Below are 57,671 nucleotides of genomic sequence, written 5' to 3' on the forward strand. Positions count from 1 at the left end.
TGCAACGGGTTCTGGATATCTACGTTGACTTGGTGTTGAATGTTACAATTACAGCTGGTTAGCTCACAGCTCAACCCGCCCAGTTTGAGCATATGGTAGCCGAAGAGTTTCGGACACCATTCATCAAGTCGGGTCTGGATTGACTCAAGCACCCACGGACCGTTGTTCATTGCTGACCAAGTCGACGGGTGTGGTATAGTTTTGTTGCTGAGTGCTGGTTTCATTAACCACCTGACTAAAATGGGTGACGGAGAACGAATCGTGTTAGAGATCAAAAGCATACCCGCATTTAATGATAATTACATCTGGCTGATACAAAATAGCGATAAGCGCTGCGCAGTCGTTGATCCGGGCGATGCGAAGCCAGTATTAGAATTTCTGCAGGCTAACGAATTAACTTTAGAAGCGATTTTAATTACGCACCACCACAACGATCACATTGGTGGCGTTCCAGACTTAGTGCGTGCATTTCCTGACGTCGCCGTTGTGGGCCCAAAATCAGAGCCAATTCCAACCCTAACGACACCAATGGAAGAAGGCGACAAGCTGGAGTTGTTTGGTGAGATTTTCTTAGTACTTGGGTTACCCGGCCATACTTTGGGCCATATCGGTTACGTTGGGGACGGAAAACTGTTTTGCGGTGATGTGCTCTTTTCTGCTGGCTGCGGTCGTATTTTTGAAGGTACGCCTGAGCAAATGTTTGAATCACTGAGCAAACTAACGTCTCTACCAGAAGAAACTCAAGTCTTCTGCGCACATGAATACACGGCGAGTAACGTGGCGTTTGCTCTAGCGGTTGAACCTGACAATGAGCAACTTCGCCAATATCGCGACGATGTAAACCGACTGCGAGCACTCAACATTCCGACACTTCCAACAACAATACGCAAAGAAAAGTGGATTAATCCGTTCTTGCGAACCTCTAACCCTGACGTGGTTCAATCTGTTGCTAGTCGCATTAAAAATAGCGATCCATGCTCGGTTTTTACTGCTTTACGCGAGTGGAAGAACGAATTTTAACCATTTTCTGCTTGTAAGTTTGCAAGACCCCAGTATTATCAGGGACTGATTTTTCGAGAAGCGCCACTGGCGCTTCTCTTACGTTTGGGGTTGATATAAATCTATTTGAATTTCTCCCCATTGCATAATTAGAAGCTCTTTGCCTCTATAAATTAGTTAGTGTTTAAAAGATGTCTATTATCTTGCGACTGCCACGCACATTACGTTGCGCGACAGGCAGGTGAAGATAAACAGGCCCTAAATAGGCTGAATCCATGCGTTTGAAGTATACTTGGGCGTTGGCGTTGTTATTATCTGGCTGTCAATTGACTCAGTCAGATTCAACGTCTTCTACACCAGAAACCAATAAATCTGAGCAGACTGCAAAGCAAAATGCAGTAAAAGCTCAACCGGGCAATAAATCGTCACTAGCAAAAAAATCCGCTAACGACGCGCCTAAAGTTCTCTCCCCCCAAGAACAAGAAGATGTGTGGCAACGTATCGCCATGCAGCTGGACATGGATATCCCAAACCACAAGAAAGTGGACTACTACCGTACGTGGTATTTAAAGCACCCAAATCACCTTTACACGGTATCTAAGCGTGCGACTCCTTTTCTATACATGATCACAAAACGTATCGAAGAGCGCGGACTTCCAATGGAGCTTGCTTTACTTCCTGTAGTGGAAAGTTCATTCGATGCCTTTGCCTACTCACATGGTAGCGCGGCTGGGTTGTGGCAATTTGTCCCTGGCACCGGAAAAATGATGGGACTAGAGCAAAACTACTGGTATGACGGTCGCAGAGATGTGGCAGCAGCAACGGATGCAGCGCTGGACTACCTAGTACAACTAAACGAGCGTTTTGATGGTAACTGGGAACATGCAATCGCCGCTTATAACAGCGGTGGTGGCCGTGTTTCTAGCGCAATTCGTAAGAATAAAAAGCTCGGTAAACCTATCGATTTCTTCTCATTAGACTTACCAAAAGAGACCAGTAGTTACGTTCCTAAGCTATTGGCCTTGGCTGACGTTATCGCAAACCAAGACAAGTACGGACTTAATATTCCTGCAATTCCAAACAAGCCTGTTCTAACGCTTGTTGATCCAGAAGAGCAGTTAGATCTGGCTATTGCCGCAGATTATGCCGGCATTAGCGTAAAAGAGTTGCAGAGTTACAACCCAGCATACAACCAGTGGTCGACAGCGCCTGAGGGGCCGCACCAACTTTTGATTCCCGTAGAGAAAAAAGAGACTTTTCTCACCAAGGTGGAGAAAAATCGCGGTAAAGGGATGAAGGTCGCTCGCTACAAGGTGAAATCTGGCGACTCTTTAAGCGTGCTAGCTAATAAATACGGCACAACCACGAAAGTCATTCGACGTGCCAACGGCCTATCGAATAACAATATTCGTATTGGTCAATACCTGTTGATTCCGACATCAACAAAAGACGATGCAAAATACGCATTAACGGCACAAAACCGATTAAACAAGACTCAATCTCGTGCTCGTGGTCAACTCAAGCTCACCCATGTCGTTCAGTCTGGAGAAAGTTTGTGGTCAATCGCACGTAACAATAAAGTGTCGTATAAATCGTTAGCTAAATGGAATGGTATGAGCCCTAAAGATCCATTGCGTGTGGGTCAAAAGCTAGTGATATGGAAGGACTCAGACAAAGGTTCTGTGATCCGTACCGTTTTCTACAACGTTCGCTCTGGCGACACCATTAGCGGCATTGCAAGCAAGTTCAAAGTAAAAACGAACGACATCGTGAAATGGAACTCGCTACACAAGAAAAAATACTTACAACCAGGTCAAAAGCTTAAGTTGTACGTTGACGTAACGAAGGTAAGTGTATGAACCCATCAAGCAATCCACTTGTGATGCTGTTGGACATTTTTCGTTCTCCAACATCTTGTTTTCTCGCGCTTTATCAACGCGGTGGATGGGGATGGCAACCGTTCATCTTCCTGATGCTTAGTCCGTTTTTATTCTGGGGTGCTTACTTTTCGAATGTCGATTTCACGTGGCTCAGTGACCAACTTGCTGCGCAATTTCAGCAAATCGACCCGAAGCAGATTGAGCTATTAGAACCAAACACGCTAATGGCAAGCGCGATCATCAATGATGTATTCAACCGCTTTGCCACCTTACTATTGCTCGCGCTTTGGTTCTTTCTTGCAACAAAGGCAAGCAAACAACAATACGGTTACTGGAAATGGTTTGCCGCATCGTGTGCTATCTTATTCCCAGCAGTATTGGGCGATGTAGCAAGTTACGCGAGCTTGCTACTCAAGCATGGTCAGGTAATGACTTACGCTGCCGATTTAAATAGCCTCAATGGTCTATTAAAGCTGCCTCTTACTAACGAATGGTCTCATTTCGCTAGCTCGTTACCTTTGCTTCTGCCTTGGTACATTGTGCTCGGCTACGGCGTTGTACTGACGTGGACGGAGTTTGAACGTGGCCAAGCTTTGGTGATTGCAAGCCTGCCATGGGTATTCTTCTACGTTATTTGGGCACTTTATATTGTGGTAACCTAAGCTAGTCATTTAACGTAAATGACAATAACAATGGGTTATGATCGGAAGCGTCGCTCTGCGGCGCTTTTGCGTACTTAAGCGTCAGACCTCGGTAAAACACATGGTCCAGTGGTAACCCTGTTATAAATTGGACTCGATGATCCGGCAAGAACATCACCTCTTGTAAGTCCGCAGCCTTTAAGGCCTGCCTCATCGCATTAACGCGAGATTTACTCCAGCTATTGAAGTCTCCAGCAAATAGAATTGGCCCCACATGATGCTTTAAAAGCATTTCAAGCGCCGTTAACTGAGATATATACTCTTTTGTACCTACGGTGAAGTTAATCGCATGTACATTCACCACTGCGAGTTTCTCGCCATTACTCAAGTGATACTGGCTATATAATGCAGACTTAGGTAAGCGAAGCCACGGCTCTTTAGAGGTGTAAGCGCAGGCTTTTTCTGGTTGCCCTTGAGCAATACTAATTACACCGGCACCGCTACCCAGCGCCTTAAAAGCACTCACTTGATTACTAACCCAGCGACCATCCACCAACCACTGTTTAAATGATGGTGTCATGCTGGCTTCTTGCAATAACAGCAGCTGCTTATCAGCAGAGAATTCATTGAGTGCACTTTGCCAATTCGTTCGGTTCTGTTTGTAGATATTCCAGACAAGTACATTGATTTCACCGCCCTGATCCAGAGCTTTTGAGCCGCTAAATTCGATACACCTAATATCCTGCGTCAACTCTGAGCCTGTTTGAGTAATGATTTGCGGCTGATCTGGTACGGTGAAAATAACCTGGAAGCCGACCAATACCGCCATAATAAGAAAAGCTAACGCCAGAAAAAAACGCTTAAACATACGACAAACCTGAATGTAGGCACCCCAAATCTAGAACAACCAATCTCGGGTTAAATGATTTCACTAATAAGCAAACAACAAAAAAGGAGCCACTTGGCTCCCTTTTAGCATAATAAATACGAAACAGGTGACAAGAAACCTTAGATCGCGTCTTCGTCTTCTTCACCAGTACGAATACGAACCACACGCTCAATATCAGTGACAAATATTTTACCATCACCAATCTTACCAGTTTGCGCGGTTTCAATGATTGTCTCTACGCATTTATCAGCCACATCTTCCGTTACAACGATTTCGAGCTTCACTTTAGGTAGAAAGTCCACCATGTACTCTGCACCACGGTAAAGCTCGGTGTGACCTTTTTGGCGACCAAAGCCTTTCACTTCAGAGACGGTCATCCCTGTAATGCCAACTTCAGCTAGCGCTTCTCGAACATCATCCAGTTTAAATGGCTTGATAATCGCTTCAATTTTTTTCATGTTCATCCCTTAAGCTTCAATCGATTGCGCTTATTATCGTTTAGCGTTTCGCAACATTCAATGTTTGTCTCTGATCCACTAGCGAAAATCCAGATTGAGCAAATTAACATAGCGAATATCGTGAGTTGATAAAACCCCAGTGAGGACTGCTCAATGCCCAATCGTCCAAGCTTTTTCAGACTCGCGTTTACTTCAAACTTGCGTAGTAAGCCGCTAGGTTAGCGATATCTTCATCAGACAACAATGAAGCTTGAGCTTGCATCACAGCAGCAAGCCCACCTGTTCGCTCTTTATTTTTATAAGCTTTAATTGAACTGATAATATATTGCTCATTTTGCCCTTTCAGATTTGGGTAACCCGGAATGACAGCAATACCATCAGCGCCATGACACGCCGCGCATACTCCCGACTTTGCTTGACCTGCTGTAGCATCTCCCGCAGCTAGAGCTTGCCCACTAAACATGGTTAACGCCACCATTGCACCCATGATTGTTTTCTTCATTGCTTCACCTAATCAATTATTATTTAAGGATTTTTATATTTTATAATCGACATTGTGGCATGAATTTTCATTACCTGCGCCAAATAAGTTCACAATCTTGACCATTAAACGCCTGATCAACGAACAGATCTGCCACAGCAACGACTCGGTCTTGGTACATTAAAATCGGAATTTGACGACGCAGCCAGCTTGGCACATTGTATTCTTGGAATAACTTCTTCAGTTTTCGACTGTGATTACGCGTGGTTGGATGCGCTGATAAGCCTTCCGGATTGAAGGTCACGCGAAGCAATTCTGGCTGACTCGGTAGCGCAATCGTTGCGTTACTAGAACTCGTCGTTAAGGTCAGCTCCCCGAGTCCCTCAGGCAGCGACAAAGTCGCATCAACTTGAATCGTACTTTGCCACTTAGTGACATCAGCCGTTTCCGTTACCCAATAGAGACGATTTCGAAAACGGCGCACTTCACCTTGTTTAAGTTGTAGTTTGGGGTTGGCATCTTGCTGAGCTAATGCCACTTCATTCCAGATAAGATTGAGTTGTACCTGAGTCGGCATACTAGTATTAAGCTTAGCCAGCCACATACGAATCAAGCGCGCACGCGCTAATCCACTGTGCTTAGCCAGTTCTTCAATACTCAAACTTAGATCCGTTTGTAAAGCGCGTTCAAACACCGCGCTCAATAGTTCATCCAATAGCGCTTCTTGTTGAGCACATAAACTTGCACTGCGCTGAACCGCTTGATGGATACTCGGCCAGCGACCAGACAATTCAGGAATAACACAATGACGAAGAAAGTTACGATCATAACGGGTATCTTGATTGCTTTCGTCTTCCACCCACTCCAAGCCTAATTTAGTAGCGGCTTCTTCGATGGTCTTCCGCTTGATAGTAAGCAATGGTCGAACTAGAGATCCGCAAGAAAACGGCATACTCTCCGCCATCGAAGATAACCCTTTAGGCCCGCTGCCGCGCTTAAGCGCAAGGAGAAAAGTCTCTATTTGATCGTCGGCATGTTGACCAGTCAACAGTATATCACCTTCTTGAATGTACTTAGTTAAGGCTTGGTAGCGAGCTTTACGAGCAAGAAGTTCAATACTTTCACCATTGCTGATGTCTAAGCTCACTCGCTCGATCGAGCACGATATCCCCACTTGTTGTGCCCAAAGTAAGCATTTATCGGCCCAATTATCGGCATTCGAGCTTAAACCATGGTGCACATACACAGCGTGACACTCTATCGAATGCGCTTGTTGGTAGCGACTGAGTAATTCGAGTAAAAGACGTGAATCCACTCCTCCGCTAAACGCCAAGACAACCTTAGTGCCTAATTGATAGTAGCGGCCGAGAACTTGAGCAAAATGCGGGTAAAGCGATTCCATAAGCGATCCGATAGGTACAAAAAAAGGGCTGGACTCTCATCCAACCCTTTCTATTTTAACTGTTATCACTTGAGATATCAGCTAACGCTTAATAGCAATCACCGAAATTAACAGTAACCGTAGCTCATTAGACGCTGGTAACGACGCTCACGTAGCGTCTCTTCATCCAATTGTTCTAGATCTTCTAGCTGACGAAGTAGTGTCGCTTTCATATTCGCTGCCATTTGAACATGATCGCGATGAGCGCCGCCTAGTGGCTCTTCAATGATTTCGTCGATCAGTTCAAGCTCTTTAAGACGCGGAGCAGTTAGACCCATTGCCTCTGCCGCTTGTGGCGCTTTGTCTGAATCACGCCATAAGATTGAAGCACAACCCTCAGGAGAAATTACTGAGTACGTAGAGTACTGAAGCATGTTCACGTAGTCGCCTACACCGATTGCTAGTGCACCACCAGAACCGCCTTCACCAACAACGTTACAGATTACTGGCACTTTAAGACCAGACATCACTTTTAGGTTTTTCGCGATAGCTTCAGATTGACCACGCTCTTCTGCGCCCACACCTGGATACGCGCCAGCCGTGTCAATAAATGTGATGATCGGCATGTTGAAACGCTCTGCCATTTCCATCAAGCGTAGAGCCTTACGGTAGCCTTCTGGTTTCGGCATACCAAAGTTACGTTTCACCTTTTCTTTGGTCTCACGACCTTTTTGGTGACCAATGATCATCACAGGGCGGCCTTCAAGGCGAGCCATGCCACCCACAATCGCTTTGTCGTCTGCAAACGCGCGGTCACCCGCTAATTCATCAAACTCCTCAAAAGCGTGTTGGATGTAATCCAGCGTGTAAGGACGTAGTGGGTGACGAGCCAGTTGAGCTGTTTCCCATGCACCTAGGTCACTGAAGGTTTTTTTCTTCAGCTCTAAGCTTTTCTTCTCAAGCTGTTCGATTTCTTTATCCAGGTCAATCGCAGAATCACCACCGTGACGAGAGACATCACGTAGTGCTTCAATTTTCGCTTCTAGTTCTGCAATTGGCTTTTCAAATTCAAGAAAGTTTAGGCTCATCTATGAATCCTTGTTTACTCAGCGTCTAACATATTGCGCTGAATTTTTAGTTAAATTCGAGTTCTACCTGGCTTTTGCCAAGTAACTGTTTTAAATCGTCGAGTAATGTATCACTTGGCGTTACTCGCCACTCGGTGCCCAATGTTAACCGCGCTCTGGCGTCGGCACGCTGGTAGTATACATTGACGGGTACGGTTCCGGCTTTGTGCGGTTCTAAAATACGGCTGAACTGCTCAAAAAACTGATCGTTGATCTGAGTTGCATCTATCGATACCGACAAACCACGAGCGTATTTCTCGCGCGCACTGCCGAGATCCATAACTTCACGCGCCGACATTTTAAGGCCACCGTTGAAGTCATCAAAGCTGACCTGTCCAGAAACGACCAAAATTCTGTCTTTTTCGAGAAGTTCAGCGTATCGATCCAGTGCATCTGAGAACAACATCACTTCCATGCGACCACTTCGGTCATCCAGTGTCATAATGCCAATTCGTGTACCACGCTTAGTCGTCATTACACGAGCTGCAATAACCAGACCTGCCACCGTGACAGATTGGTCGCGGCGAGTGGGCGTTGCGTCTTTTAGTCGACAACTGGTGTATTTGTTTAGTTCCTTTACGTAGGCGTTAATTGGGTGCCCTGTCAAATATAGACCTAGGGTATCACGCTCGCCCTCTAACCACACTTTTTCTGGCCAAGGCGGAACCTGCGTATACTTATGCTCTACTTCTTCAGGTGCATCCGTTAGCACACCAAACATATCCGTTTGACCAAACGCCTCAGCTTGGTGATGTTGACTTGCTGCTTTTACCGCATCATTGAGTGACGCCATCATCGCCGCACGGTGTGGGCCTAGTCGATCCAACGCGCCCGCGTAAATCAGCTTCTCTATCACTCGTTTATTGACGCGTTTTAGATCAACTCGAGCACAGAAATCAAATAGGTCTTTAAAGTGACCACCTTTATTTCTCGCCTCAAGAATCGCATCGATAGGGCCCTCACCAACCCCTTTTATCGCACCAATACCGTAAACAATTGCGCCATTTTCATCAACATTAAAGCGATATAGGCCAGAGTTGATGTCTGGTGGCAGCACGGTAAGCTTCATACGGAAACACTCATCGACCAAGCCAACGACTTTTTCCGTGTTATCCATATCGGCTGTCATTACCGCAGCCATAAATTCGGCAGGATAATGTGTTTTCAGCCAAAGAGTTTGATAAGAAACCAATGCATAAGCAGCAGAGTGCGATTTGTTAAAACCATAACCGGCGAACTTCTCTACCAAGTCGAAGATTTTCATCGCCAACTCGCCATCGATACCGTTCTTTATCGCACCTTCTTCAAAGATAGCACGTTGTTTTGCCATCTCTTCTGGCTTTTTCTTACCCATTGCACGACGAAGCATGTCCGCACCACCTAGCGTGTAACCTGCTAAGATCTGCGCAATCTGCATTACCTGCTCTTGATACAGGATGATGCCGTAGGTTGGATCAAGCGTCTCTTTTAGCGACTCGTGTTGCCACTTTTCATCTGGATAAGAGATCGCTTCTCGACCATGTTTACGGTCGATAAAGTTATCTACCATGCCCGATTGCAAAGGACCCGGACGGAAGAGTGCTACCAATGCGATGATGTCTTCGAAACAGTCTGGCTGAAGTCGTTTAATCAGCTCTTTCATGCCTCGAGATTCAAGCTGGAATACTGCTGTCGTTTCAGAGTTTTGCAACAAACGGAAAGAGGCAGGGTCTTCTAACGGTATGGATTCAATTTGAACCGGTTCTTTCCCTTCTCGCTCTAGGCGTGGGTTAATCAGTCCTAACGCCCAGTCAATAATGGTTAAGGTACGTAAACCCAAGAAGTCAAACTTAACTAGGCCAGCGGTCTCAACATCGTTTTTATCAAATTGAGTAACCGGAAAGTGACCTTCAGCGTCTGCATAAATTGGCGCAAAATCGGTAATTGTTGTAGGTGATATTACAACACCACCAGCGTGTTTACCGGCGTTTCGCGTACAGCCTTCCAAAATATGACACATGTCGATGAGTTCTTTAACTTCCTCATCGGCCTCATACAATTCAGGTAGTGCAGGTTCAGCTTTAAACGCTTTATCTAGCGTCATACCTGGATCGGGCGGGATCAGCTTTGAAATACGATCAACAAAACCAAATGGGTGGCCCAATACGCGGCCAACGTCACGGATTACCGCTTTTGCCGCCATGGTACCAAACGTGATGATCTGAGACACCGCGTCACGACCGTACATTTCCGCAACGTGGTCAATAACCTGGTCACGTTTATCCATACAGAAATCGACGTCGAAATCGGGCATCGAAACACGTTCTGGGTTCAAGAAACGTTCGAACAGCAAGTCGTATTCTAGTGGATCCAGATCGGTGATTTTTAGTGCGTAAGCCACCAAAGAACCAGCACCGGAACCACGTCCAGGACCGACAGGAATTCCATTATCTTTTGACCACTGGATGAACTCCATTACGATCAAGAAGTAACCAGGAAATCCCATTTGGTTGATAACATCTAGCTCTATCTGAAGACGTTCATCATATTCAGGGCGGCGACGTTTTCTCTCTTCCTCATCTGGAAATAGGAACTCTAAACGCTCTTCCAACCCCTCTCGGGATTTCATGACTAGGAACTCAGTCTCTTTCATCCCTTCGGTTGGGAAAGCTGGTAGGAAGTACTCCCCTAAGCGCACAGTCACGTTACAACGCTTCGCTATCTCGACACTGTTTTCTAACGCTTCAGGAATATCAGCAAACAGCTCGCACATTTCTTCTTCTGTACGAAGATATTGCTGCGGACTGTAGTTTTTTGGCCTACGCGGATCTTCTAATGTGTAACCATCGTGAATCGCTACGCGTATTTCATGAGCATCAAATAGGTCTGGACTCAGGAATACAACTTCATTGGTCGCCACTACTGGCAAGTCTTGCTGCTCTGCCAATTCAACCGCAAAGTGAAGATAAGTTTCTTCATCTGGACGACCGGTACGAAGTAGCTCAAGATAAAAGCGATCTGGAAAATGCTGTTTATAGAAATCAACACACCCTTGCACTATTTGACGGTTGCCTTTCAAAAGGCCGCGACCAATTTCCCCGCTTTTACCGCCGGATAATACAATCAAGCCTTCAGACATTTCAGCCAACCAGGCTTTATCAATCACAGGGTGGTGTTGAACATGTCCACGTAAGTACGCTTTTGATATCAATAACGTCAGGTTCTTATAACCCACATTATCCGCCGCAAGCAAAGTCACTTGAGTCAGCTCTTCACCAAACTCGTCCGACTGCATTTTAAAGTCAGCACCAATGATCGGTTTAACACCACTGCCATGCGCCGTACCGTAAAACTTCACCAAACCACATAGGTTGGTAAAGTCGGTCAACGCCATTGCGGGCATACCGAGCTCAGCAACTTTCTTTACGATTGGCGGAACTTTGTTGAGGCCATCCACCATCGAGAAGTCACTATGAACACGCAGGTGGATGAATTTGGGATCTGACATTAGCAGGTACCGTGTAACTCTATTTTGTTGGGGATTCTAACCTAAAGAGGTTGGGTTTATAACACCAATTAGATCGTTTGATTATTCTATGCCTAACGCTTTTTTTACTGGCTTGAAACTCTTGCGGTGTTCACTGATCACTCCGTGTTGCTCAATCGCTTCAAAGTGCGCTTTAGTTGGGTAACCTTTGTGCTTCGCGAAGCCAAATTGTGGATGAAGTTTATCCAACTCTTCCATCTCTTGGTCACGCACGACTTTGGCAATAATTGAAGCCGCACTGATTTCGGCAACACGTAGATCGCCTTTTACTACAGCTTGAGCATCCATTGGCAGCTCCGGACAACGGTTACCATCAATCAACACCAAATCAGGTTGAACCTGTAACCCCGCCACTGCACGCTGCATCGCAACCATAGTCGCCTGCAAAATATTCAGTTGATCGATTTCTTCAGGAGAGCAACGCCCGACCGCCCACGCCAATGCTTTTTCTTTGATTTCAGGAAGCAACGCCATGCGTTTCTTTTCGGTCAATTTTTTCGAATCGTTCAACCCTTCAATAGGATTGTTAGGATCAAGGATAACCGCAGCGGTGACGACGTCTCCCACCAAAGGACCACGTCCTACCTCGTCGACTCCGGCCACAAGCTGGTAACCTTGCGGATATTCAAACGGAGGGAGTTCAACTTTGGTTTTGGTCGCTTTTGGTTTAACAGCCATGATAAATCTCTATTTCTCAATCAGTTTTAGAACCGCGTTTGCGGCTTGTTGGTCCGCATCTTTACGAATCCAATGATGCATTTCCGTAAACTTATCTAACATCGGTTTATTGTCGCTTTCCAATAAGCGAGAAACCTCAGTAAACAAATTGTCTGGTGTGCACTCATCTTGTAGATATTCTTTGACGAGCTCATCATCCGCCAAGATATTCGGCAATGACACATACTTCGTTTTCAATAGACGTTTAGCTAAAAAAGCAGTAAATGCGTTCACACGATAACCCACCACCATTGGACGCTTGAGAAGCATACACTCCAACGCTACGGTACCGGAGGCCAACATCACGGCATCGGATGCGGTGATGACGTTGCGTGCGGTGTCATCAACTAACTTGAAGTCCAACTCTGGCGCTAGCTCTTTCCATGCTTGTTCAAACTGCTCACGGCGTTTTTGATTAACAAGCGCGACAACAAACCCCAGTTCTGGAAACTTGTTATGGAGTAACTTGCAGGTTTCAATAAATGGCTCTGAGAGCATTTTTAACTCGCTACCACGACTGCCTGGCAGGACAGCAAGCCACTTTTTATCTTGTTCTAAACCAAGCAACTCACGTGCAGGCGCTTGTTCTGATTCTAGTGGGATGGCATCAGCCAAGGTATGACCAATGAACTCGCAAGGTACATTAAATTTGTCGTAAAACGCTTTCTCAAACGGAAGAAATGCTAGCACCAAGTTCGTTGCCGCTTCTATTTTAAAGATGCGCTTCTGACGCCAAGCCCAAACAGACGGACTCACGTAATGAACGGTTTTAATGCCCGCTTGCTTGAGGTCAAGCTCCAAGCGTAAGTTGAAGTCAGGAGCATCGATCCCTATGAAAACATCAGGCGGATTCTGAGTAAAATACTGAACGAGCTCAGCTTTCACTTTAAGAAGTCTCGGTAAGCGGCCTAAAACCTCGACTAATCCCATCACCGCAAGCTCTTCCATATCAAACAGAGACTCGCAACCTTGGGCTATCATTTTCGGACCACCAATGCCTACGAACTCTGCGTCTGGAAATTGTTGCTTTACTGCTTTGATAAAGCCTTCACCTAGCGTATCGCCAGACAATTCTCCGGCAATGATGCCAATACGTAATGGTCTTTCCATATCTACTTCGCTATTTTTCCTGTGCGCTATGGATAACGGTTTGCCTTATCCATAAAACACAAAAAGATCGTAACCTCAAATTTGGTCACGATCTTTTTATTTATTGGTTCATTCGCCAATTAACGAATAATGCCACGTTCCGTCGTTTCCAGAATATCTGAGAAACGCTTCACAGCCGGCCACTCTTGAGCCATTTCAGCCAGAATAGGCTTCACTTCTTCTAGCGTCTTACCTGAACGGTAGATTTCTTTATACGCTTTTTGTAGCGCACGAATCTCTGGTTTCTCAAAGCCATTACGCTTCAAGCCAACAAGGTTCAAGCCGAATGGAGTAGCGTGGTTACCTTGCGCGAGTACATAAGCTGGGACATCTTGCACCACAGCTGAACAGCCGCCAATGTATGCGTAAGCGCCCACTGTACAAAACGGATGAATCGCAGACAGTGCCATCACACCGGCATAATCATCAACAGTAACGTGACCACCAAGAATCGAGTTATTACCGATATGAGTGTGGTTACCAATAACAACATCATGCGCAACGTGTGCATTCACACACAATAAGTTGTCATCACCAATGATCGTGGTTGCTTTGTCTTGCACTGTGCCGCGGTGAACTTGGACCGCTTCACGAATGACGTTACGGTCACCGATAACCACAGTTGTGTCTTCACCACCGTATTTTTTGTCTTGGTTTTCTTCACCAATGACAGCATGTGGGAAAATACGGTTATCTTTGCCAATAGTTGTGTGACCTTTGATCACAACGTGAGACATCACTTCTGTGCCTTCACCAATTTCAACCGTAGAGGTGATGTACGTAAAAGGACCTACTGTTACGTTAGCACCAATTTTGGCGCCCTCTTCTACCACCGCTGCCGGGTGGATTTTAGCGGTTTCATGAATCATATTAAAACTCTCGACGAGCACACTTCAGTTCTGCAGAACATACCACTTCACCGTCAACTTTTGCTACACCGCTAAATGCAGCAATGCCGCGACGTTCTTTCAGAAATTCTACCTCAATAACCAATTGGTCGCCCGGAACCACTGGTTTACGGAATTTCGCGCCGTCTACGCTTGCAAAGTAGTACAGTTCATTTTCTGTTGGTGCACCAAATGATTTAAATGCAAGTAAGCCTGTTGCCTGAGCCATTGCTTCTAAAATCAAAACACCTGGGAATACTGGTAGTTGAGGAAAGTGACCTGTGAACTGAGGTTCGTTAACCGACACGTTTTTAATCGCGTGAAGGTACTTCTCTTCTTGGAAGTCTATCACTCGGTCGATCAATAAGAATGGGTAGCGATGAGGTAGTAGCTCTTGAATTTCAGAGATGTTCATCGTTTTCTTTTCAGTAGTCAAAGTCGTCTTCCTATATCAATTTTTTGCCGCCAAGATGGCAAACGTGGCAACAGGTCGTAAAGCCGAATCGCTTTGCAATATACTAGCAAAATACGCACCATCTTGGAGTTAAATCTACTTAGAGCGCGTCATTATAGAAGAAAAAGACCCGCATTTCGCGAGTCTTCTTACAGAATATGGAACTAGAGCTTGTTAGCCTTCGTATTAAATACAGAGCGAAAGATAACTTGTTCTAAATTTCTTCTTTCTGTTCCAGCTGTTTTTCAACCGCTTTTAGGCGCTTATTCATCTCATCAATACGGTGAACTCGAGTCGCGGTCTTACGCCACTCTCTGTTCGTTTGTAGTGGGATACCTGATGAGTAAAGGCCTTTTTCTTCGATACTGCGCATTACCATGCCCATACCTGTAATAGCCACACCATCTGCGATAGTGATATGGCCATTCAGAACAGACGCGCCGCCAATCTGGCAGTACTTACCAATTTTTGTACTGCCCGCGACAATAGTACCACCAGGCATCACGGTACCATATCCGATCTGCACGTTGTGCGCGATTTGAAGTTGGTTATCCAGAATGACATTGTCTTCAATGATAGTATCTTCGAGTGCACCGCGGTCAATCGTAGTACAAGCACCAATCTCAACGCGGTTACCGATACGCACTGAACCAAGCTGAGGAATTTTGATCCACTCGCCTTTGTCATTCGCATAACCGAAGCCATCAGAGCCAATGACGGTACCCGATTGAACGAGACAGTCATCACCCAATGACACTTCATGATAGATAGTGACATTAGCCCAAAGCTTGGTGTTATTCCCTAGCTTGGCGTTCTTACCGATAAAACAACCAGCTCCAACGCTTACGTTATCGCCGAGTTCTACGCCCGTTTCAATCACAGCGTTAGCGCCGATTGTAACGTTCTCACCCATCTTAACGTCAGCGGCAATCACAGCACTTGGTGCAATATCGTTTGCCGGCTTTGGTGTGGTATCCATCGCTTGAACCACACGAGCAAATGCGACATAAGGGTCTGAAACCACTAACGCATTTCCAACGCATTGATCTTTATGCTCAGCCTTTACCATAACAACGGTAGCTTGGCACTCAGAAAGGTGTTTTGCGTATTTTGGGTTAGACAAGAAGGTTACATCACCTTCTTGTGCTTTATCCATTGGGGCAACACGGCTTACAACGAGAGACTCGTCACCAAACAGTTCACCCCCGGTAATTGTCGCCAATTCGGCTAATGTTAATGTCTTCATAACTTCTTATTTTAGAGCTTTAATTACGTCTTCAGAGATATTGTATTCTGGCTTGCCGTACTGCAAAGCAGAGATATCAATCACAAGATCGTAACCATTTTTGTCTGCGACTTTCTTAACTGCATCTTGAATCGTTTTGAAAAGCTTCGCTTTTTCTTCAGCTTCACGACGCGCACTTGCTTTTTCAAGTGCTTGTGCTTTCACTTTGTACTCGCTGTCTAGCTTCGCGATATCGATACGTAGCTTTTCAACTTCGTCTTGACCCAAAAGCTCGCCGTCACGTTGTAGCTTCTCAATCTTTGTTTTAGCTTGTGCTTGGATTGACTTCAGTTCATCAGCTTTGCTTTTGAAGTCTTTCTGCATTTTTTGTAGTACAACTTCACGTTGAGGAAGAGCTTGGAAAACTTGAGCTGTATTTACATAAGCAATTTTTTGTGCAGCTTCTGCCGCATTTGCAAACATTGAAGAGCTCAGTACAAGAAGGCCAATCCCAGCCGCTTTGATCATTTTATTCAAAATATTTTCCTCTTTAGAAAGTTCTACCGATAGTGAATGTGAAGAACTCTTCATCATCGCCATCAAATTTCTTAATTGGTTTCGCTAGTGAGAATACTAGTGGCCCCATTGGAGACATCCACTGCAACGCCGCACCGTAAGAAGAGCGGTAGTTGGTTGGATCTGAGTAATCGTAGTAGTAACGGTCACCATATTCCGCACCTGAATCGCGGTAGTCAAACTCCGTATCCCAAACACTTGCCATATCAAAGAAGATACTGGTACGAATTTGGTTTTGTACTTCTTCTGATGCAAATGGTGTTGGGACAATCAACTCAACACTTGCTAGCGCTACGGCGTTACCACCAACAGAGTCATCTGTTGCTGTATCTGCGCCATTGTTTGAACCAGATGTATCACGGTAAACTGCTTTAGGACCAACAGAGTTTGAGCCAAAGCCACGAAGCGATGTAAAGCCACCTGCGTAGTAGTTTTCGTAGAATGGGAACAAGTTATCGTTACCATCCGTTTGACCGTAACCATTACCGTAACCTAAGCGGCCACGGAACAAGAGGGTAAACTCGTGCTTTTTAGTCAATGGCACATACTGACGAACATCGTACTGCATTTTGAAGTATTGAACGTCAGAGCCAGGTACGGTCATTTTATAGAATGCACGCTGATGGTTACCTGCCGTAGGGAAGTAGCCACGGTTTAAGTTATTACGTGTCCAAGAGATATTGAAGTCGAAGTCGTTTGTGTTCAACGCTCCACTAGAATCAATGTTGTCTGCTTGTGCTCGTAAGAACTGCTCTACCTGCAAGTAAGGCGATAAGTTACCGATCTTGTTGTGCGTATAACCGACGCCGAATTCAAAACGGTTCAACTCATCGAATGGGAAGCCCCACGTTAAGCTCGCGCCATAGCTTTCGTTGGTATAGTCAACGATATTGGCTTCTTTAGCTTCAAATTCGTTATAGAAAACCTTACCACCCAAGCTTACACCGTCTAAGTTCCAGTACGGATCACGGTAATCTAGACTGATGTTTTTCTGGTAGTCATTCATCATCGCGTTGATACCAACACGGTTACCACTACCAATAAAGTTATCTTGTTGCAGGCCAACCTGGAAGCTCACACCCGATTCTGTACCGTAGCCAACACCGAAGTTAACACTACCAGAGTTTGCTTCTTTGACAGAGTAAACTAGGTCAACTTGATCATCACTACCAGGAACTCGAACCGTCTGTACTTCAACATTTTCAAAGTAGCCCAAACGATTTAGACGAGTTTTACCCGTTTCAATCGATTTCGAGTTCAACCAACTGCCTTCCATCTGACGCATTTCACGACGAAGGACTTCATCTTTGGTTGAGTTATTACCCGTGAAGCGAATATCACGAACATAAATTCGGTTACCCGGGTCTACGTTAACGACCAAAGAAACTTCTTGATTCTCGTCGTCAAACTCTGGAATGGTATTCACTTGAGGATAAGCATAACCAGACTCACCAAGCACACGCTTAATCCCTTCTTCCATTGAAGTAACCAACGAGCCGTTGTATGTCTCATTGTCTTCAAATGGCACAAGTCTTTCGAACGTCGCTTCCTCGCCAATCAAATCACCACGGAACTTCACGTTCTTAACGGTGTAAACCTCGCCCTCTTCTAGACCAAGAGTAATGTATACCCCTTTCTTGTCAGGAGAGATTGCAACTTGTGTCGAATCAACGTTAAATTTTAAGTAACCACGATCCAGGTAGAATGATTTGAGTGCTTCAATATCACCTGCAAGGACTTGCTTTTGATACTTTTCATCAGAAAGGAAATTCCACCACGGCACATCAACATTTAAGTTAAAGCGCGAAAGCAGTTCTTCATCACTGAACACTTCATTACCGATAAAGTTTATTTGCTGAATTTTTGCCGACACACCTTCAGTAAAGACAAACTTAAGGTCAGAACGATTACGTGGTAGTGGAGTAACCACCGCTTTTACTGTTGCGTTGTATTTACCTACGCTGTAGTAAAAGTCTTCTAAGCCTTTTTCAATGTTGCTTAGCGTGGTGCGGTCAAGCGCTTCACCTTCACGAACGCCAGACGCGTTCAGGTTTTCTTGTAGCTGCTCGTCCTTGATTGCTTTGTTACCTGAAAAAGAGATGCTTGCAATGGTAGGACGTTCTTTGACTTGAACCATCAGAACACCACCGTCACGCAACACTTTCACATCTTCAAAGTTACCAGATGCATACAGGGCGCGGATAATTTCTGCAACATCGCCTTGGCCAATGGTATCACCGACACGTACAGGCATTTTCAACAATGCAGCACCCAGTGCTACACGCTGCAATCCATCGATTTCAATATCTTGAACTACGAAGTTCTCTGCTCCATTTGCAGATACACTGGTCGCCAGTAAACTTGCAAATAGAATTCGCTTAATCGCCATACTTGTTCTAATTATTCCTTGCTACTGCTTTTGTCTCTGAACTATCACAGACGAGTAAAATCATTAAATAGCGCTAACGCCATGAGCGAGAAGATGATCGCACCACCAATTCTAAAGCCCATTTCCTGCACTTTCTCAGGAACAGGACGTCGAATGACTGCTTCAATTGCAAAAAACAACAAATGACCGCCATCCAACATTGGTAAAGGAACGAGATTAATAATACCTAGGTTAACACTAATTAGAGCGAGAAAACCTAAAAAGTAGACCAAACCATAATCTGCTGTCGCGCCTGCGCCTTTGGCTATTGATATTGGTCCACTCAGATTATTCAGACCAACGTCTCCAACAATCAGCTTCTTAAGCATGCTGATTGTCAAACCAATGACTTGGCCAGTTTTGTCTACTGCTTTACCTATTGACTCGAATACACCAAACTGAAGATCGAAGCGATAACTTTCTGGCCATTCTGCGACTTTAGGTGCAATACCTGCAAAACCAACGACTTCTTTGTTAGCTAGCTCACGGCTACCGGGCGTCAGCGTCAATGTTTGCTCATAACCCTGACGTAACACCGTCAATTCAAGCGGTGTATCAGGATTAGAACGAACCGCTTCAACCACTTGCTTCCATTCGGTTACGCGTTGTTGACCAATTGCGACAACCTCATCACCTGGAAGCACACCGGCTTTTTCCGCCGCTCCACCTTGCGAGACCTGCTCGATAACTCGATACACCTCCGGTGTATACGGAGCAAAACCTAACGACTGCATCGCTGACTGAGTTTCTGGGTCGAACTTCCACTCACGTAAATCGAGCGTTTTCGTTACTTCTGAACCAACTTCATTCGCTGACGTTAGTGTTACCGTCATCAAATCATCGCCAATATGAGAAATCAATCCCATATTTACTGATTCCCAATCCGGAGTTTTGATACCAGATATCGATTTAAGTTCCATTCCAGATTCAATTCCAGCTTCCGCAACAATCGAATTGGGCGTAACTTCACCAATTACAGGCTTAACAGCCGGGATACCAATTAGAAATACCAGCCAATAGGCAAAAATTGCGAAAAGAAAATTAAAGATGGGGCCAGCCGCAACAATAGAGGTTCGCTTCCATAACGGCTTCTTATCAAACGCTAGGTGCTTCTCATGTTCTGGCACCTCATCGACACGGCTATCAACCATTTTCACATAGCCGCCGAGAGGGATCATTGAGATGCTGTACTCCGTTCCGTCTTTGCCTACCTTACTCCAAATAGACTTGCCGAAACCGATTGAAAACTTTTCAACTTTAACGCCGCAACGGCGAGCAACCCAAAAATGCCCAAATTCGTGCACGGCAACAAGAATGCCCAGTGCGACGATAAAAGAAATGAGATTCCACAATATACCAGTCATCAGCTACGCTCGCGTATGGTTTCTAGGGCAATAGTTCGTGCCATTCTATCTAGCTCGAGCAAGCTTTCCAAGCTATTCGCATTCTCAGCCTTGCAGCTTGCGTTGATTTTATTCAACACAGACTCATTGATGCGAGCAATATCGGTAAAACCTAGTCTGTTGTTTAAAAATGCATCAACAGCGACTTCATTAGCTGCATTCAATGCCGTTGTTGCGTGTTGACCTTCATAACAAGCATCAATTGCGAGTTTTAAACATGGGTAACGAGCAAAGTCAGGCTGCAAAAACGTCAGCTCACCAACTTTCGTGAAGTCTAGCGGCTTAACCCCAGCTTCTACTCTTGACGGGTATGACATGGTGAGCGCAATTGGCGTCGCCATATCCGCTTCTCCCATTTGTGCCAAGACCGAACCATCACGATACTGAACCATAGAATGAATCACAGATTGAGGATGAATAACCACCTTCAGTTGTTCGCGAGCAGCATTAAATAGCCACTTAGCTTCGATATACTCAAGGCCTTTATTCATCATCGTGGCAGAATCAACAGAAATTTTTGGCCCCATCGACCAGTTTGGATGAGCGATCGCCTGAGCGGGTGTCACCTGCTCCAGTTCTGCGATGTCAGTGTAACGGAAAGGACCACCAGATCCAGTCAACAAAATATGAGAAATGCCATGTTCTTGTAAATTGCAACGACCTAGATTGGTTTGTACTTGCTGTGGTAAACATTGGAAAATGGCGTTGTGTTCACTGTCGACGGGAAGTAGCTCTGCGCCAAATTCTTCTACAGCATCAATAAATAGCTGGCCTGACATTACAAGTGCTTCTTTATTTGCCAACAAGACTCGCTTACCTGCTTTCACGGCAGCCATGGTAGGCAATAAGCCAGCGGCTCCTACAATAGCAGCCATTACACTGTCGACCTCGTCCAGCGAAGCAATATGGCATAGCGCATCAACACCACCTAGCACTTCGGTACCTGGCGAAACCGAGTGTAGCTCAGCTTGAAGTTGAGACGCCGCAGCTTTATCTGCCATGACCGCATACTTAGGTTGCCACTGACGACATAGACCGATCATCTTTTCAACGTTAGTGCTTGCCGCTAAGGCAACGACAGAAAACAGATCTGGGTTTTGTTCGACCACTTTAAGCGTGCTTGCACCAATTGATCCAGTAGCACCAAGAATCGTTAACTTTTGCATGTTGTAAGACCGTTAGAAAGCTCAGGAGCGACGACGCCGCTCCTGATAAATTAGAATACGTAGTAAAGAAGAGCAAAAACTGGGAATGCTGCGGTTAGGCTGTCGATACGATCTAGCACACCACCGTGCCCTGGGATAATGTTACTGCTGTCTTTAATGCCTGAGACACGTTTGAACATACTTTCAACCAGATCACCAAGCACTGAAATAACGACAGTAACCAGCGTAATCAGCACCATATGGACAGGGCTAGTGAACTGGATGTCGAACCAATCAGCAAATGCCCACGCTACGATTAATGCCGTGATAATGCCACCAATTAGCCCTTCAATGGTTTTATTGGGGCTTACATGAGGAGCCATCTTACGTTTGCCTAAGCTTTTGCCTGCAAAGTAGGCGCCGCTATCTGCAGCCCATACCAAGAAACAAACGTACAACACAAGCTTTGCGCCGTGGTATGGATCTACAGTGATGTCATACGCTCTGAGAATAATCACACTCCAAAGGAATGGGATTAATGTCAGAAAACCAAATACATGACGTAAAACAAAATTACTTTGCCAAGATTTCGTCGTTTTGGGGTAAGTAATCGCCATTAAGCTAGCAATAATCCACCAAACAAAACCAATACCCAAGACGACATAATGAGGTGTCGTTAAGTGATTGAGGCTATATGCATCAGGCGAGATGTATAGAAAACTAAGTCCGGTAATAATGATTGCCGGCACAAGGGCAGCAATGCGAGAGTTGCTTCCTGTAAACTGAGTCCACTCCCAAAAACCTAATAGCGTTATTGCAGTTAAAGCGGCAATAAAGCCCATTAGCGGTAATTTAAAAATGCCTAAAATAACCAGGGGAGCTAAAATTAGTGCTGTTATTATTCTCTGTTTCAAACTAACTAGTCCTTATTGAGCTGCCATCAATGCCTTTATTTGTTCACCTGTACAGCCAAAACGACGTTCTCGGTTGATAAACCAAGTTACAGCTTCTACCAAACTGTCTTCATCGAATTCTGGCCAGTACTCTGGTGTAAAGTACATTTCTGCATAAGCCATTTGCCACAACATAAAGTTGCTGATTCGGCACTCTCCACTGGTGCGAATTAAAAGATCCACTTCCGGTAGGTCTGCCATGGTCAAATGTTCAGTGATTAGCTGCTCATTGATATCCTCTACACGAATTTCACCGTTACGTGCTTTTAGCGCTAACGTTTTAGCAGCTTCTGTGATGTCCCATTTACCGCCATAGTTGGCTGCAATGTTGATCACCATACCCGTGTTATCTGCCGTTAGGTTTTCTGCTTCTACAATTTTCTTTTGTAGACGCTCACTAAATCGACTGGTATCACCGATCACGCGCAACCGTAAGTTATTTTTGTGTAGTTTTTTTACTTCACTAGACAGGACCGTGATAAACAGTTCCATCAAAAGACCCACTTCTTCCTCCGGACGACGCCAGTTTTCACTACTAAAAGCAAACAGCGTCATGGCTCTAATGCCTAGTTTTGAAGCAGCAGCCACGGTCTTACGAACGGCACTAACGCCTTTTTTATGACCAAATACGCGAGGTTTTCCTTTGGACTTAGCCCAACGGCCATTACCGTCCATAATGATGGCAATATGCTTAGGAAGGGAATCAGAGAAGGCTTGAGAATTTTGCATAGGGAGTTAATTGAGTTCCATCAGTTGGATAGACTAACATAAAAAAACGCTGAGCTGTGAGCACAGCGTTTTCCAACAGTGATGTGTGTGGGAGTATTAAACTTCCATCAACTCTTTTTCTTTTGCAGCAAGAACTTCATCGATCTTCTTAACTGCAACGTCAGTTAGCTTTTGAATTTCGTCTTGTGCTTTACGGTCTTCATCTTCAGAGATTTCTTTATCTTTTAGAAGCGCTTTAAGATCGTTGTTTGCGTCACGACGGATGTTACGAACAGCAACACGACCACCTTCAGCTTCACCACGGACGATCTTAACTAGGTCTTTACGACGCTCTTCCGTTAGCGGTGGAAGTGGAACGCGGATGATAGTGCCAGCTGACATAGGGTTTAGACCAAGGTCAGACGTCATGATCGCTTTTTCTACTTTCGGCGTCAGCTCTTTATCAAAAACCGTGATTGCAAGTGTACGTGCATCTTCAGCAATAACGTTTGCTACTTGGTTTAGAGGTGTTGCTGCACCGTAGTATTCTACAGAAATACCAGATAGTAGGCTTGGGTGTGCACGACCTGTACGAATTTTAGAAAGGTTGTTCTTAAGCGCTTCAACGCTTTTATCCATGCGCTCTTGCGCGTCTTTTTTGATTTCGTTAATCACAGTTTCACCTTAAAAATGTCATCTTTCCTGAAGAAAGCCTAAAACGGTTGAGCAAAGCAAGCACCACCCTAACACTTTGGAGTGGCACCTTAAGCCAAGCTTATTCGTTGATGAGCGTGCCTTCTGCTTCGCCCATTACCACGCGACGTAGTGCGCCTGGCTTGTTCATATTAAATACGCGGATTGGCATTTTGTGGTCACGAGCTAGCGTAAACGCCGCCAAGTCCATAACTTTCAGCTCTTTATCCAGAACTTCTGCATAAGATAGCTTATCATACAGCTCTGCGTCTGGGTTTGCTACAGGGTCAGCAGTAAATACACCATCAACTTTCGTCGCTTTTAGTACGACATCCGCTTCAATTTCGATACCACGTAAACAAGCAGCAGAATCCGTTGTAAAGAACGGGTTACCAGTACCAGCAGAGAAGATGACAACTCGGCCTTGGCGAAGCTCACGGATCGCATCAGCCCAATTATAGTCGTCACATACGCCTTTTAGAGGGATTGCAGACATAACGCGCGCATTTACGTATGCACGGTGAAGAGCATCACGCATCGCTAGGCCATTCATTACTGTAGCAAGCATACCCATGTGGTCACCAACTACGCGGTTCATACCAGCTTCAGCTAGGCCTGCACCACGGAACAAGTTACCGCCACCGATAACTACACCAACCTGAACACCCAGTTCAACCAGTTCTTTAACTTCTTGTGCCATACGATCAAGGACCGCAGGATCAATACCAAAACCGTCTTCACCTTGAAGAGCTTCACCACTCAGTTTTAATAGAATACGTTGATACGCTGGTTTAGGGTTCGTAGTCATGGAGTTTACCTTCCAAAGAGAGTTGTTGATTAACAGTCATGAATAGACACAACTTCAGTTATGGCTATTCATCACGGCTAATCGTTCACTGCTCATAAAAAGACCGCAGCCTTGGCTACGGTCTAATCTTTATACAGTCTCTAAGGATTAACCTTTTTGAGCTGCTGCAACTTCTTCAGCGAAGCTCATTTCTTCTTTCTTCTCGATACCTTCACCTACTTCTAGGCGAACGAACGTAGAAACTGAAGCGCCTTTTTCTTTCAGCATTTCGCCTACAGTTTTCTTAGGCTCCATGATGAAAGCTTGACCTGTTAGAGAGATCTCGCCAGTGAATTTCTTCATGCGGCCAACAACCATCTTCTCAGCGATTTCAGCAGGCTTGCCTTCGTTCATTGCGATTTCAACTTGAACCGCTTTCTCTTTTTCTACTACGTCAGCTGGTACGTCTTCTGGGTTAACGAACTCTGGCTTAGAAGCAGCAACGTGCATTGCAACGTGCTTAAGAGTTTCTGCGTCGCCTTCACCAGCAACAACAACACCGATTTTCTCACCGTGACGGTAAGAAGCGATTGCAGTGCCTTGAACGTATTCTACGCGACGGATAGTGATGTTTTCACCGATTTTAGCTACTAGAGCTACACGTGCGTCTTCGAATTGTGCTTGTAGTTCTTCAACAGAAGCTTTTGAAGCTAGAGCTGCAGCTGCGACTTCTTCTGCGAATGCAGTGAAGTTACCGTCTTTAGCAACGAAGTCAGTTTGGCAGTTAACTTCAAGAAGAACAGCAACGCCGTTTTCTTCTTTGATGATGATTGCGCCTTCAGCTGCAACGTTACCAGCTTTCTTAGCTGCTTTCGCTGCGCCAGATTTACGCATGTTTTCAATTGCTAGTTCGATGTCAGCGTTTGCTTCTACAAGCGCTTTCTTACATTCCATCATGCCAGCGCCAGTACGCTCGCGAAGTTCTTTAACTAGAGCAGCAGTTACAGTTGCCATTCTGTCTTCCTCGTTTGATTCGAAATAAGGTAAAAAACAGGGGCCTAACATTGTCGGCCCCCATTGCTAACTATAACTTAGTTTATGCTACACAAAGGTTTCACATAGACCAAGTGTGACACAGAGCCGCTATTATTCAGCTTCTACGAAACCGTCTTTTTCAGCAACTGCAGCTACGTCTTTGTTACGACCTTCAGATACTGCTGAAGCAGCAGCGTTCAGGTATAGCTGTACAGCGCGGATCGCGTCGTCGTTACCTGGGATTACGTAGTCAACGCCGTCTGGGTTAGAGTTAGTATCTACCACAGCGTATACTGGAATACCTAGGTTGTTAGCTTCTTTAATTGCAATGTGTTCGTGATCAGCGTCGATTACGAATAGAGCGTCTGGTAGGCCGCCCATGTCTTTGATACCACCAAGAGATTTCTCTAGCTTCTCCATTTCGCGAGTACGCATTAGAGCTTCTTTCTTAGTTAGTTTGTCAAAAGTACCGTCTTGAGATTGAGTCTCTAGTTCTTTTAGACGCTTGATAGACTGACGAACTGTTTTGTAGTTTGTAAGCATACCGCCTAACCAGCGGTTGTTTACGTAAAACTGGTTGCTTGCGATTGCAGCTTCTTTAACAGCTTCAGATGCAGCGCGCTTAGTACCTACGAATAGAACCTTACCTTTCTTCTCGCCAACTTTAGCTAGTTCAGCTAGAGCGTCGTTGAACATTGGTACAGTTTTTTCTAGGTTGATGATATGAACTTTGTTACGAGCGCCAAAGATGAATGGCTTCATTTTTGGGTTCCAGTAACGAGTCTGGTGACCGAAGTGAACACCAGCTTTTAGCATATCGCGCATTGATACAGTTGCCATTTTAAAATCCTCTATGGGGTTAGGCCTCCACATTCCCCATAACTCCGACCAAGCTTCTGCTCAGCACCCCGGAATATGTGACGGAATGTGTGTGATTTAAAGATAAAAGGTTATTCGGATGAAGCTTGCTTCGCCGCTTAACTTTGCTAAACGAAGAGAACAGTCCTCTATTCCGGCGCGCTTTATACCATATTTTAGCTCACTGTGGCTAGTAAAAATTATTTCTTCACCGAGCCACTTTCTCCTATTTATAAGCAAAACTTTAAACATATGATCGAATTAAGAATGATGCATATTCCTATCTAACTTGGGTTAACGCCCCGATGTCTGATAGAATGCGGCCATTCGCACGTTTACGTGCTTAGGAATAAGTAGAGAAAGCCAATGTCAATCAAGATTAAAACTGCTGAAGAAATAGAACGCATGCGCATTGCGGGCAAGCTAGCCGCAGAGATTCTAGAAATGATCGAACCACACATCAAAGTTGGTGTGACGACAGAAGAGTTAAACAAAATCTGTCATGAGTACGCTCTAGAAAAAGGCGCATACTCTGCTCCGCTTGATTACCATGGTTTCCCTAAGTCGATCTGTACTTCAATCAACCATATCGTATGCCACGGTATTCCAGCGGAAAAAGACGAAATCGGTAGCAACGGCCAAATGAAGCCGGCGGTACTAAAAGATGGTGACATCTTAAACGTTGATATTACCGTAATCGTTCCAAATGATGAGAATGCCGATCTGAGCGTGCGTCCTCAGGGTTACCATGGTGACACTTCTAAGATGTTCCTAGTCGGTGATGTTTCGCCTGCAAACAAACGTCTGTGCATGGTAGCTCAAGAAGCACTGTACGTTGGTATGCGTACCGTTAAGCCAGGTTCAACGGTTGGTGACATCGGTACAGCTATCGAGAAGTACATCAAAGAGAATAACAAGAACAATCCTCGCAACAAGTTTTCTATTGTGAAAGACTTCTGTGGCCACGGTATCGGCGATGAGTTCCATGAAGAACCACAAGTGGTTCATTACAAGAACAAAGACCGCCGCGTATTAAAAGAAGGCATGTGCTTTACTATTGAGCCGATGATTAACGCAGGTAAATTTGGTTGCTCTGTTGATGCACAAGATGACTGGACTGTTTACACGGGCGACGGCAAGAACTCTGCGCAATGGGAACATACCATTGTTGTAACAAAAGAAGGTTGTGAAGTACTGACGCTTCGTAGCGACGATACGATTCCTCGCCTAATGAAAAACGCGTAAAGCTGACGACCACTCGTTGTTTACTATATCCCTGCTTCGGCGGGGATATTTTTTATCTGCCGCAAATTTGTTAGATTGTTATTAGATTAGCTTGCACGGATGGCAAATATGACACTTCAGTCCCCTCTTACCTTTTCCGATGAACAAATCAATATCGGTGAACTCAAACAAGAATTAGAGAAGTTTAGCTCTAATCAAAACCAAGAGTTTCTCAATCATCATCCGGTAACAAGCTTGGTTTTAGCCAGAGCTGAATATATGGATCTGCTTCTCAATCGTTTGTGGCAACATTTTGGTTTCAAGGATATTTACAACATTTCCCTAGTTGCCGTTGGTGGCTACGGACGAGGCGAGCTGCATCCGCTCTCCGATATCGATATTTTGATTCTGTCGAACAATAAACTGCCAACCGCGTTAGAAGCAAAAATCAGCGAATTCATTACGCTGTTGTGGGATTTAAAACTCGAGGTCGGACACGCTGTTCGCACCGTTACTGAATGTGCTGAAATTGGTAAAGCCGATCTAACGGTCGCGACAAACCTGCAAGAAGCGCGACTGCTGTGTGGAAGCGAGGACACCTTTCAGGCACTGAAGAAAGTCGTGTTATCAGACTCCTTCTGGCCAAGTGAGACGTTTTACCGCGCTAAAATTCAAGAGCAGCGCGAACGCCATGCACGTTACCACGACACGACCTACAACTTAGAACCGGACATTAAATCAACCCCTGGCGGGCTGCGCGATATTCATACATTAAGCTGGGTCGCTCGACGTCACTTTGGTGCTACTTCATTGTTGGAAATGAGCCGATACGGATTTTTAACTGACGCAGAATACCGAGAATTGGTTGAATGTCAGGACTTCCTTTGGCGAGTACGTTTCGCTCTGCACATGGAGCTTCGCCGCTATGACAACCGCTTGACCTTTGCTCATCAAGCACAAGTTGCGGAAAACCTAGGCTACGTCGGAGAAGGCAACCGAGGCGTAGAAATGATGATGAAAGAGTTCTACCGCACGCTTCGTCGTGTGGCAGAGCTCAATAAAATGCTACTCAAACTCTTTGACCAAGCGATCATTAATGGTGGGGCGACAGAAAGTGCCGAGATTCTCGATACGGACTTTCAACGTCGCGGTTCTTTAATTGAAGCGCGGAAACCCGCATTGTTCCAAGCTCGCCCAGAAACTATTCTGGATATGTTCTTACATATTGCTAACGACTCAACTATTGAAGGGGTGAGCCCACCAACGCTGCGTCAACTGCGCACCGCTCGCCGTCGGCTCAACAAGTTTTTGCACACTATTCCTGCTGCACGTGAAAAGTTCATGGCGTTATGTCGTCACCCTAATGCTCTGCACAAAGCATTCAGCCTCATGCACCGATTAGGGGTTATGGCGGCCTATTTACCGCAATGGAGTCAGATTGTTGGTCAAATGCAGTTTGACTTATTCCACGCCTACACGGTTGATGAGCACAGTATTCGCTTACTTAAACACATCAACACTTTTAGTGACCCAGAAAATCATGCGAAGCACCCTATTTGCTGTGACGTCTACCCACGGATGCAAAAGAAAGAGCTGCTGATTATTGCCGCTATTTTCCATGATATCGGGAAAGGTCGTGGCGGCGATCACTCGATTATCGGTGAAGGAGAAGCGTACGACTTCTGTATTGAGCATGGCTTATCGAAGCCCGAAGCAAAACTTGTCGCTTGGTTGGTAAGACATCATCTATTAATGTCTGTCACCGCACAGCGCCGAGACATTTATGATCCCGATGTCATTACCGAGTTTGCCAAAAAAGTCAGAGACGAAGAATCTCTCGATTATCTTGTATGCCTGACAGTTGCAGATATTTGTGCAACCAACCCAGAACTTTGGAATGCTTGGAAACGAACTTTACTTGCAGAGCTGTATTACTCCACACAACGTGCTTTACGCAGAGGGCTAGAGAACCCTGTCGATGTGCGTGAGCGAATTCGCCACAATCAACAAATGGCCTCCGCAATGCTGCGCAAAGAGGGGTTTGCCGCGCGCGAAATTGAAGTATTGTGGCAACGCTTTAAAGCTGACTACTTCCTTCGTCATACTCATACGCAAATCGCGTGGCACTGTGAACACTTACTTCGCATGGAAGATCCGACTAAGCCTTTGGTCTTGATCAGTAAAAAAGCCACTCGTGGCGGCACTGAGGTGTTTGTATATACGAAAGACCAGCCTGCTTTATTTGCGACGGTCGTGGCGGAGTTAGATAGGCGTAATTTTAATGTACACGACGCGCAAATCATGACCAGCAAAGATGGGCACGTGATTGATACCTTTATGGTACTCGATCAACATGGCGAAGCGATCGATGAGTCTCGTCACGCGGCGGTGATTAAACACCTCACCCATGTACTGGAGGCGGGCCGACCAACCAAGATTAAAACGCGCCGTACTCCGAACAAACTTCAGCACTTTAACGTGAAAACCAAAGTCGACTTCTTACCAACCAAAGGTAAAAAACACACTTTAATGGAGTTTGTCGCGCTAGACACACCAGGGCTGTTGGCCAAAGTAGGCCGTACGTTTGCTGATTTAAATATCAACCTTCACGGTGCAAAAATCACCACCATTGGTGAGCGAGCAGAAGACTTGTTTATTTTAACCAGTGATGCAGGGGGAAGATTAAGTGAAGAACAACAGGATGAGCTAAGAGAGAGATTGATCGAAAAGTTATCTGATGAGGTCGCAGCTTAGATCAAACCTGCCAATCTTTTCGGTTCAGGGCGAGAGCGATCTTGCCCACAAGTTAAGCATTTTGGCTAAATATCAGCTATCTAGCTCATACATAGGCTGCTACAGTTATATCAATATCAATTCGATGTAATAGAGGTAGCCTATGTATCCCCACCTCGCTGGTTTGGGTATTCACGACCCTAAGCAGATTGAACGTTATTCCCTACGCCAAGAAGCACACAAAGACGTACTCAAGATCTATTTCCACAAGCAAAAAGGCGAACTATTCGCTAAAAGCGTTAAATTCAAATACCCACGCCAAATCAAAAATGTTCTTGTTGATAGTGGCAGTCACAAATATAAAGAAGTAACGGAAATCAACCGTAACCTCACATTAGTCATTGATGAACTGAATAAAATTACTAAGCCAACGAAACAACCTGAGGTTGATGTAAAAGAGAAAATTCTTTCAGACCTTCGTCATTTAGAAAAAGTCGTTTCGAGCAAGATCGCAGAGATCGAAGCGGATCTCGAAAAACTAAAGTAAAACGTTAAGTCTTAAATATTAAAAAAGGGTTAGCATTGATGCTAACCCTTTTTATTTGTACCCAATCATTATCTAGATCTAACTGCACCGATTATCGGTTAACCATCGATTCATCCCACTCAAATCGAGTGAACAATTGCTGCCAAGTTTCATCAAGATTAGCAGTCATGACAATCTCTTGATCGGTAAATGGATGGACGAACCGTAACTCTGAAGCATGCAGTAGCAAACGATGAGAATCAAACTCTGTGCGATACAGCTTGTTGTGCTTTCCATCCCCGTGCGTTGTATCACCCACGATCGGATGGCGTAGATGTGCCATATGACGACGAAGTTGGTGCTTACGCCCCGTTTTAGGTTTCATTTCAACTAAGCAATAACGCGTTGTAGGAAATTTACCCGTCGAATAGGGAACTTCCACCTTAGCCAACGGTTTATATTCCGTCACCGCTTCTTGCGCTTCTTTTTCTTGTGAAGCGAACTTATCCGCAATCTTGTCTAACTCGACTTTGAGCGCGTAATCTAAGACGCCCTCTTCCTCAATCCAACCGCGTACTATCGCGTGGTACGTCTTTTCCATTTTATGTTCAGCAAACATCGGCATGACTTGTGACGCGACTTCACTCGACAACGCAAACACGAGCACACCAGATGTTGGACGATCCAGACGATGTAATGGGAACACATGCTGACCAATTTGGTCGCGCAAAGTTTGCATGACAAACTGAGTTTCGTGTTTATCTAACCAACTGCGATGCACTAACATGCCTGCAGGCTTGTTGACCGCTACAAAATATTCATCCTGATAAACGATCTCCAGCTCAACTGGTTCTGAAGATCGCGTTAGTTCTTGTTCTAGCATTCGTTTACTTACACAGTTCGTCAATGGTTCGGATTGTAACGAGCAGCTCTGCGAACTGCGGTTCCTGCTTCCACGCTTCTGAAAAATAGGGCTCGAGAGAAAACCCTCTTGGCAGTGGTTGGTTATTTTTCACTAGTGCGTGCATTCTGGCTATAAAAATCCACTGCAACCATTCATGAGGATGCAACGTATCAATCGCAAATGGCTCCGCACTCTGTAAGGCTTGCTCTGAAGGCATAGTGTATTGCCACAATTTATGCTCTCTAAGCTGCGTTTCAAGTTGGTGAAGTAAGTCGACCAATTGAGTATTTGTTACCATTAATTCTATCTCGAACCTTGAATTAGCCGAGAATGATACCATTTCTTGTGAAAAGAACGTTAGGACGTCGTATTTAATGGAAAACATTCAAACCCTCACTCAACTGTTGAACAACAGCCACTGTGATTATCAAATCTTCGATCTTGGTCGCCGTATCAAAACCATCGCTAAAAAAGAGTTTACCGATGTAGAAAAAGGTCAAGCACCTTACCCATTTCCAATGCAGCGTAAAGCACACCTTGCCATCGCTTATTGGAATGAACAAAAGCAACCTTGGATTTGGTTTCTAAAGTTTGAATTGGACGAGCGTGGTTTGTTAAAGCAAGCGGATATCGGCAATTTCATTAAATACGTTGTAGAGGCTATGGGAACACGCCTCAATGATGATATCACTGAAGAGCAACAACAAAAGCTGTCTAACAACCCATATACGTTCAAACCTTCCGAAGATAAAATGGCCGTGTTTCATAGCCAGGTCCGCGCAAACCTCAATCTTCCTACCAGCCAATATTACGAGCATACCCAGCATTACTTCTCTGGAGGTTTAGGCTGGGATAATTGGCAAACTGTAGGTCTGCAAGGTATCACAGACATAGCCGCTCGCCTGGAAAAAGAGCAAAACGGGGTAATGATACGCAAAGCGTTGAACCACCTACCAAATGAGCCACTTTATGCACTATTAGGTGCGCTTGAGCATGTAGAGCTTCAAGAGCGTTTAGCAGAACGTATCGCGGAAAAGGCACAGCAAGAAATCGCAAGTAGCGAACCTGATCTCTTCCTACTTTCAGCACTTATCCGAGCCCTTGCTGGTGCACCAACAGAAGTCGCCTCTCCAGTATTAGATGCGATATTGCATAGCCCTCGTTTAAGCCATCAGGAGGTATTGATTGGTGTGGCGGGTCGCGCTTGGCACTTACTCGCCAATGAAGAGGTAGCAGAACAGTTTTTGCTGCGTTTAGCTCAAACCGGTAATCAAGCCCTATTTAATCAGTTATTTGCCGATTTAGTGATGCTGCCAGAGTTAAGAATGGTGTTATTGCCTTTGCTGCATTCAAACCCATCAGAGGAACTAGCAAATGCGCTAGTAAGCTTACAACAAACAACAAAAAGCTAAGAAAGGTTCAGGAATGATTGGTGATCTTTTAGCAATTTTAGGGCTCTGCTTTTTCTGTTACCTGTTTTGGCAACAGCGTCGCCAAGCCGAACTCGCAAAAGCGGCCATCACGCGTAAATGTGAGCAATTGGATCTCCAATTAATCAGCATCGCCTTTGGTGCCCATAAACTAAAAACGCCAGACGGAGTCTGGCGTTGGCATACGGTGTATCAATTTGAGTTTTCATCTCTTGGTGACGATTGCTACCAAGGAGAGTTAACCATGGTCGGTTTCAGGCCGCAGAACTTTCACCTACCACCGCATCGCTTGTAAATTCCATTTCAAAGTAAGGACCATATATATCCTTACTTTCTTTTGTTTTAACAAATCCCAGCTTTTTCAGTACCGCCATAGAAGCTTGATGATTGCTATTCACGTTAGCTTTCACCTTATTCAAGCCCAACTCACGGCACGCTTTGGGGAAAAATGCTTTTAGTGCTTCTGTTGCTAACCCTTTACCCCAATATGATTTATCAAAAATAAACCCTAATTCAGGTTCGGAATCGAGATTAGCAATAAACACGTGCCCCATATAGTCACGACTGGTGCTCTCTAGCACTGCCATACTATAAATGTTCTCATCATCCAGTATTTTCTCAAACATCTGTTTGGCAGACGCAACTGTATACGGACCATTCAATTCAGCACGGTTTTTCGCACAGCAATTCAGCATGACGAATTCTAGTTGCAACGACTCATTGTAGGGTAGAAGAAGCATTCTTCTGGTTACTATGGCCACATCTGTTCCTTGATTACAACAAACTTAATCTATCCGCAGATCACAAACTCGATGAGCTGAACATGCTCAATGATTGCGGGCATAACACCTTGTAGAGAAGCCGAAAGTTAAACCAACTGGTTGGAAAGGATATTGATCTGAGTTGTTTTTTATTAAGTGTTATTAGGAATTTATATATTTTGTGATATTGATATCCCCAAGCAACATCGAGATGCTTAATTCAATGAGAACACTGGATATCGTTTTTATATAAGAAAGACCCCGACACATAAGTATCGGGGTCATGGTCTTACTCGCAGCAGTCCGGCTACTAAAAGTGCTCCATGCATCATCCATAATAGTGGCTGATTCCGTCAGCTTATTCCTTACGTCGCCGTCCTAGCGGTGTCCTTATCATCCTGACTGCTAACATTCCTCGTTAGCACACGTCACTTGTTCCTTGAGCGGTGTCCCTTGCATCTTCCTGATGCTGTCCATAACCTCAATCCTAGAGGGTCCATTGTCTATCCTTAGTCATCAACATCCTATTGATGATCGTATCCTTACAATGTCCTACGCTCCATGCTTGATTAATCATCCTGACCAACCAAATCGTCTTCCTGACGATAACCAAATCCTTGGTGCTTTCCTGTTCCATGTCTGCTTCCTGCTGACAACTCTCAATTTACGCCTTTTCCAAAAATAGACAATCTATCCAAGATAAATATTTGGCTCTCACATTGGTTAACAAGTTGTTAAATCATTATTTATCATAAACTTAAGCTCTTTATCTTCTCTTTTCCCGCTTACGAAATCGTTTTCTCTCACAACCTATGTAAGAGATCTCTCACACTACACTCTCCAAAATGCCATTCGCCAAATTAGCGCACTCAACGTATGATGATAGATATATCGTTGTTAAGGATTAAAAATGTTAACTCAAGACGTTACTAAAGAATTAGAAGCGGTAATGGAACAACTGCAACAACAAGGAAAAGAACCAACCGTAGCGTTAGTGAAAGCACGCTTGAAAACGCCCGTCCCAATGCCTGCATTAATCACCGCAATAAAAAGTTGGAAAAGTGCTCAGCGTGTTCCCAAGGTTGAAGTCGCAGCACAAGCGCACACCGATAATGATCGTCTTGCAGCGCTAGAAAGCACGGTGAAAAAATTAGTGGCTCGTATTGAAGAGCTAGAAGCCAAGCTAAATGAGAAATCATCATGAAGTTATGGGTAGATGCAGACGCGTGTCCAAAAGTTATTCGCGAAACCATTGTGCGTGCCGCCGAGCGTACGGGGATTGAATGTACGTTTGTCGCTAACCACGTTGTCCCTGTGCCGAAAAGAGACAACATCCATTCGCTACAAGTCCCTGCGGGATTTGACATCGCAGACAACGAAATCGTCAAGCGTGTAGAAGCCAACGATTTGGTGATCACGTCAGATATTCCGCTTGCAGATGAGGTTATCTCTAAAGGCGCTCAAGCCCTCAGTTCTCGTGGCGAGCTCTATACAAAAGACACCATCAAAGCTCGCCTAAATATCCGCGACTTTATGGAAACCATGCGTTCAAGCGGAATTCAGACAGGTGGGCCCGCCGCGCTTTCTCAAACCGATCGACGCGAATTTGCAAACCATTTGGATCGTATTTTGGCGAAATTTAAGAAGTAACCCTCACTCTATTCAAATTGAGCCAGCAAATAAAAGCCTGGCTCATTCCTGAAAATTCATTCTCAGCATTGCACCCAAAGCGTGCTCTTACTCCCATTTGTTTTGTTCTGTTTATTTTTCATCTCGCTCACCATAGCTTCAATATGCAACGTGGTTTATTTTGAACGACGTTTTTAATAAGTGTATAGAGAATAATGGGCTTTAACATCGTTTCCAGTGGAAGCTACCTGCCAACGAATCAATGGTCTGATCGAGAGATGGATCACTTCCTAAAATTAGCGCCAGGGACCTGCCGAAATAAATTCGACGTTGAATATCGTCATGTAGCCAATACAAAAGAGACCGCTATTTACATGGCGGTGCAGGCAATAGAGCAGTGTTTAGGAAACACACATACCTTAAGCTCCGTTGATCTCCTTATCTACGCTAGCGGTACACACCACCAGTCTCTACCCTACGACGCTTCAGCGGTTCTCGCCGCGTTAGACGCTCCAACATGGCTAGAAAGCTTTGATTTGAACAGCACCTGTTTATCCTTTCTCTCTGCGCTTGATCTTGCTCAGAGTCTATTCTTAGCAAAACGGTACCGTCGGATTCTTATTGTCACCAGCGAACTCGCCACTGGCATCACACTGAATCGAAATTTTACGCTCAAACCAGAAGTTGCAACCTTATTCGCGGACGGTGCCGCCGCATTTTTGCTCGAAGAACACAACGATGATGGATTGCTCACCAGTCACTTTGAAACGCATCATACCGGGTATTCATTTTGTCAAATTAAGGGCGGAGGTAGTCATATCAATCCGCATACCTCCGAGCATCAAGCCTATTTAAAAAGTTGCCAGTTTGAGATGGAGGGCAAAGCACTCTTTAAACATGTGCGTAAAGCCTTACCAGCGTTTCTAAAAAAAGGGTTTGACGCCTCTCCGGTAACACTCGGCGATATTGATTATTTTCTTCCTCATCAAGCCAGCGCGCATGGATTAAAAAAACTGTCTTCACTCACCGGGCTACCAACAGAGAAAACCGTTAATCACTTTTCGACTTTGGGAAACCAAGTCGCCGCCTCACTCCCAATTAACTTACACTGGCTGCGTAATCAGCCAGAAACCGCAGGAAAACATGTGTTATTAGCTGGCACCGCCGCAGGGTTGTCGCTAGGGATGGGAGTGCTAAAACTATGAAGATATTGGTCACTGGTGGCAGCGGGATGTTGGGTAGCGCAATTCTGAGAATGTTTCACCAGCAGCATGAACTGCATTTTATAGCACGAAATACAGTCATCGCTAAACAACTCGCCGAGCAATTCGATGTTATCCCCCATATAGTCGATTTAAGAGACCACTCAGCAGTTCATGCGGTATGCCAAGGTATGGATGCAGTCATCCATTGTGCCGCTCTCTCAAGCCCATGGGGAAAGTGGCAGGCGTTTTATCAAGCCAATGTAGATGCCACCAAAAACCTCGTCAATGCGGCTAATACGCATCAAATCTCGCGTTTTATCCATATTTCGTCCACCAGCGTCTACTTTGACCATCAAGACCGTTGGAATATTCGAGAAACCGACGCCATAGCTTCATACTGGTGTAATGATTACGCACACACAAAATACCTATCGGAAATTGAAGCCGTAAAAGGCCAAAGCAAAGCGATCATTTTAAGACCGCGTGGCATTTTTGGACCCAATGATCGCGCGATTATCCCAAGAGTGCTTAAGGCGATAAAAAACAACACTCTGCTTCTGCCATCGGGTAGAAATCCTGTGGTTGATCTGACCTATGTAGACAACGTTGCCCATGCAGCGATGCTCGCTTGCACTCAGGCAGGCCAACTTCAGCATGGTGATGTGTTCAACATTTCCAACAACGAACCAATGCCAATTGAGACTGTTCTGCAAGCTTTATGTGAGGGGTTAAACCTAAAAGTAACGTTACAATCATTACCATACGGTGTGGTATCACCATTATTAAAGCTCAGTGAGCAAATACGAAGGCACTTACCACATCAGCCAGAACCAAGGCTCACCTCATACAGCGCAGGATTGTTTAACTATCATCAAACTCTGGATATCAGCAAGGCGAAACAAACACTGAATTACCAACCGCTTTTTTCAATTCAAGAAGGAATACAGCAGTATGCAAACTGGTCTAAAAATAAAAATCTTTGAGGCTGGACACTGCGTACACCCAGGCTTTGTTGTCAAACCAGGTTCTGGTATCAAGCCTAGAGCATTTCCGGCAGCCGTTGCGTTAATTCAGCACCCAACGCAAGGCAACATCCTGTTCGACACGGGATATCACGAGCATTTTTTTAGCGCGACTCGTCCCTTCCCTGAACGTTTTTATGCTTGGACAACACCTTGTCGCTATAAAAAAGAACACGGAATTGTTGCGCAGTTAGCAAAAGAAAGTCTCAAACCTCATGATATTGAACACTTAGTGCTCTCCCACTTCCATGCTGATCACATTGCTGCCGTGTCTGAGTTTTCCCACTCTCAATTGCATTGCCAACAAAAAGGGGTAGATGCAATTACTAAAAGTGGTCGAATTGGAGGCGTAAGAAAAGGATACCTAAAAGCTCTACTTCCTCCACAGCTTGAACCTAACTTATTCATTCATAGTGATTTTTCTGTACCAATCAGCCAAATTCTTCCTCAGTGCCAAGGTGTTAATTTGCTCTGTAAAGACATGTTCGACGACGGATTCATTTATATGGTTAGCTTGCCAGGCCATGCAGCTGGCCAAGTGGGCTTGCTGGTTAAAAGAGACCAAGGTTGGCTATTCTTACTCGCCGATGCATGCTGGTTAATCGAGAGCTTGAGTGAAAATATTGATCAGCATTGGCTGGCGAACATGCTTTGCGATGACACAAATGCCTATAAAAACACCCTCGCCGAATTGAGAAGTTGCTACCAACAAACCCACCACTTTGTTCGCTTCGTGCCTTCACATTGTCAGGAAACTATCCGGCAGCTAATCAAAGAAGGGTGGATGAAGTGATAACGCTTATCTCAGAATTCTGGCGAACCCGCTACCGCCCTTTCGGCTCAAGAGAACAAGTCGAAACATGGCAGCAACGACATTTAACGCAACACCTAGATTGGGTATGCTGTCATTCACCGTATTACCGCTCACTTCAAGGTGCAGCACTTAGTGATTTCCCTATCATGAATAAGCAAACCATGATGGAGAGCCTCTCGGAGTTGAATACGAAAGGCCTAGATGCTGAACAGCTAATGCAACAAGCACTCGAAGCAGAACAGTCACGCAACTTCGCCGCTTCGAAAGTTGGCGATGTTACTGTTGGGCTTTCTTCGGGCACATCAGGCATGCGCGGGTTGTTTCTTGCTGACAAACAGGAAACGCAACTGTGGGCTGGCAATATATTGGCTCGCCTGTTGCCCAACCTATGGCAAAAGCACCGAATTGCGCTAGCCTTGCGCGCCAACAGCCCACTGTATAAATCCGTCGCGAAAGGGCCTGTAACATTTTTTTATGCCGATTTAACCAAACCTTACCAAGAATGGATAAAAGAGCTAGATAAGTTCCAACCCACGCTTTTGGTTGGTAGTGCGCAAGCTCTTCAGCTCTGCGCCCAGTTCAGCGGTCAATTTGGTCAACCCGCAATTCAACCACAGCGGATCATTTCTGGTGCAGAAGTCCTAACCGAGAGTGACCGTCACTTTATTTCTCAACGGTTCGACAGCGAACTCCATGAAGTCTATCAATGTACTGAAGGTTTTCTTGCATGTACGGATCAGCATGGACAAATGCGCTGGAATCAAGATGTTATTTACATCGAAAAACATTGGCTGAATACCGAACGTACTCATTACAGCCCAATCATTACGGATTTTCGTCGTAAAACTCAGCCAATTATTCGTTATCAGCTCGACGATATTATTGAGAATAAACAGGATAATGGCGTATTTGAACCTCTTGGCGCAATTGCCGGACGATGTGGTGATCGCCTCACGCTAAACGCAAACCACGTCCCAGTGACGGTGTTACCAGATCTCATCTACCGCGCTATAACACTATCCGCCCAAAGTCGCGTGGATTACCGAATCACCCAAACAGGGTCACAAGCCATTCAAATTGAAGCGGATGTTCACCACCATCGGGTTATACATCAAGCCTTGATAAAGTTGTTTGACCAATTGCGGCTTGATCCTGTCAGATTTAGTTACCGCCCTGCGCCTATTTGGACGCCAATGAATAAACAACGACGTGTGGTGAACATATGCGGGTCTTAATCACCGGAGCCCGATCACCAGTTGCACTAGAGTGGGCAACCATGTGTATGCATCATGGACATGAAGTAATTCTCACCGATTCGCTAAAAAAACCTCTAGGATCGTTTTTGCGAGGCATCGAGTCTTATATCCCCACCGCTTCACCTCGATTTGCGTTTCCCACCTATCAACAGCAGATCCTAAAAATCATTACTCAGATGCGTATTGATATAGTGATACCCACTTGTGAAGAAGTGTATTACTTGGCTCATGTTGCCAAACAATGCCCAGAAGTAGATTTTTTTCTGCCCAATGTGGGACTACTCAATGCCCTGCACAACAAGTTGACCGTCTTTGAACAGCTTCAAAGTTTGCCAGAAATCACACTTCCAAAAACTCGTTTGGTCGCTGATAAAAGTGAGATTGAAATTAATAAGAGAACCGTTCTAAAGCCCGTTTACTCTCGGTTTGGCGGGCAAGTCATAAGAGATGTGACAAATCAGTCTATTTCTGCCGCCACGATATCGCCCCTTTACCCTTGGGTTCAGCAACAAAAAATCCATGGGACTCCGGTGTGTAACTATGCCATTTTTGAACATGGTGACCTTAAAGCACACCAAGCTTATGTGCCGAAATACTGTGTAAACGGCTCGGCCGCCAGTGCTTTTCAGCCGATCTCGTGCGAACGACTAGATACATTTATCGCAGCTTTTGGTAAACGTCATACTTATCATGGGCAAGTGTCGTTTGACTTCATCAAATCACAAGATGAACTCTACGTGATTGAATGTAACCCAAGAGCCACCAGTGGTTTGCACCTACTCTCGTCTCGATGCAACCAACTGCTTCCTAATATGGAGTTTACCAGTCCTTCCGAGCAGCGATTGCATCATTTAGGTCCAATAACACTCATCGCTGAAGGCGGGTTATCCCTGTTCAAGGCTCGAACTTGGCTAGATTGGTGGTCTGGAGTGAATGTGATGCAACAGCATAACTTACCGGTCGGGAGCCAAATCCGGAGTATGTTTGAATTACTCCGGTTAGCTAGGCAGAACAAGACGAAGTGGAGCGACGCTTCTACCGTTGATATTGAGTGGAATGGAGAGGCATTGAACTCATGACACTTTCCTCTCAAGAATGGCATCAAACCTTTATCACTCTCATGCAGTCAAATCCTATTGATGAATGCACAGCAAGCTTTGGTTGCTACTATATCGATGACGTTGCCATTCCTTACTCCGTAACACCAAAAATACCAAACAACTGTTATGCAGTCTCCCCTATGACACTGCTTAGTGGCTACGCCGAAGAAGAGCTTCACAAAGTCAAAAATGTGGCTGTTCGATGGGTATGTAAGTTACTTATTAATATGACTAAACCAATCTTATCACTGGCTGGATTGGATCAAGTCCAAACGCTCAACAATCAGTGCTTGTCCACCAATATGTATAGCGAACAATGGGCAGCCTTAAATCTCGATGAACTGCGTCGCGTCGCACGCGATCAATACCCCACCTTTCCCTTGGTGCTTCGCTCCCTCAACCAGCGTCAGCATTTACACTTAATTCAGCGATTGAAGCAGCCAAAATGGCAAAGCTTGGTAACACGACAAGTGTATTTACTTGATGATTGGCAAGCGTTCAGCTTCAACCGAGATTTAACGAAAGACTTCAAACTGCTTAATGATAAAGATTGGCAGTTTAGGCCACTGACCACTGATGAAGAGTTTCAGCGTGCCAAAGAGTTATATGACATGCTTTACCTTGATAAATACAGCCTCAATAACATACAGTTTTCAACCCAATATTTAAAACAGGCGAGCCAGAACAAATTAGTACAGTTAGTGGGACTGTTTTATCAAGAAGAGATGCTGGCTACGTTAGGCATTGTAGAAATTGATAATGATATGACTTGCCCAATTTTTGGCTACGATACCAATAAGCCACAACGCCTCGCATTGTATCGTCGAATATCGGCCTATACCATCCGCCACGCAATGATATTCCAGCGTCGCTTTAATATGAGCTCAGGTGCTCCGGCTTTTAAACGCAACAGAAAAGCCCGGCCAGAAATTGAATTTAGCTATGTTTATATTGCGCACTTACCTTGGTACAAACGCATAATTTGGAAAAGCTTATGCTGGCTCACTCAGCACTTTTATCGCCCTTTGTTGATGCGTTTTCAGCTATAAACCGACATCTATAATCAGGTAAGCCTGCGTACACAGTCTCAATCGATAAAAAAGCCTGCGACGTTCGCAGGCTTTTTATAATGGAGCTGTGTGAGGTAACCGTTTTCTACGGTGTGTAGTATGTTGCTGCGCCAGGGCCTACTGGTAAACCAAATACGAATACCCATAGGTAGAACAGCACACTCCAACCTACAATGAAGCAGATTGAGTAAGGTAGCATGGTCGCGATCAGCGTACCGATACCTAAGTTCTTCATGTAACGAGTCGCTACGGCAAGAATCAAACCAAAGTAGCTCATCATTGGAGTAATGATGTTTGTCGTCGAGTCACCAATTCGGTAAGCAGCCTGAATCGTTTCCGGTGCATAACCAACAAGCATCAACATAGGAACAAAAATCGGAGCCGTTACTGCCCACTGTGCCGATGCCGAACCAATCATTAGGTTGATAAATCCACACATCAGGATGAAGGCAAAGAACAACATTGGGCCAGTTAAGCCAATTTCTTGCAGGAAGCTAGCGCCAGCAACCGCGAATACCTGACCGAAGTTAGTCCATTTAAAGAAAGCAACGAACTGAGCCGCAAAGAAAACTAATACAATGTACATGCCCATAGAAGACATAGATTTCGCCATTGCATCAATTACATCGCGATCCGTCTTCATCGTGCCAACAACTTTACCAAACACAAAGCCTGGAATAGCAAAGAACACAAAGATGAATGCCACGATACTTTTCAGGAATGGTGAACCTGCAATTGTACCTGCATCAGAACGTAGAATGCCGTCTTCTGGAACAACCGTCCAAGCAAGCAGCGCTGAAACAACCAGTACAGCAACACCTGCTAGTTTTAGGCCTTTCTTCTCAATGTCTGTTAAGCCACCCATTTTGTCGTTCGACAAATCTTCTGAGGCTTCTTCTTCACTGTATTTGCCAAGCTTTGGCTCAACAATTTTTTCAGTAACAAACGCACCTGTGATTGCAATGAAGAATGTCGACACAAACATGAAGTACCAGTTAACTTCTGGACCAACAGTGTAAGTTGGGTCGATCATTTGCGCCGCCGTTTCAGTAATGCCTGACAACAGCGGGTCAACCGTACCAATAAGTAGGTTTGCTGAGTAACCACCAGATACACCAGCGAACGCCGCAGCAAGACCGGCAAGTGGGTGACGACCTAAAGAATGGAACAGCATTGCAGCCAGTGGAATAAGTACCACATAGCCAAGCTCTGATGCCGTATTTGAAATGATACCCGCGAAAACGACCGTCACTGTTACCATGCGTTGAGATGCACCCATGACTAAGCCACGCATTGCTGCAGATAGCAAGCCTGAGTATTCAGCAATAGCAACACCCAACATAGCAACCAATACCGTACCCAAAGGTGCAAAGCCGACAAAGTTTTTCACTAGATTGGTAACGATTAGCTCAAGGCCATCAGCGTTAAGCAAGCTAACGACATGAATCATGCCATCCGCGGCACGACCTTTTGCACCCTCAGGACGAGGGTCAACTACGGAAACTTCGAAGTATCCTGCAATACCCGACATCACCAGAATGGCTAAACAGAAAATGGCAAATAGTGTGATCGGGTGGGGTAATAAGTTCCCCAAATATTCGACAGTATCCAAAAAGCGCGTAAACAGCGGCTTCTTAGGCGAGTTTTGTTTAATTGAATCAGATGAACTCATCTGTTCCCTCCTTGTTTTTATTCCTATGCAAATGTGACAAAAATGTCAAAAAGCGTGCGAAGGGTACTTGAGTAGAAGGTCAAATAAAAGCCCTAAATGTTACAAACTGTGACGAACAGAGGCATTTATAACCAACATTGAATAAAAATGTAGATATTTCATCCATGTAAGATAATTAACTCAATATTATCAATTAAACAAAACCATAAGTTAGATATATGCAGGTTGATTACTTTTGCACAGCTTTGAATCTCGGGTTCGTTTTACAAATGACATAAAGACGCCCTCTCCGTTTTACAATCTGGCAATCCGGATGACGACTTTTTGCACTTTTTAATGATTTTACTACCTTCATGATTTATTCCTTTTCGCTCTTAAATTGACCAAAACGACGGTTGAAGTTCGCAATGCGACCTTCGGTTTGTACAACGCGCTGTTTACCGGTGTAGTACGGGTGAGAAGCTGACGACACATCTAACGTAAAGTAAGGGTAAGTTTTGCCATCTTTCCATTCGATGGTTCTCTCCGTTTTCAACGTAGAACCAACGACAAAGTACTTATCTACACTCGTGTCGTGGAACACCACAGGACGATATTCAGGGTGGATTCCTGGTTTCATAATACTTTTCCTTTCAATTAAATTGTTATGTTATAACATTTTAATTAATAATCATTATCAACAAGAAAAGCAAGAGAAATTTGTGATACTTTTCATCTCAATGAATTCTTAAAGATGTCCACCATGTATTCCATCGAACCCATCGGCGTCATTGAGACACCGTACAAAGAAAAGTTTGCAGTTCCGCGCCAACCACGCTTAGTACCAGAGGCTAAAGCACGCGTAAAACTGTTAGGTGCAGCAAATAGCCCTGAAGCAGTGCGTGGGCTAGAACAGTTCTCTCACGTTTGGTTGTTGTTTCTATTTGATCAGAATCTGGAAGCTGGTTGGAAACCAACTGTACGTCCGCCACGATTAGGCGGCAATGAACGAATTGGTGTCTTTGCCTCGCGCTCGACTTTCCGTCCAAACGGAATCGGAATGTCAGCCGTTGAAGTGAAAGGAGTCACTAAGCAAGGCGATCAAATCTATCTTGATTTAGGCAGTGTAGATCTCGTGGATGGGACACCGATTGTGGATATTAAGCCTTATATCCCCTATTCGGATTCTATTTCGGAAGCACAAGGCGGATACGCAGACCAAGAGCCAGAAAAGTCACAAGTCACCTTTTCTGCTCAAGCATTAGCAACGATAGAAAATCGATCCGATACTGACTATGTAAGATCAGTCATTGAACAAGTTCTGGCACAAGATCCTCGCCCTGCATATAAGAAAAACAAACCGGACGACAAAGAATATGCGGTAAATTTGTTCGACTTGAACGTAAAGTTCACAGCAACAAGCAACTTAATAACGGTTACCGCTATTGAAAGCTTTTGACAAACGCAATTGGCTGATATTATAGACGGCTAACAAATTTCCCTTTCGGGCACTCCCATACTCCTGCTTATTCAAGCTTGAGTATCTAACTTAAATAAACGGATAAATTTAATGCGTACCAGTAATTATCTTCTTTCTACTCTGAAGGAGACTCCAAACGACGCAGAAGTAGTGAGCCACCAGCTCATGCTACGTGCAGGTATGATCCGTAAGCTGGCTTCAGGTTTATACACCTGGCTACCTACTGGTCTACGTGTACTGCGTAAAGTCGAAAACATCGTTCGTCAAGAAATCGACAATGCAGGCGCAGTCGAAACTTTGATGCCCGTTGTTCAGCCGTTTGAACTATGGGAAGAGACAGGCCGCAGCGAAAAGATGGGCCCTGAGCTACTTCGCTTTACTGACCGTCATGTTCGTCCGTTTGTACTTAGCCCAACCGCTGAAGAAGTGATCACTAGCCTTGTTCGCAATGAAGTGAGCTCTTACAAACAGCTTCCGCTAAACCTGTACCAAATCCAAACTAAATTCCGTGACGAACGACGCCCACGTTTTGGCGTAATGCGTTCACGTGAATTCTCAATGATGGATGCGTACAGCTTTGACATTGATAAAGACGGACTACAAAAGTCATACGACGCAATGCATGATGCTTACTGTAAAGCATTCGATCGCATGGGTCTGGATTACCGTCCTGTACTTGCAGATAGCGGTGCTATCGGTGGTAGCGGCTCTCAAGAGTTCCACGTACTGGCTGAAAGCGGCGAAGATATCATCGCATTTTCTAGCGAGTCAGATTACGCGGCAAACATTGAAAAAGCAGAAGCACTAGCTCCAGCCTCTGAGGCTGCGGCACCAACACAAGAAATGACGTTGGTTGATACGCCAAACGCGAAAACAATCGCTGAATTGGTTGAGCAGTTCGAACTACCAATTGAAAAAACAGTGAAAACACTGTTTGTGAAAGCATCTGACGAAGTTGATGCGCCAATCATCGCGCTTATTATTCGTGGTGATCATGAACTGAACGAAGTGAAAGCAGAAAACCTTCCTCAGGTTGCAGCTCCACTGGAAATGGCACCTGAAGAAGAAATTCGTGCGCTTATCGGTGCAGGCCCAGGGTCACTTGGCCCTGTTGGCCTTAAACTGCCGTTCATTGTTGACCGCAGCGTTGCGGTAATGAGCGACTTCGGTGCGGGCGCGAACATCGATGGCAAACACTACTTCGGTATTAACTGGGGTCGTGATGTAGAGCTTGGCCAAGTTGAAGACCTACGTAACGTTGTGGAAGGTGACCCAAGCCCATGTGGCAAGGGCATTATCCAGCTTAAGCGTGGTATCGAAGTTGGCCATATCTTCCAACTAGGTAACGCTTACTCCGCAGCGATGAACTGTGGTGTACTGGGTCCTGATGGTAAGAACGTCATCCTAGAAATGGGTTGTTACGGTATCGGTATCACTCGCGTAGTAGCGGCTGCTATTGAACAAAACCACGACAAATACGGCATCATCTGGCCAGATGCAATCGCACCATTCCAGGTAGCGATCGTTCCAATGAACATGCACAAGTCAGAAGAAGTGAAAGAAGCCGCTGAGAAATTGTACGCTGAGCTAACAGCAATGGGCATCGAAGTGCTATTTGACGACCGTAAAGAACGCCCAGGCGTAATGTTCTCTGACATGGAGCTTATTGGTGTACCGCATACCATTATTATCGGTGACCGCTCAATGAAAGAAGGCAACTTCGAATACAAGAACCGTGCTACTGGTGAGAAAACAGCAGTCGCAATGACTGACATTGTTGAGCACGTAAAAGCTCAACTAAAGTAAGCACTAGACGAGTTCGCATTTGAAGTAGTTTCAAATAGTTAAAAAGGGTTGGCTTCGGTCAGCCCTTTTTATTACAGCTCAACATCCTCCCTCCACCTTTTTCGAACTATTCACTTTGTTAATCTTTGGTTCAGCTTCTTGCTATTAAACTGATTTCATCATCTAAAGGAGGTCAGTTATGGATTTAAAAAGTCTTCTAAACCAAGCACTCAAATCAGACTTACTTAAGCAAGGTGCAGATGCATTGGGCAAACAAACCAACAACATCAAATCCTCATCAAATTCAAGTAGTCTAAAAACGCTAGGAGCAGGTGCTGTAGGCGGAGGCCTCATCGGTATGCTGATGGGCTCAAAGAAAAGTAAAAAAATGACTAAAAAAATAGGGTCAAACGCATTAAAAGTCGGTGGCGCAGCTGCGCTTGGAGCCTTGGCCTACAAAGTGTATAACGACTGGCAAGCCAAGCAATCCGGTCAAGGTGTTCAAGAAACCTTTGACCCCGATGACAGTAAACACAGTGTCTTAATTTTAAAAGCAATGATTGGATCTGCAAAAGCTGATGGTCACGTTGATGAAGAGGAAATGGCGCGCATTGAACAAGCTCTCGCGGATATGGGCGCAGATGAGCACGTTCGTCACCTCGTTCAGCAAGAGTTAAACAAACCGCTTGATCCTGCTGAAATTGCTAATCAGGCGACCTCTCCTCAACAAGCGTCAGAAATTTACCTAGCGTCTTTGATCGTCGCTGATGAACAAAACTTTATGGAAAAAGCGTATCTGCAAGAACTAGCAAAACAACTTCAACTTTCACCAGAAGTCACTCAGCAGTTAGAAGCACAAATGCAGTGATTAAATCTCGCTCAAGCAAACCTTCAACTTGAGCCAAAACAACTCTGTACTTTGAGTTTCAAATCCGCTGTGTGTATATTGAGATAAGTTATCATTTAGTGGAAAGAAAACATGCAAGTATACGGCTGTTGTGAACTGGTTCGTGAGCTTTATGCTCAGATTGGTAGTGGCGATCAAGCTTATATTCCCCAAGCAATTTCATGTGCAGTTAAAGCACTGAACGATGTTGCAGCGGATGAATCGCTACCAAAAGAAGTGCGTGAAAAAGCGGCATTTGCTGCGGCAAACCTACTGATTTCAGATTTTGAGGATAAGTCATGAATCTAACGAACTTTGAATCCATGGACCCTGTCATGCTGATGAGCATTGTGAATATGAAGCTACGCGATGACTTCGGAGGTGATCTGGACAAACTGGTGGCTTTCTTCGATATCGAGCGCACAGCACTGGAGACAAAACTGGCTTCTGCTGGTTTTGACTTTCTTCCAGAAGCAGGACAATTCCGTTAATCCACACCATGCTTGGCGGATAACCGAAACGAGAATAACCAATATGAAAAAGGGCTTGATGAGTTACCATCAAGCCCTTTTCTTTTATTCGATAGGCGTCTCGGTTAGCCAAATGAAGCCCAGATGACTGTCGCCACAAGAATTGGACATACAAACTTCACATACGCAGGCCATAACTTACCAAACCAACCTTGCGTAAACTCCGGGCAACCTTGCTCAAGCTCTTTGATTTTTGAGTTGCGATTCCATACCCAACCACCAAATAAGCAGAATAAGAGCGCAGCGGTTGGTTGTAGATACTGAGTAGCAACCGTCGCGACCATACCAAACAGAGCGCCAAAGTTATAAACAATCACCACACTGAACAAGGCAATGAGACCACCTAAAACCCAGCTCGTTGCGCTGCGCTTAGTATTGAAGCGCTCACTCACTAAAGCCACTGGACACTCTAACATTGAAATGGAGGACGTTAGCGCCGCAATCGTCAGCAATAAGAAGAACACAATAGAGAACAATTGACCAAGCAAACCTAAGCTATCAAACATCAATGGCAATACGGTAAATACCAACGTATCAGAGCTTAATAGAGAGCCATCTTCTGCATAGATCTGAACGCCTTTTTGCATTGCCACAAACATCGCTGGCATCACCACTAATCCTGCAATGAAAGCAACGGCAGTATCTACCATGGTCACGTTCATCGCCATCTTTGGTAGGTTCTCTTTCTTACTCAAGTAAGAGCCATAAATCAGCATTGAACAGCCACCGATCGTAAGCGAGAAGAAGCCCTGCCCCATTGCAGCAAGAATCAACTTGCGGTCCCATACCTTTTCAAAATCCGGCACTAGGTAATGTTTCAGACCTTCCATCGCACCGTTTTGCGTCATGATGTAAGCAAATAGCAGAGCAAACAGAACAAACAATGCTGGCATCAAACGTGTGGACCACTTCTCAATACCTTGTTTTACGCCACCTTGTACGATGAGAATCGTCAGTACATAAAAAGTAATGGTTCCGAACAAGTTACGTTCAACACTAAAGTCCTTTAGCCATTGAGTTGCAGCTTCTAACCCCATTAGATCTGTGATTGCACCCAGTAAAAAGCAGATCAACCAACCACCAACAATTGAATAAAACGCTAAGACAGCGCTTGGTACGCTTAAACCAATCCAACCCACAATGCCGCCGAGTTTTTTACCGGTAGGGTTATCTGTGATTGCACGCATACTGTCTACAGGGTTGGCTTGACCATGGCGACCAATCGCCATTTCAACCACCAGCATCGGAAATGCGACGATAAGAATCATCACCAAATAAACTAATAGGAAAGCACCGCCACCATTACTGGCTGCTTGAGTTGGGAAGCCCCAAATATTGCCAAGGCCAACTGCGGCACCTGCGGCAGCTAAGATGAACCCGAGACGAGAGCCAAAATGCTCGCGAGGCTGAGAAGAGGTTTGCTGTGTCATACTACTCACACAAAAATATCATTGAACTAGCTAACTAGTACACTATAGCAATATTCACTATTCAACAAGAGTACCTCGGTTAAATCCTCGACAGTTGAAATAATTTATAGTCATTCAGCTTGTAAATTTTAACGTACATCTCATATTCATCGCTCAAAAGCCTCGTGACTGTTGCTCGTTTTACGTGGCTGAATTTTACCAATCCTTCTGCCGTGAAGTGAGCCGAAAAATAATGAGCTCTGGTGTAAGGGACGAACTGTTCCTCGTGATACTGTGTCGAAAAGCAGAATATTGTGCTTCGCTTTTTCCCCCTAATGTCTATTTATCAGCTAGTTATTACTCTGTTCTCATTTATACCCATGATTCAAGGAGAGGAAAATGAAGGTCACCCTACTTCACGGAGCGATGGTTGTAGCACTCAGCGCCAGCTACCAAGCTCAAGCCTATAACTGTCAAAGTCTACCCGACTGGGACAGCACTGCGACTTATACATCGGGCGCTTTAGTAAAAACGCAAGGAGCCGCTTATGAGGCTGCATATTGGACGCAAGGCAATGATCCCGTGACCAACTCAGGATCTTGGGAAGCATGGAAAGCGTTAGGGCAATGTGATGGTGGAAGCAACAATTTATCACCAACGGTGTCGTTCTCCTCTCCAATAAACAACGCACAAATTCCCGAAGGCAGTGCGATCACTTTGTTAGCCAACGCGGCAGACGAAGATGGCCAAATCACACAAGTTGAGTTTGTCGCAGGCAACCAAACGGTTGCTGTGGTAACTCAAGCACCATTCGAAGCTTCTTGGACAGCTATTGAAGGGATCTCGCAATTGACCGCAATTGCGACCGATAATGAGGGAGCTGTTAGCACCACGACGATTTCTATCCAAGTTCAACCACAAGTCGAATTACCACCACCAAGCATTTCATTGACCAGCCCAGTAGGCACAGAAGTGCTTAATGCAGGTGATAGCCTAACCGTAGCCGCTCAAGCTGACGATATTGATGGTGTGGTCACACAAGTTGAGTTCTTCGTAAACAATCAATCTGTCGCCATTGATACTAGTGCACCTTACGAATATCAATGGACCGCGAGTTCAGGTACATACTCGTTCAAAGCACAAGCGACTGATGATACAAACCTCGCAACGATGAGCCAAGAAGTAGCGCTGGTTATTAGTAATTCAGAAACCGGAACGGGCGGATGTGCAGATGCAGTACCTTATGTGGCAGGCACAAGTTATCAAGCTGGCGACCTGGTTTCTCACTTCAACCAAAAATATCGTTGTGATGTTGCTGGTTGGTGCTCCTCGGATGCGACATGGGCTTACGAGCCTGGTGAAGGGCTATACTGGCAAGATGCTTGGAGTGGCCTAGGTGCTTGTTCGACACCACCGCAAGTTACCATTACGGCACCAACGGATGGACAAGTCGTGCTCGCTGGCAGCAATAACGAAATCACGGCAAACGCAAGCGATGCTGATGGCACAGTCACGCAAGTTGAGTTTTTTGCGAACAACACCAGCTTAGGGGTCACCACTCAAGCGCCATATTCCGTTACTTGGAACGCCACACTTATTGGCGCTAACCAGCTTAAAGCCGTCGCAACCGATAATGATAACAACACGTCAGAGTCCCTGGTTGGTGTGGAAGTCAGCGATAAAGATTTGGTCGTCTCTCTGACTTCACCAAGCAGCGGTCAGACCACCGGATTAGGCAAAAGCCTCGCATTAAGCGCCGATGCAACGTCTTTAACTTCAGGCATTAAACACGTTGATTTCATGATCAACGGCTCTATTGTTGCAACCGATACCACGGCACCTTACACAGCCAACTGGACACCAACTGCACTTGGTAACTTTACAGTTAGCGCCCAAGCTGTGGATTTGTCAGGAAGCAATGCATTGTCTGACGCCGCAGCAATAACGGTGGTTGAGCAAGTAGATAAACGCCATAAACTCATCGGTTACTGGCACAATTTTGTAAATGGAGCGGGCTGTCCAATTCGTCTAGCAGATATGGCAGATGCTTGGGATGTGATTGATATTGCCTTTGCTGAAAATGATCGCAACAGTGATGGCACCGTGCACTTTAATCTATATTCAGGCGATATTTACAGCGATTGTCCAGCACTCGATCCAACACAATTCAAGCAGGACATGGCAGCGCTTCAAGCTAAAGGTAAGAAGTTTGTTCTCTCTCTTGGCGGCGCAGAAGGCACGATTACGCTGAATACCGACCAAGATGAAGCCAACTTTGTCTCTAGCCTAACAGGTCTTATCGCTGAGTGGGGCTTTGATGGTCTAGATGTGGATTTAGAGAGTGGTTCTAACTTAGTTCATGGCTCGCAAATTCAAGCTCGCCTTGGTCGTGCTTTGCTTCAAATAGAGCAAAACATGGGTGGCGATATGTACCTAACCATGGCGCCTGAGCACCCTTATGTTCAAGGTGGTTATGTGGCTTACAGCGGTATTTGGGGGGCGTACATCCCTGTGATTAACGAGACACGCAGCACGCTCGACTTGCTTCACGTCCAGTTATATAACAACGGCGGTTTGCCAAACCCATACCTGCCAGGCAGTGCACCAGAAGGCTCTGTGGATATGATGGTAGCGCAATCTAAAATGCTTATCGAAGGTTTTGAGTTGGCCGACGGCACTCAATTTGCACCATTGCGCGATGATCAAGTCGCAATCGGTTTACCTTCAGGTCCTAGCTCGGCAAATTCAGGGCAGGCTCCAACACAGAATATTATCAACGCACTAGATTGTTTAACCAAAGGCACTTCATGTGGCACCGTTAAACCAGCGTACCATTACCCGAATTATGCAGGGGTAATGACATGGTCTATCAACTGGGATCAGCATGATGGCTTTAACTTCTCAAAACCTGTCGGCGATAAACTCACCGAGATGAATACGCAATAAGCTATCAAAGAACAAGCGAGTAAAACGCAAATATCGTCTTGTTTCCATTACTTATTCAAGTATGTAAAAACGAAAAGAGAGCACAATCGTGCTCTCTTTCTTTATCTCATTGAGTTTTTTACTTTTTAATGAGTAATTAAATCGTAAATACTCGGTAATCTTTTAGCTCAGGGATTTTCTTCAACAGATCGTCTTCTTGTCCTGCCATGTCATCCAGCGAATCGCACAAGTCTTCTGCTTGTTGTTCTACCTCTTTCGAATGCTCAGCTAAACGCTCTTCTACTTTCGCGCTGAGTTCAGCCATACTCTCCGATAATGCAGTGAGGTTTATTCCCCCCTCTTCCTTCATTTTTTTCGATAAAGCATCCAACGAACTCGCTAAAAACTCTTTATTGAAGATCTCTTGTGCTTTTGCAAAGTCTTCAGTCCACCCTTGTGTCATGGACTCAAAACTTTCCGCTGGTAGAATGAAATCGCCATCTTTGTAGTAACGTGATTCAACATCAGCGAAAAAGTCCTGTACTGCGACTTTGACGTTATCAAACGCGCCAGGTGCGTCTAGGCTTTCCGCGACATCATCGATGATGTCATTTGCAAGCGCTAAACCATCACTCGCCAATTGCTTTGCTTGTGGAATATACGCGTTCATTTTTTCGCGATAGTCTTCAATTGCCGCTTTTTGGTCGGCATTGAGTTCAATTAGCTCACCTTTGATGAAGAGGTTGTTATCCTCATCCACGACAGCTTTATCACCTGTCGTTTGGCGAATTTCCAAGCTTTGCCCATCCATACGGACTTCATTATTGATGTCCACACGACACTGCGCTGCATAACCAGTAGCACTGACCATCAGCAATGAGAGTGTAAAAAGCTTTTTCATGTCATTCTCTTTTATTTAACATTACTCGTGTTAAACATAACACTGAGTGATACATGAGATGTCAGCAAATCGTCACGACTTCGTAACAAGTTGTTTTATCTCCTATTTTCACGTCAACCTCATCACCCTCTTCTTTCCCGAACAACGCTCGACCCAGAGGAGATTTGGCTGTTAAGACAAAGACTTCCAGAGTCTGATATTGAACAGTCAAACCACCAGAGCAAGGGCCTACAAAGAAGTGCTTTTCGATCAAATTCTCATCTGCGAGAACAACGTAAGCACCAACACCAACAGGCGCATTCTTAAAGTTACGAGTCACTAAAGAACGATATTGACGCAACTCCTCTTCACTATCTTGAATTCGCATGGCTTGTCCATGAGCAAGATACGCGGCTTCAAGTGCCAATGTATCGTACTTGTGCTCGGGAACAGTTTCTTCATCTGTGGCGGCATCGATAGCTCGCTGAGCCGATGAATGGGCAACTTGAAGTTTTTCTTCCAGATGTTGGATGATAATTTGGACTAAGTCAGCTTTGTTCATACTTTTAGGACGCGCGTTTAGTATTCGGGGTGTGTTAATGTAGCCAAGTTTACCATCAAAGAAAGGTTTCCCTATTATGCAAAGTGACTCGCTGCATCAAACACTTCAATCTGTATTTGGTTTTGACTCATTACGCCAAGGTCAGCAACCCGTTATTGAAGCCGTTATGAATGGTTACTCTGCTGCGGCAATCTTTCCTACAGGCTCGGGGAAGTCACTCTGTTATCAACTACCTGCAACCATATTACCCAACCTTACGTTGGTGATCTCTCCGTTGTTGGCGTTAATGAAGGATCAACTGAGCTTTTTACAAAGTAAAGGAATCGCGGCCGCTTCTATCGATAGCAGTCAAAGTAGAGAAGAAGCACAACAGGTCATGGCTGGCGTGAAGAATGGACAAATCAAAATCTTGATGATTTCTGTTGAGCGACTAAAAAATGAGCGTTTTCGTGAATTCATTCGCCAAGTACCGATTTCTTTGATGGTCATTGATGAAGCGCACTGTATTTCCGAATGGGGGCATAACTTTCGTCCAGATTATCTCAAACTACCGCAATATCAACGTGAACTGAACATCCCACAGTCTTTACTTCTCACCGCAACGGCAACGCCTGCAGTTATTGAAGACATGCAAAAAAAGTTCGATATTTCCAGTGAACATATTACCGTTACAGGCTTCTACCGCTCTAATCTGGATATCTCGGTGATCCCGTGTGAGGAAACAAAGAAACAAGAACAGCTCAGTGAGATCATCGCCTCTTCACCTAAGCTTCCGACCATCGTATACGTGACGCAGCAGCAAACAGCAGAACGAGTAGCAAAGTCATTAATCCATATTGGCATTAACGCTCACGCATACCACGCTGGCATGAAAAGCGACGTTCGTGAACAAATCCAACAGCGGTTCATGGATGGCCAAATTGACTGTATTGTTGCAACGATTGCATTTGGTATGGGGGTCGATAAATCTGATATTCGACGCGTCATTCACTTCGACTTACCCAAATCAATCGAGAACTACGCACAAGAGATTGGACGTGCAGGCAGGGACGGGCAACGCTCGGAGTGCATTCTGCTAGGCAATACGTCCGGCCTAACGGTGTTGGAGAATTTTGTCTATGGTGACACACCAGAATTTACGTCAATTAACTATGTAGTCGAGCAAGCGAAAGAACATGCTCCACAATGGGAGGTAGTGCCACTGCGTTTGTCGCGTGAAAGTAATATCCGCCAATTGCCACTCAAAACCTTGTTGGTTTATTTGGAGCTACATAACGTCATTGAAGCAAAGTACAGTTACTTTGCGGAATATCGGTTTAAGTTTTTGCACGATCAGCAATTTATTGTGAATCAATTTCAAGGCGAGCGACGTCAATTTGTGGAGGCTATTTTTTCCTGCTCACAAAAAGCCAAAGTGTGGTGCCAAGTTGATCTAGAAGCGCTATGGATGAACTATCAATCGGAACGCAGCCGAGTTGTCGCAGCGCTCGACTATTTTCACCAGAACGGCTGGATAGAACTAGAGAGCAAACAACTGACGGACGTGTACTCAGTTATGCCAACCAAACAGAGCTCGGATGTTTTAATCCAACAACTGTATGAACTGTTCCAATCCAAAGAAAGCAAAGATATCGAAAGAATCCACACCATGCTGCACTTGTTCCAGTCCGAGCACTGTTTGAGCTCACAATTGGCGAACTACTTTGCGGATCACGATGCACCAAAGCAATGTGGTCACTGCTCCGTGTGTCGTGGTCACGTCGCCACATTCACAGCACCAGAACCTGAAGATATTGAACAATCTCAAGTATCGATATGGGCGCGGGAGTTTATTCAGCTTTCCCCATCGGCCATCAGTAATGATGCCGTTGCTCGCTTCTTGTGCGGAATCAGCACTCCTTTGATTAGCCAGCTAAAAGCCTCAAAGCTAGCAGGTTATGGTGCAATGGCAAATGTAAGTTTTGAGCAGGTATTAACGCAGGTAGAAACGGTAAGGGCCTAAAAAAAGCTCAATTGACGCGCTTGGTCTTCGGGCTTGAGCATCACGTTCAAGCCTAAAAGGCGAATTTCCCGTCCATTTTGGCGTTTAAGAATATCTCTTAGCAAGATCTTGAAGTCCTCAAGCTCTAATTGCGGATGGATGTGCTCAATTGTTGTCAGTTGAAAGTCGGCAAATTTGACTTTAATACCTTGTTTAATAATCGACTTATCTGGGCTTGCACGCTCTAAACGTTTCTCGAGTTCAGGATAAAGTTTCTCCTCAATCACTTGCCAACATTCATCATAGGTTGCGATGTTCTGGCTGAATGTCCTTTCCACACCGACGGACTTTCTCTCGCGCTCAACAACGACTTCTCGATTATCAATTCCATGGCTTCGCTGCCATAAGGAGGCACCCTGACGACCAAACTGCCTCAACAACTCTCGATAGTCACTGTTTTTAATGTCCTCACATCGATAAAAACCGGCTTGGTGGAGCTTCTCAAGACTCACCTTCCCCACACCAGGAATGTTCTCTAGCGGAAGACTATCGATAACCTCTTGGACTTTCTCTGGCGGAATCACAAACTGACCGTTGGGCTTGTTCATGTCTGACGCGACCTTGGCAAGAAACTTTATCGGAGCAATGCCCGCCGATGCCGTCAATCCAAGTTCACTCCAGATATCGCGGCGAATTGACTCTGCGATCAACGTAGCGGAGCCACGGCAAGCTGTCGAGTCCGTGACATCGAGGTATGCTTCATCCAATGAGAGAGGTTCAATGATAGGCGTATAACGCTCAAAAATAGCACGAATCTGCTGAGAGACTTGCTTATATACATGCATTCTACCGGGCACAACCAACAAATGAGGACAGAGTTGCAGCGCGCGCGCCGTTGACATTGCACTGCGAACACCATATTTACGCGCATCATAATTACAGGTGCTAATCACTCCACGCTGCTTTTCATGTCCGCCAACAGCGAGTGCAATGCCACGGTAACTGGGGTTATCTCTCATCTCTACGGCAGCATAAAAACAATCCATATCGACATGAATAATTTTTCTAATTCGATCTGACATAGCCATCAAAGCACTGTTCAAAAAAACAGTATAAATCAAATCTACCTGAAGAGAAATGGGCGTGTTTAAGCGAACGTCAATCTCGAAGCATTACGTCCAATTGATCGACTAATTCGGCCCAATCTGCATCTTCTTCGATGGCTTGTTTTAGAAAGTTCGCCTGTGACATCGTCCAAAAGCTAGCTTCATGTAAAGGCGCAGAATCTCTTTTGTGTCGATGTTGATTAATAAAATCTTTCATTTCTTGAGGAGAGCTACCGAGGCCCAGTTGTTGAAATAGCTCAGCCATACCATGTTGATGCATTTCCATACTACTTTCTCCCTACGTTAGCTAAACATAATTATATAACTAAGACAGGAATAATGATGTGATGTTAACGGATGCGTGTCAAACATTTGAGTAGTTGTTCTACTTTTGGTTGACAT

55 protein-coding genes and 1 pseudogene are annotated in these 57,671 nt (G+C 45.0%); 23 read left to right on the plus strand and 33 right to left on the minus strand.

Features of this window, described 5'->3' with window-relative positions; all coding sequences use genetic code 11:
* Window positions 1-224: pseudogene (locus tag R7P35_RS18070) on the minus strand (SAM-dependent methyltransferase); the annotation flags it as partial.
* 37 nt (window positions 225-261) lie between these two features.
* On the opposite strand from R7P35_RS18070, the gene gloB reads away from it, so the two are divergent.
* The 3 genes from gloB (at window position 262) to R7P35_RS18085 (ending at window position 3,541) form a co-directional block, all read left to right on the plus strand.
* Entirely contained in the window at window positions 262-1,020 is a 759-nt protein-coding gene (gene gloB, locus R7P35_RS18075) for a hydroxyacylglutathione hydrolase (RefSeq protein WP_017636045.1), read from the plus strand.
* Between the two features lie 254 nt (window positions 1,021-1,274).
* Complete coding sequence (locus tag R7P35_RS18080; RefSeq protein ID WP_005391819.1) at window positions 1,275-2,858, plus strand: LysM peptidoglycan-binding domain-containing protein; 1,584 nt, start codon at window positions 1,275-1,277, stop codon at window positions 2,856-2,858.
* Window positions 2,855-3,541, plus strand: a complete 687-nt coding sequence (locus tag R7P35_RS18085) for a YIP1 family protein (RefSeq protein WP_005380375.1) — start codon at window positions 2,855-2,857, stop codon at window positions 3,539-3,541. The genes R7P35_RS18080 and R7P35_RS18085 overlap by 4 nt, the downstream gene beginning before the upstream one ends.
* A gap of 1 nt (window position 3,542) precedes the next feature.
* Here the strand turns inward: R7P35_RS18085 and R7P35_RS18090 are convergent, their stop codons facing one another.
* From R7P35_RS18090 to rpsB, 21 genes are all read right to left on the minus strand, one after another.
* Window positions 3,543-4,388, minus strand: a complete 846-nt coding sequence (locus R7P35_RS18090) for an endonuclease/exonuclease/phosphatase family protein (protein ID WP_042521421.1) — start codon at window positions 4,386-4,388, stop codon at window positions 3,543-3,545.
* 140 nt (window positions 4,389-4,528) lie between these two features.
* The gene (gene glnB / locus R7P35_RS18095) at window positions 4,529-4,867 is read right to left on the minus strand and encodes a nitrogen regulatory protein P-II (protein ID WP_005380372.1); all 339 of its coding nucleotides are present in this window, start codon (window positions 4,865-4,867) and stop codon (window positions 4,529-4,531) included.
* A 187-nt stretch (window positions 4,868-5,054) separates the two neighbouring features.
* Window positions 5,055-5,369: a c-type cytochrome gene (locus R7P35_RS18100; RefSeq protein ID WP_005391816.1), complete on the minus strand. Its 315-nt coding sequence runs from the start codon at window positions 5,367-5,369 to the stop codon at window positions 5,055-5,057.
* A gap of 70 nt (window positions 5,370-5,439) precedes the next feature.
* On the minus strand, window positions 5,440-6,750 hold the full coding sequence (tilS, locus tag R7P35_RS18105; protein WP_042521419.1) for a tRNA lysidine(34) synthetase TilS: 1,311 nt from the start codon (window positions 6,748-6,750) through the stop codon (window positions 5,440-5,442).
* A 107-nt stretch (window positions 6,751-6,857) separates the two neighbouring features.
* The gene (accA, locus tag R7P35_RS18110) at window positions 6,858-7,817 is read right to left on the minus strand and encodes an acetyl-CoA carboxylase carboxyl transferase subunit alpha (RefSeq protein WP_005380365.1); all 960 of its coding nucleotides are present in this window, start codon (window positions 7,815-7,817) and stop codon (window positions 6,858-6,860) included.
* Window positions 7,818-7,863: 46 nt separating this feature from the next.
* Entirely contained in the window at window positions 7,864-11,343 is a 3,480-nt protein-coding gene (gene dnaE, locus R7P35_RS18115) for a DNA polymerase III subunit alpha (RefSeq protein ID WP_006741668.1), read from the minus strand.
* An 81-nt stretch (window positions 11,344-11,424) separates the two neighbouring features.
* The gene (rnhB, locus tag R7P35_RS18120; RefSeq protein WP_005380361.1) at window positions 11,425-12,060 is read right to left on the minus strand and encodes a ribonuclease HII; all 636 of its coding nucleotides are present in this window, start codon (window positions 12,058-12,060) and stop codon (window positions 11,425-11,427) included.
* 9 nt (window positions 12,061-12,069) lie between these two features.
* Window positions 12,070-13,209 (minus strand): lipid-A-disaccharide synthase, encoded by a 1,140-nt coding sequence (gene lpxB, locus R7P35_RS18125; RefSeq protein ID WP_042521417.1) that lies wholly within the window; start codon window positions 13,207-13,209, stop codon window positions 12,070-12,072.
* Window positions 13,210-13,328: 119 nt separating this feature from the next.
* Entirely contained in the window at window positions 13,329-14,117 is a 789-nt protein-coding gene (gene lpxA, locus R7P35_RS18130) for an acyl-ACP--UDP-N-acetylglucosamine O-acyltransferase (protein ID WP_005380357.1), read from the minus strand.
* Window position 14,118: 1 nt separating this feature from the next.
* Window positions 14,119-14,571, minus strand: coding sequence for a 3-hydroxyacyl-ACP dehydratase FabZ (fabZ, locus tag R7P35_RS18135; protein ID WP_005380349.1), 453 nt, complete (start codon window positions 14,569-14,571; stop codon window positions 14,119-14,121).
* A gap of 232 nt (window positions 14,572-14,803) precedes the next feature.
* Window positions 14,804-15,835, minus strand: coding sequence for a UDP-3-O-(3-hydroxymyristoyl)glucosamine N-acyltransferase (gene lpxD / locus R7P35_RS18140; RefSeq protein ID WP_042521415.1), 1,032 nt, complete (start codon window positions 15,833-15,835; stop codon window positions 14,804-14,806).
* Window positions 15,836-15,841: 6 nt separating this feature from the next.
* The gene (locus tag R7P35_RS18145; protein WP_005391804.1) at window positions 15,842-16,351 is read right to left on the minus strand and encodes an OmpH family outer membrane protein; all 510 of its coding nucleotides are present in this window, start codon (window positions 16,349-16,351) and stop codon (window positions 15,842-15,844) included.
* A 13-nt stretch (window positions 16,352-16,364) separates the two neighbouring features.
* Window positions 16,365-18,779, minus strand: a complete 2,415-nt coding sequence (bamA, locus tag R7P35_RS18150; RefSeq protein WP_042521413.1) for an outer membrane protein assembly factor BamA — start codon at window positions 18,777-18,779, stop codon at window positions 16,365-16,367.
* Between the two features lie 44 nt (window positions 18,780-18,823).
* Window positions 18,824-20,182, minus strand: coding sequence for a sigma E protease regulator RseP (gene rseP / locus R7P35_RS18155; RefSeq protein WP_005380334.1), 1,359 nt, complete (start codon window positions 20,180-20,182; stop codon window positions 18,824-18,826).
* Complete coding sequence (ispC, locus tag R7P35_RS18160) at window positions 20,182-21,387, minus strand: 1-deoxy-D-xylulose-5-phosphate reductoisomerase (protein WP_005385353.1); 1,206 nt, start codon at window positions 21,385-21,387, stop codon at window positions 20,182-20,184. Before ispC ends, rseP begins: the two co-directional genes overlap by 1 nt.
* 50 nt (window positions 21,388-21,437) lie before the next feature.
* Complete coding sequence (locus R7P35_RS18165; protein WP_005385351.1) at window positions 21,438-22,280, minus strand: phosphatidate cytidylyltransferase; 843 nt, start codon at window positions 22,278-22,280, stop codon at window positions 21,438-21,440.
* 12 nt (window positions 22,281-22,292) lie between these two features.
* Window positions 22,293-23,048 (minus strand): isoprenyl transferase, encoded by a 756-nt coding sequence (locus R7P35_RS18170; protein WP_005380331.1) that lies wholly within the window; start codon window positions 23,046-23,048, stop codon window positions 22,293-22,295.
* Between the two features lie 96 nt (window positions 23,049-23,144).
* Complete coding sequence (gene frr / locus R7P35_RS18175; protein WP_005380330.1) at window positions 23,145-23,702, minus strand: ribosome recycling factor; 558 nt, start codon at window positions 23,700-23,702, stop codon at window positions 23,145-23,147.
* Between the two features lie 100 nt (window positions 23,703-23,802).
* Complete coding sequence (gene pyrH / locus R7P35_RS18180; RefSeq protein ID WP_005380329.1) at window positions 23,803-24,528, minus strand: UMP kinase; 726 nt, start codon at window positions 24,526-24,528, stop codon at window positions 23,803-23,805.
* A gap of 147 nt (window positions 24,529-24,675) precedes the next feature.
* Window positions 24,676-25,521: a translation elongation factor Ts gene (gene tsf / locus R7P35_RS18185; protein WP_005380328.1), complete on the minus strand. Its 846-nt coding sequence runs from the start codon at window positions 25,519-25,521 to the stop codon at window positions 24,676-24,678.
* A 132-nt stretch (window positions 25,522-25,653) separates the two neighbouring features.
* The gene (gene rpsB, locus R7P35_RS18190) at window positions 25,654-26,382 is read right to left on the minus strand and encodes a 30S ribosomal protein S2 (protein WP_005380327.1); all 729 of its coding nucleotides are present in this window, start codon (window positions 26,380-26,382) and stop codon (window positions 25,654-25,656) included.
* A 384-nt stretch (window positions 26,383-26,766) separates the two neighbouring features.
* Here rpsB and map point away from each other — a divergent pair, with 384 nt between their 5' ends.
* The 3 genes from map to R7P35_RS18205 all read left to right on the plus strand — a co-directional run bounded on the left by map (window position 26,767) and on the right by R7P35_RS18205 (window position 30,904).
* Window positions 26,767-27,645 (plus strand): type I methionyl aminopeptidase, encoded by an 879-nt coding sequence (map, locus tag R7P35_RS18195; protein WP_005380326.1) that lies wholly within the window; start codon window positions 26,767-26,769, stop codon window positions 27,643-27,645.
* Window positions 27,646-27,753: 108 nt separating this feature from the next.
* Window positions 27,754-30,378 carry a bifunctional uridylyltransferase/uridylyl-removing protein GlnD gene (glnD, locus tag R7P35_RS18200; protein WP_017636037.1) on the plus strand — a complete coding sequence of 875 codons (2,625 nt, stop codon included), beginning with the start codon at window positions 27,754-27,756 and terminating at the stop codon, window positions 30,376-30,378.
* A 142-nt stretch (window positions 30,379-30,520) separates the two neighbouring features.
* A complete protein-coding gene (locus R7P35_RS18205; RefSeq protein WP_042521411.1) occupies window positions 30,521-30,904 on the plus strand; it encodes a DUF3461 family protein in 384 nt (127 codons plus the stop codon).
* Between the two features lie 91 nt (window positions 30,905-30,995).
* Here R7P35_RS18205 and truC read toward each other — a convergent pair whose 3' ends face one another.
* Both truC and R7P35_RS18215 read right to left on the minus strand, forming a co-directional pair.
* Window positions 30,996-31,766 carry a tRNA pseudouridine(65) synthase TruC gene (truC, locus tag R7P35_RS18210; RefSeq protein ID WP_042521409.1) on the minus strand — a complete coding sequence of 257 codons (771 nt, stop codon included), beginning with the start codon at window positions 31,764-31,766 and terminating at the stop codon, window positions 30,996-30,998.
* A 4-nt stretch (window positions 31,767-31,770) separates the two neighbouring features.
* A complete protein-coding gene (locus R7P35_RS18215) occupies window positions 31,771-32,085 on the minus strand; it encodes a YqcC family protein (RefSeq protein ID WP_042521408.1) in 315 nt (104 codons plus the stop codon).
* A gap of 76 nt (window positions 32,086-32,161) precedes the next feature.
* Between R7P35_RS18215 and R7P35_RS18220 the strand changes: the two genes are divergently transcribed.
* Window positions 32,162-33,199: a DUF3549 family protein gene (locus tag R7P35_RS18220; protein ID WP_042521407.1), complete on the plus strand. Its 1,038-nt coding sequence runs from the start codon at window positions 32,162-32,164 to the stop codon at window positions 33,197-33,199.
* Between the two features lie 13 nt (window positions 33,200-33,212).
* The gene (locus R7P35_RS18225; RefSeq protein WP_005380315.1) at window positions 33,213-33,512 is read left to right on the plus strand and encodes a DUF3301 domain-containing protein; all 300 of its coding nucleotides are present in this window, start codon (window positions 33,213-33,215) and stop codon (window positions 33,510-33,512) included.
* On the opposite strand, the gene R7P35_RS18230 is transcribed toward R7P35_RS18225, so the two are convergent.
* Window positions 33,472-33,957, minus strand: a complete 486-nt coding sequence (locus R7P35_RS18230) for a GNAT family N-acetyltransferase (RefSeq protein ID WP_005385338.1) — start codon at window positions 33,955-33,957, stop codon at window positions 33,472-33,474. The genes R7P35_RS18225 and R7P35_RS18230 overlap by 41 nt on opposite strands.
* Window positions 33,958-34,888: 931 nt before the next feature.
* Here R7P35_RS18230 and R7P35_RS18235 point away from each other — a divergent pair.
* The 8 genes from R7P35_RS18235 (at window position 34,889) to R7P35_RS18270 (ending at window position 42,053) form a co-directional block, all read left to right on the plus strand.
* Window positions 34,889-35,182: a hypothetical protein gene (locus tag R7P35_RS18235; RefSeq protein ID WP_005385336.1), complete on the plus strand. Its 294-nt coding sequence runs from the start codon at window positions 34,889-34,891 to the stop codon at window positions 35,180-35,182.
* Window positions 35,179-35,628, plus strand: coding sequence for a YaiI/YqxD family protein (locus tag R7P35_RS18240; protein ID WP_005380310.1), 450 nt, complete (start codon window positions 35,179-35,181; stop codon window positions 35,626-35,628). Before R7P35_RS18235 ends, R7P35_RS18240 begins: the two co-directional genes overlap by 4 nt.
* A gap of 194 nt (window positions 35,629-35,822) precedes the next feature.
* Window positions 35,823-36,812 (plus strand): ketoacyl-ACP synthase III, encoded by a 990-nt coding sequence (locus tag R7P35_RS18245; RefSeq protein ID WP_169644372.1) that lies wholly within the window; start codon window positions 35,823-35,825, stop codon window positions 36,810-36,812.
* The gene (locus R7P35_RS18250; protein WP_042521405.1) at window positions 36,809-37,795 is read left to right on the plus strand and encodes an NAD-dependent epimerase/dehydratase family protein; all 987 of its coding nucleotides are present in this window, start codon (window positions 36,809-36,811) and stop codon (window positions 37,793-37,795) included. The genes R7P35_RS18245 and R7P35_RS18250 overlap by 4 nt, the downstream gene beginning before the upstream one ends.
* Window positions 37,764-38,627: an MBL fold metallo-hydrolase gene (locus R7P35_RS18255; RefSeq protein WP_258458535.1), complete on the plus strand. Its 864-nt coding sequence runs from the start codon at window positions 37,764-37,766 to the stop codon at window positions 38,625-38,627. Before R7P35_RS18250 ends, R7P35_RS18255 begins: the two co-directional genes overlap by 32 nt.
* A complete protein-coding gene (locus R7P35_RS18260) occupies window positions 38,615-39,883 on the plus strand; it encodes a F390 synthetase-related protein (RefSeq protein ID WP_373920937.1) in 1,269 nt (422 codons plus the stop codon). Before R7P35_RS18255 ends, R7P35_RS18260 begins: the two co-directional genes overlap by 13 nt.
* The gene (locus R7P35_RS18265; protein WP_318092455.1) at window positions 39,871-40,983 is read left to right on the plus strand and encodes an ATP-grasp domain-containing protein; all 1,113 of its coding nucleotides are present in this window, start codon (window positions 39,871-39,873) and stop codon (window positions 40,981-40,983) included. Before R7P35_RS18260 ends, R7P35_RS18265 begins: the two co-directional genes overlap by 13 nt.
* Entirely contained in the window at window positions 40,980-42,053 is a 1,074-nt protein-coding gene (locus R7P35_RS18270) for a hypothetical protein (protein WP_017820762.1), read from the plus strand. The genes R7P35_RS18265 and R7P35_RS18270 overlap by 4 nt, the downstream gene beginning before the upstream one ends.
* Window positions 42,054-42,159: 106 nt before the next feature.
* On the opposite strand, the gene R7P35_RS18275 is transcribed toward R7P35_RS18270, so the two are convergent.
* The 3 genes from R7P35_RS18275 to R7P35_RS18285 form a co-directional block, all read right to left on the minus strand.
* A complete protein-coding gene (locus R7P35_RS18275; protein ID WP_005380301.1) occupies window positions 42,160-43,746 on the minus strand; it encodes an AbgT family transporter in 1,587 nt (528 codons plus the stop codon).
* A 229-nt stretch (window positions 43,747-43,975) separates the two neighbouring features.
* Window positions 43,976-44,101, minus strand: a complete 126-nt coding sequence (gene ykgO / locus R7P35_RS18280) for a type B 50S ribosomal protein L36 (protein ID WP_005380299.1) — start codon at window positions 44,099-44,101, stop codon at window positions 43,976-43,978.
* A 3-nt stretch (window positions 44,102-44,104) separates the two neighbouring features.
* Window positions 44,105-44,365 carry a type B 50S ribosomal protein L31 gene (locus R7P35_RS18285; RefSeq protein WP_005380295.1) on the minus strand — a complete coding sequence of 87 codons (261 nt, stop codon included), beginning with the start codon at window positions 44,363-44,365 and terminating at the stop codon, window positions 44,105-44,107.
* 123 nt (window positions 44,366-44,488) lie between these two features.
* Here R7P35_RS18285 and tsaA point away from each other — a divergent pair, with 123 nt between their 5' ends.
* From tsaA to R7P35_RS18310, 5 genes are all read left to right on the plus strand, one after another.
* Window positions 44,489-45,184, plus strand: a complete 696-nt coding sequence (gene tsaA, locus R7P35_RS18290; protein WP_005380294.1) for a tRNA (N6-threonylcarbamoyladenosine(37)-N6)-methyltransferase TrmO — start codon at window positions 44,489-44,491, stop codon at window positions 45,182-45,184.
* A 111-nt stretch (window positions 45,185-45,295) separates the two neighbouring features.
* Entirely contained in the window at window positions 45,296-47,011 is a 1,716-nt protein-coding gene (locus tag R7P35_RS18295; protein ID WP_042521401.1) for a proline--tRNA ligase, read from the plus strand.
* A gap of 178 nt (window positions 47,012-47,189) precedes the next feature.
* The gene (locus R7P35_RS18300; protein ID WP_042521399.1) at window positions 47,190-47,858 is read left to right on the plus strand and encodes a tellurite resistance TerB family protein; all 669 of its coding nucleotides are present in this window, start codon (window positions 47,190-47,192) and stop codon (window positions 47,856-47,858) included.
* A 111-nt stretch (window positions 47,859-47,969) separates the two neighbouring features.
* Window positions 47,970-48,179: a YaeP family protein gene (locus R7P35_RS18305; RefSeq protein ID WP_033905529.1), complete on the plus strand. Its 210-nt coding sequence runs from the start codon at window positions 47,970-47,972 to the stop codon at window positions 48,177-48,179.
* Window positions 48,176-48,367, plus strand: a complete 192-nt coding sequence (locus R7P35_RS18310) for a DUF4250 domain-containing protein (protein WP_033905530.1) — start codon at window positions 48,176-48,178, stop codon at window positions 48,365-48,367. Before R7P35_RS18305 ends, R7P35_RS18310 begins: the two co-directional genes overlap by 4 nt.
* Before the next feature lie 104 nt (window positions 48,368-48,471).
* Here the strand turns inward: R7P35_RS18310 and R7P35_RS18315 are convergent, their stop codons facing one another.
* Window positions 48,472-49,836 carry a sodium-dependent transporter gene (locus tag R7P35_RS18315; protein ID WP_042521397.1) on the minus strand — a complete coding sequence of 455 codons (1,365 nt, stop codon included), beginning with the start codon at window positions 49,834-49,836 and terminating at the stop codon, window positions 48,472-48,474.
* Window positions 49,837-50,214: 378 nt separating this feature from the next.
* Here R7P35_RS18315 and R7P35_RS18320 point away from each other — a divergent pair, with 378 nt between their 5' ends.
* A complete protein-coding gene (locus R7P35_RS18320; protein WP_042521395.1) occupies window positions 50,215-52,761 on the plus strand; it encodes an Ig-like domain-containing protein in 2,547 nt (848 codons plus the stop codon).
* Between the two features lie 136 nt (window positions 52,762-52,897).
* Here R7P35_RS18320 and R7P35_RS18325 read toward each other — a convergent pair whose 3' ends face one another.
* Together R7P35_RS18325 and R7P35_RS18330 are read right to left on the minus strand one after the other, a co-directional pair.
* On the minus strand, window positions 52,898-53,641 hold the full coding sequence (locus R7P35_RS18325) for a YggN family protein (protein WP_005385316.1): 744 nt from the start codon (window positions 53,639-53,641) through the stop codon (window positions 52,898-52,900).
* A 61-nt stretch (window positions 53,642-53,702) separates the two neighbouring features.
* Entirely contained in the window at window positions 53,703-54,182 is a 480-nt protein-coding gene (locus tag R7P35_RS18330) for a GreA/GreB family elongation factor (protein ID WP_005380280.1), read from the minus strand.
* A 76-nt stretch (window positions 54,183-54,258) separates the two neighbouring features.
* On the opposite strand from R7P35_RS18330, the gene R7P35_RS18335 reads away from it, so the two are divergent.
* The gene (locus R7P35_RS18335; RefSeq protein WP_169628586.1) at window positions 54,259-56,184 is read left to right on the plus strand and encodes an ATP-dependent DNA helicase RecQ; all 1,926 of its coding nucleotides are present in this window, start codon (window positions 54,259-54,261) and stop codon (window positions 56,182-56,184) included.
* Here R7P35_RS18335 and dinB read toward each other — a convergent pair.
* On the minus strand, window positions 56,181-57,245 hold the full coding sequence (dinB, locus tag R7P35_RS18340; RefSeq protein WP_025768236.1) for a DNA polymerase IV: 1,065 nt from the start codon (window positions 57,243-57,245) through the stop codon (window positions 56,181-56,183). The two genes, R7P35_RS18335 and dinB, sit on opposite strands and share 4 nt — an antisense overlap.
* A gap of 76 nt (window positions 57,246-57,321) precedes the next feature.
* Window positions 57,322-57,555 (minus strand): DUF2789 domain-containing protein, encoded by a 234-nt coding sequence (locus tag R7P35_RS18345; RefSeq protein WP_005380277.1) that lies wholly within the window; start codon window positions 57,553-57,555, stop codon window positions 57,322-57,324.
* Window positions 57,556-57,671: the final 116 nt, after the last annotated feature.

The sequence above is a fragment of the Vibrio sp. Vb0304 genome (assembly GCF_033338995.1).
Taxonomy (GTDB): Bacteria; Pseudomonadota; Gammaproteobacteria; order Enterobacterales; family Vibrionaceae; genus Vibrio; species Vibrio alginolyticus.

Excerpts from the sequence above, each read along its gene's own strand:
- R7P35_RS18085 (WP_005380375.1), top strand. The coding sequence starts at position 2,855 with ATGAACCCATCAAGCAATCCACTTGTGATGCTGTTGGACATTTTTCGT.
- R7P35_RS18275 (WP_005380301.1), bottom strand. The coding sequence starts at position 43,746 with ATGAGTTCATCTGATTCAATTAAACAAAACTCGCCTAAGAAGCCGCTG.
- bamA (WP_042521413.1), bottom strand. The coding sequence starts at position 18,779 with ATGGCGATTAAGCGAATTCTATTTGCAAGTTTACTGGCGACCAGTGTA.
- tilS (WP_042521419.1), bottom strand. The coding sequence starts at position 6,750 with ATGGAATCGCTTTACCCGCATTTTGCTCAAGTTCTCGGCCGCTACTAT.
- R7P35_RS18270 (WP_017820762.1), top strand. The coding sequence starts at position 40,980 with ATGACACTTTCCTCTCAAGAATGGCATCAAACCTTTATCACTCTCATG.
- truC (WP_042521409.1), bottom strand. The coding sequence starts at position 31,766 with ATGCTAGAACAAGAACTAACGCGATCTTCAGAACCAGTTGAGCTGGAG.
- rnhB (WP_005380361.1), bottom strand. The coding sequence starts at position 12,060 with ATGGCTGTTAAACCAAAAGCGACCAAAACCAAAGTTGAACTCCCTCCG.
- lpxD (WP_042521415.1), bottom strand. The coding sequence starts at position 15,835 with ATGAAGACATTAACATTAGCCGAATTGGCGACAATTACCGGGGGTGAA.
- R7P35_RS18320 (WP_042521395.1), top strand. The coding sequence starts at position 50,215 with ATGAAGGTCACCCTACTTCACGGAGCGATGGTTGTAGCACTCAGCGCC.
- R7P35_RS18090 (WP_042521421.1), bottom strand. The coding sequence starts at position 4,388 with ATGTTTAAGCGTTTTTTTCTGGCGTTAGCTTTTCTTATTATGGCGGTA.
- R7P35_RS18265 (WP_318092455.1), top strand. The coding sequence starts at position 39,871 with ATGCGGGTCTTAATCACCGGAGCCCGATCACCAGTTGCACTAGAGTGG.
- ispC (WP_005385353.1), bottom strand. The coding sequence starts at position 21,387 with ATGCAAAAGTTAACGATTCTTGGTGCTACTGGATCAATTGGTGCAAGC.
- R7P35_RS18325 (WP_005385316.1), bottom strand. The coding sequence starts at position 53,641 with ATGAAAAAGCTTTTTACACTCTCATTGCTGATGGTCAGTGCTACTGGT.
- R7P35_RS18220 (WP_042521407.1), top strand. The coding sequence starts at position 32,162 with ATGGAAAACATTCAAACCCTCACTCAACTGTTGAACAACAGCCACTGT.
- R7P35_RS18285 (WP_005380295.1), bottom strand. The coding sequence starts at position 44,365 with ATGAAACCAGGAATCCACCCTGAATATCGTCCTGTGGTGTTCCACGAC.
- tsf (WP_005380328.1), bottom strand. The coding sequence starts at position 25,521 with ATGGCAACTGTAACTGCTGCTCTAGTTAAAGAACTTCGCGAGCGTACT.
- lpxA (WP_005380357.1), bottom strand. The coding sequence starts at position 14,117 with ATGATTCATGAAACCGCTAAAATCCACCCGGCAGCGGTGGTAGAAGAG.
- R7P35_RS18205 (WP_042521411.1), top strand. The coding sequence starts at position 30,521 with ATGTATCCCCACCTCGCTGGTTTGGGTATTCACGACCCTAAGCAGATT.
- R7P35_RS18240 (WP_005380310.1), top strand. The coding sequence starts at position 35,179 with ATGAAGTTATGGGTAGATGCAGACGCGTGTCCAAAAGTTATTCGCGAA.
- R7P35_RS18345 (WP_005380277.1), bottom strand. The coding sequence starts at position 57,555 with ATGGAAATGCATCAACATGGTATGGCTGAGCTATTTCAACAACTGGGC.
- R7P35_RS18215 (WP_042521408.1), bottom strand. The coding sequence starts at position 32,085 with ATGGTAACAAATACTCAATTGGTCGACTTACTTCACCAACTTGAAACG.
- R7P35_RS18255 (WP_258458535.1), top strand. The coding sequence starts at position 37,764 with ATGCAAACTGGTCTAAAAATAAAAATCTTTGAGGCTGGACACTGCGTA.
- R7P35_RS18330 (WP_005380280.1), bottom strand. The coding sequence starts at position 54,182 with ATGAACAAAGCTGACTTAGTCCAAATTATCATCCAACATCTGGAAGAA.
- dnaE (WP_006741668.1), bottom strand. The coding sequence starts at position 11,343 with ATGTCAGATCCCAAATTCATCCACCTGCGTGTTCATAGTGACTTCTCG.
- R7P35_RS18300 (WP_042521399.1), top strand. The coding sequence starts at position 47,190 with ATGGATTTAAAAAGTCTTCTAAACCAAGCACTCAAATCAGACTTACTT.
- R7P35_RS18310 (WP_033905530.1), top strand. The coding sequence starts at position 48,176 with ATGAATCTAACGAACTTTGAATCCATGGACCCTGTCATGCTGATGAGC.
- glnD (WP_017636037.1), top strand. The coding sequence starts at position 27,754 with ATGACACTTCAGTCCCCTCTTACCTTTTCCGATGAACAAATCAATATC.
- R7P35_RS18170 (WP_005380331.1), bottom strand. The coding sequence starts at position 23,048 with ATGCAAAATTCTCAAGCCTTCTCTGATTCCCTTCCTAAGCATATTGCC.
- R7P35_RS18100 (WP_005391816.1), bottom strand. The coding sequence starts at position 5,369 with ATGAAGAAAACAATCATGGGTGCAATGGTGGCGTTAACCATGTTTAGT.
- R7P35_RS18305 (WP_033905529.1), top strand. The coding sequence starts at position 47,970 with ATGCAAGTATACGGCTGTTGTGAACTGGTTCGTGAGCTTTATGCTCAG.
- glnB (WP_005380372.1), bottom strand. The coding sequence starts at position 4,867 with ATGAAAAAAATTGAAGCGATTATCAAGCCATTTAAACTGGATGATGTT.
- R7P35_RS18230 (WP_005385338.1), bottom strand. The coding sequence starts at position 33,957 with ATGCTTCTTCTACCCTACAATGAGTCGTTGCAACTAGAATTCGTCATG.
- rseP (WP_005380334.1), bottom strand. The coding sequence starts at position 20,182 with ATGACTGGTATATTGTGGAATCTCATTTCTTTTATCGTCGCACTGGGC.
- R7P35_RS18315 (WP_042521397.1), bottom strand. The coding sequence starts at position 49,836 with ATGACACAGCAAACCTCTTCTCAGCCTCGCGAGCATTTTGGCTCTCGT.
- R7P35_RS18245 (WP_169644372.1), top strand. The coding sequence starts at position 35,823 with ATGGGCTTTAACATCGTTTCCAGTGGAAGCTACCTGCCAACGAATCAA.
- pyrH (WP_005380329.1), bottom strand. The coding sequence starts at position 24,528 with ATGACTACGAACCCTAAACCAGCGTATCAACGTATTCTATTAAAACTG.
- rpsB (WP_005380327.1), bottom strand. The coding sequence starts at position 26,382 with ATGGCAACTGTATCAATGCGCGATATGCTAAAAGCTGGTGTTCACTTC.
- accA (WP_005380365.1), bottom strand. The coding sequence starts at position 7,817 with ATGAGCCTAAACTTTCTTGAATTTGAAAAGCCAATTGCAGAACTAGAA.
- dinB (WP_025768236.1), bottom strand. The coding sequence starts at position 57,245 with ATGTCAGATCGAATTAGAAAAATTATTCATGTCGATATGGATTGTTTT.
- R7P35_RS18080 (WP_005391819.1), top strand. The coding sequence starts at position 1,275 with ATGCGTTTGAAGTATACTTGGGCGTTGGCGTTGTTATTATCTGGCTGT.
- R7P35_RS18225 (WP_005380315.1), top strand. The coding sequence starts at position 33,213 with ATGATTGGTGATCTTTTAGCAATTTTAGGGCTCTGCTTTTTCTGTTAC.
- ykgO (WP_005380299.1), bottom strand. The coding sequence starts at position 44,101 with ATGAAGGTAGTAAAATCATTAAAAAGTGCAAAAAGTCGTCATCCGGAT.
- R7P35_RS18250 (WP_042521405.1), top strand. The coding sequence starts at position 36,809 with ATGAAGATATTGGTCACTGGTGGCAGCGGGATGTTGGGTAGCGCAATT.
- tsaA (WP_005380294.1), top strand. The coding sequence starts at position 44,489 with ATGTATTCCATCGAACCCATCGGCGTCATTGAGACACCGTACAAAGAA.
- R7P35_RS18335 (WP_169628586.1), top strand. The coding sequence starts at position 54,259 with ATGCAAAGTGACTCGCTGCATCAAACACTTCAATCTGTATTTGGTTTT.
- lpxB (WP_042521417.1), bottom strand. The coding sequence starts at position 13,209 with ATGGAAAGACCATTACGTATTGGCATCATTGCCGGAGAATTGTCTGGC.
- R7P35_RS18295 (WP_042521401.1), top strand. The coding sequence starts at position 45,296 with ATGCGTACCAGTAATTATCTTCTTTCTACTCTGAAGGAGACTCCAAAC.
- R7P35_RS18235 (WP_005385336.1), top strand. The coding sequence starts at position 34,889 with ATGTTAACTCAAGACGTTACTAAAGAATTAGAAGCGGTAATGGAACAA.
- map (WP_005380326.1), top strand. The coding sequence starts at position 26,767 with ATGTCAATCAAGATTAAAACTGCTGAAGAAATAGAACGCATGCGCATT.